This window comes from Microcoleus sp. Pol11C2 (genome assembly GCF_036701505.1).
In the GTDB taxonomy this organism is placed as follows: Bacteria; Cyanobacteriota; Cyanobacteriia; order Cyanobacteriales; family Microcoleaceae; genus Microcoleus.
This window is the reverse complement of sequence record NZ_JAUBQX010000007.1, coordinates 1-57,671: the sequence shown is the minus strand read 5'-3', so window position 1 is coordinate 57,671 and position 57,671 is coordinate 1. Positions and strand designations below refer to the sequence as shown.

Below are 57,671 nucleotides of genomic sequence, written 5' to 3'. Positions count from 1 at the left end.
CTACTACAAACCACATAGTTAGAATTGTTTCTGCCCACCTACTTATTCCAATTACCAAGTGACTTGATGAATTGGAGTTATATGCTAGCTAGCAGCCGAAAATCCAGTGGAGGCAGAATACTTACCTTCTACAACAGTAGTAAAGATTTGGGTGGAGGTATTTTTCCCAAAAGCTTCAGATTGAGCGGTCGCTAGATTACCCGTAACGTCAACATATTGCGTGTAAATCTTGTCAACGTCAAAGCGTTCCTTAACATTGAGGTTGGCATAAACATTGGAGTTGAGTTTGCCGAAAAAGATACCACCAACTACAGCAGAACTTTCAGCAGTTTCCAAGTAATTCAGGTCGGAAATAATCATGGCTTTTTTCCTTGTTGTTTGTGATTTATTTGCTAGAAGCAACCTTTGGTTGTTCTGTATGAATTGGAGTTATATGCTAGCTAGCAGCCGAAAATCCAGTGGAGGCAGAATACTTACCTTCTACAACAGTAGTAAAGATTTGGGTGGAGGTATTTTTCCCAAAAGCTTCAGATTGAGCTGTCGCTAGATTGCCCGTAACGTCAACATATTGCGTGTAAATCTTGTCTACGTCAAAGCGTTCCTTAACATTGAGTTTGGCGTTGACATTTGAGTTGAGTCTGCCGAAAAAGATACCACCAACTACAGCAGAATTTTCAGCCGTTTCCAAGTAATTCAGGTCAGAAATAATCATGGCTTTTGTCCTTGTTGTTTGTGAGTTGTTTGCTAGAAGCAGCCTTTGGCTGTTCTGTATTTAATATAGCTAGGCTAATCAGACCTGTGTTGCCATTTTGGCAGATTAATTTTGACAGGCACTGAAAACGAAAAAGGGAGGCTACTCAATCAAATTGAGTAGGACTGGCATTGCCTAAACAGAGGGCTAACTGTATTAAAATCGATCGCAAAGAAGTATAAATCCACAATAGCTAAAATCGGGTTTCTGAGTATAAAGTAATTAATTGGGCTAAGGTTGCCATTTTGGCAGATTTATCGGAAGTGCGGATATTGGATACTGAAAAACCCGATCGCCCGCGGTGAGTCTACCAAAAAACAGGTACACCCAACGCCCGCAATCGGGTTGTCGGTCTATCGACTAAATTACTTACCCGCCCAATTAGACAAGCGCGTCTTAAATCCAGCAAAAAATCCTTGACTGGGAATTGGCAAACACTCAACCTTCTGCATCGCGAGATATTGCCCTTCCTTGACTTCAAGTCCAAAACCTCTGGTATCTGAGTGCAACTCGCTAAAAGCCTCAGTTACATAACCCCCTCCAACTCCGGCTCGTTTTTCCCTCACCACCTCCAGATGATCTAAATCAGCAATTTTGCCCAATGCAGACTTAGTTTCCGATTTACTCGACTTGCTGATTTGACTGTTTTCTTTAAGCAAGCGGTTGGAAGTACGGTAAGGGATATAGTCGAGAGGGTTGTAACCCGTGCACCGCAAAAGTAAAAAACAAGCCCAAGAATACTTTCCTGCCAGAATCGCTGAAATTATCTCATCCAATTGTTCGGGTTTGATTCCAACTTGGGAATGATTGGCAGAATGGTGGAATTGGGAAGTCATTATTTTATCCTGTTTTGTGTATAGAGAGTGACAAAGGACAACAACCACTTAACTAAGTTCTACAAACTCATGCCGCCTTTTTGTAGTTGCTTGAGAGGGTCAAGCAAAATGTCGGCTATGCTGCGCTGGCGAATGACTATTTCCGCAGTAGCTGTTTGGCCAGCTTTGAGTTTCCAGGTTTGGTTTTTGGCTTTCACTGAGTCTCGATCGATACTCACTTCCACCCGGTAAAAAACACCCAATCGCTCGTCTGTTTTGGCATCGGGCGAAATAGATAAAACTTTTCCCGGAATGACGCCGTAATTTTGATAAGGAAAAGCATCGAATTTGACCTGCACCGGCATTCCGGTTTTGACAAATCCCGCTTCTCGGTTCGGCAAATTCACTTCCAGCACTAGCTGAGCCTGATTCGGAGTCATTTCTGCAATAGTTTGGCCCGGTTGAACTACTTCGCCAGTGTTGTGAATGTTGAGTGCGGAAATGACTCCGCTGACGGGTGCGTAGAGAAATCTTTGTTTGAGCTTATTTTTTGCTTGATCGAGCAGGGTTTGGGTTTCGGCAATTTTGGATTTGACTTGATTTAATTGCATTTCCAACTGCTGAATTTTTTGCTCTTTTTCTAACTGCGTTTGGCGCGCTGCGGCTTGTTTGCTGGCGGCTTCGGCTTGCAGTCGATCGACTTCTGCCAATTGTTGGGTTAATTCACCTTCGGCTTGAGAAATGGCGCTTGTTCGATCGCGCAAACTTTGCTCGACTTCAAACAACCTTTCCTTAACCCCAGTTGCATCAGACAGTTGACTCCTGATGGCAGCACTTTGCCTGTCGCGAACGGTTTGCTCGACTTCAAAGGCGCGATCGTCAGCCTGAGTTGTCTCCCCCAACTGGCTTCTAATCACCGCATTTTCACTTTCTCGCAGAGCTTCCTCTGCTTGAAACAATACGTCTTTTGACAGCGCTCCTTCATCTACCAAAGGTTTGAGACGCGCGATCCGCTCTTTGTGAGCAGTTACTTTTGCTTGCAATTGCACCAGCAATTCTTGAGTTTTGCGTTGCAACGGTTTCACCTGATCGCGCCGCCCTTGCTGCGAGTTAATATCTGTTTTCAGTTGCGAGAGCAAGTCTTGCACATTCTTTTCCAGAGGTTTGAGTTGTTGCTGGCGGGCTTGCTGAGACACTAAATCTGCTTGCAATTGCTCGATTTGAGACTGCGTAGTGGCGGCTGAAGCGCGAGCACGGGCGATCGCAGCTTCAGCCCCCCGCTGGTCTGCAGCAGCAATAGCTTGGCTCGCTTCCGCTTCCAGTCGAGTTCTCTCGATCGAACTCATCTCTTGCATCAATTGAATCCGATAAGCGTGCAGAATTTTATCAAGACGCTCCACCTCGCTCTGGGCATTCGACGGGTCTAATTCGGCCAATAATTGTCCAGCTTTAATTTTTTGACCTTCTTTGATAGCGAGGTTAATAATTTTTCCCGTCTCCGTCGGGTGAATTTTGTAAACAGCGCCTTTGGGAACTAATTTGCCCTGAGCATGACCAACCTCGTCAATTTTTCCCAAAGTTGCCCACGCTCCAAAAGCTACGGAAAAAACCATTCCTCCTAATATCAAACGCTGCGGAAAAGATACTGGTGGCTGGTCGAGTACCGAGTGCAAAGAAGTAGACCAATTATTCGCATCAGGCTGCCGTAACTGTAATTTGGCAATATTGATACCGTCATGAGTTTGAGAAGAGCGATTTTTAGATTCGACAACTTCTAAAGATCGGTCTTTTTTTCGGGGTTCGTTTTCTTGCCTAGAAGCTACGCCTCCATAGACTTCACCTATTTCGTTAGGAGCGTGGTCTAATTCTTTCTCATCTTGTGAAAACATTGTATTTCCTCCAAGTTAGTCTGTATGCCTGTTGGCTGTTGGCAGTTAGCAGTTGTTAGGAGTCGTCAGTCAGAAGTTAGGAGTCTGGAGTAAGTGAAAATTATTTTTAGCCTTGTGTTGGTTGCTAATGACTAATGACTAATGACTAATGACTAATGACTAATGACTAATGACCAATGACTAATGACTAATGACTAATGACTAATGACTTAAATATCGAGTTGTTGCTGAGCGAGGTGATAGTAAAGTCCGCGTTCAGCCATCAATTCGTCGTGGTTGCCTTGTTCGGCTAAAATGCCTTTGTCTAGAACCAAAATTCGATCGGCATTACGCACCGTAGACAACCGATGAGCGATAATAAACGCAGTGCGATCGCGACTAATGCGGGCGAGATTTTGCTGAAACCTGCGCTCAGACTCCGTATCCAACGAAGAAGTTGCTTCATCCAAAACCAAAATCCGGGGATCTCCCAAAAGAGCGCGGGCGATCGCAATTCGCTGTCGCTGGCCCCCCGACAAACTCGTTCCCCTTTCCCCCACAGGAGTTTGATAACCCAGTGGCATATCTTGAATAAAAGCATGAGCTTCTGCTAGCTTCGCAACTTCTATCGCCTGTTCCAAACTTGCAGAAGCAGCATCGTTTCCGTTTTTATACAGCGTAATATTTTCCAAAATCGTTCCAGAAAACAAGAAACAATCTTGAGGAACAACACCCAACTGAACTCGCAGCGACTGCAAAGAAATGTGGCGAATATCGTGGCCGTCAATTGTCAGCCGCCCCTTTTCTGGATAATAGAAACCTTGCAGCAGCTTCACCAAAGTGCTCTTACCGGAACCGCTACGGCCGACAATTGCCACAGTTTCTCCAGCTTGCACCTCAAAGGAAAGATTTTGCAGCGTATTGCGTTCCTCATCCTGAGCATAACGGAAAGAAACATTGTCAAACTTGACGTTTCCCTGAATGCGAGGCAGCACCAGCATTGGCTTGTAAAGGCTTTCTTCCGGTTGGGCCGAGAATACATCATCCAAACGCTCGATCGAAACGAGCACTTCTTGAAACTCATCCCAAAGTCCCACCACTGAAAGCACAGGAGAAATCACGCTCCCAATCATCATATTAAAAGCCACAAATTGACCGATCGTCAAATCATCTTGAATCACCAGCATTGCCCCATACCAGAGCAAAGCCGTGCTCCCCAAAGTATTAATCCCACCCCCGATCACCTGCAAAGAATTAGCCAACTTCTGCCCGCGAAATTTAGCATTAATCATGCAGGTTAATTGGTCTTCCCAGCGCCAGCGCATTTCTCGCTCAGCAGCAGTTGCCTTAACCGTCGCCACCCCAGTAATCATTTCCACCAAAGATGAATTTTGCTTGGCACTTTCGGTAAAAATCTCCCGCGACACTTTTCGCAAAAACGGAGTTGCTACTAAAGTCAAAATCACGATCGGCGGAATCAACGCCAGCACCAACAACGCCAGACGCCAGTTATAGTAAACCATCAGTCCGATGTAAACTACAGCCATCAAAGCATCCAACCAAGCCGTAATAGCTTGGCGAGTCAAAAATGCCTGAATTTTTTGATTTTCCTGAACCCGGGTCAAGATATCGCCCACCTGACGAGATTCAAAAAACTTGATCGGCAAACTGAGAGTGTGACTGATAAAGCCGCTAATTAAAGTCAGGTCAATGCGGTTCGACAAATAATCCAGCAAATACTGTCTCGTTGCACCCAACAGCGTTCGCCAAACACTAAACAGCAGCAGTCCGAGCGCAAAAACGTGCAGAGTTACTATGCTTTTGCTGACAACCACTTGGTCGAGAATTAGTTGGGTAAATAGGGGAGTAACTAGACCAAATATTTGGAGCAACAAGGAGAGGATGAGAATTTGGGCGATTGCAGCGCGGTAGGGCCAGACTATGCCAACAAAATCTTTAATTTTAATGCCTTGATGTTCGGCACTATGATTGCGGTATAGTTCCGCTGTCGGGTCTAAAATTAGGGCGTACCCAGTCCAATTTTCTGTAAAAATTTTAATGCTCATCCACCGCTTGCCAGCCGCCGGATCGGCCACTAAAACCTGTTGATTTTTAAAGCGGTAAACTGCCACGTAGTGATTGCCTTGCCAGTGAGCAATCCAGGGATTTTGATTCCGCAGCGGAGTTAAAGAAGCTCGCACGGGACGGGTTTGAAATCCCATCCTTTCCGCTGCTTTTGCCAGACTTTTGAGCGACGCGCCACTGCGGCCAATTTCTGCCAATTCCCGCAAGTAATTTAGGCTGAATTTTTTACCCCAATATTCGCTAATCATGGCTAAGCAAGTAGCTCCACAATCTGCTGAGCTCTGTTGTTGAATGAATGGGTGTCTGCTGCTCAACCAGCGCCGCTGCTTGGGTTTGGGAAAGCTGATGATTCCGGTTGCGGGTTTTTGCTGAGCAACTGCGGTTAATTTTGATGGCTCGGTTGGTGAGGTAGAGCTGGCATCTTGGGGCGGCGTTACTAAGCTTAAAATTGGAGGTTTGCGGATGATTTTAGGGCGGGAATTGCTTTCGGAACTAATTGTGGCGTTGGCGATTTGCCACTGTTCGCTGCTAAGCTGGTAAATTAGCAGGTCTGTTACCGCTATCCAGTCGCTCTTTACATCTGAATGTTCCCAGTTACTGCCGAGAATTGGCGGTGCTTGACCTTGAATTTGACCCCTGCGGAGCCAAAAATGATTGTTGGAGTTTTGGCAATGCTCAGCGAGGGAAACTCCGGCAGAAATTCGGCTTTCTTCTATGTAAGGAAGTAAGTGCGGCCACAGAAGCTGTTGTTGGTGGGGAGCGAGCGATCGCAAATCTGTTTGTGTTTTGAAAAACATTAAGCGATTTCGCTGTTTTAATTCTTGCTGCAAGTGCTGTTGCAGTAACGGGAATTCCTCTAAAATAACCTGCAATGTGGTGGCCGCAATTCGACCGATTTGGCAAGTGCCAGCCGCAATGGCCCTGTAAGGCAGTCCGCTTTCAATAAATAGGTTATCTGTCCCAAATATTGCTCCGACTTCCAGTACCACCGCCGAAATTTCCTGCTGTTGAGACGCTTCTACCGCTAGCAGCCTGACTCTTCCCTCGCAAACTAAATAAAAATTGCGATCGCTCTGTTCTTTTTCAACGAAATTGTTGCTATCTGATGTTTGATATTGAGTGATTTCATCTCCGAGCTGAAACTCGCAAATTTCACAGGCTGTATTTAATTTCGTCACTAATGTCGGTCCTGCACCGACTTCCTCGAAAATTTTCTGAATAGCCGGAAAATTTTCCAAGGCTTCTCGGGTTTTAAAAATGTGATTTTCAACCCCTAATTTTTTTTTCATAACTTACCCTGTTAAAAACTTGAAACATTTTTTTTGAATTACCACTAACCCGGTTATGAGCAATTTTTATTGGTTTAGTTGCAACCTAGTTGGCTTAAAAACTGTTTGTCGATATGTCCGACGAATACCCCTTAGTTACGACATCCCTTCAACGCCTTTAGGATATATAAAATTGCGTTTTTTCAGGATTGTGTGGTGATTACGTAAGTGTGGTTTGGGTTGGCTCCCAGTTTAACTTACAAAATCGTGATTTTGGCTACCTGTAAGGGCAATCTTTACCGAATCTTTATAAACCTACCGTACTATTACGGATAATTATGAAGATTCTGTGAAGCTGGGGCAGGCAAATGTTGTGCCCGGTATACGTATATATACGCAAAAATTTACATTCAGGATTCAAAAAACCATTAATTTTCGACGCTGGTTTGTGAAGTCCAAGGCCCGATCATGGTAAAGAAATATTGATTGCTGTTAGTTTGTAGCAGCAATTCAAGCAATTAATTTACCATCTAATCTGGGTATGCGACCCAGGCTAAAAGCAGCTCAATCCTGCTTGACATAAGGACTCAGAGGAATCTAATGTAGAGTCAATGAAACAAGAACGGAAAACTCTAATCATATAATTGTTGTCCACACCCGTCCGCTTCATTTTTGATCCGAGACTACGTTTGTAAGCCGATTCGCGATTGAGGGCACTGAGAGCAATGCGCCGGAGGAGAGAAAAATTATGGCGACTGTGGAAAGAGCGAATGCCGCAAGAATCTTCTGCAAAAGTATAATAAACCTGTCCAGTGAGCCTGGTTTTCCATCCCCGAATCTTTTTGGATAGCTCGACCTAAAAGTTGAGCATCACTGTGTAAACAAATCAGATAAAACTAAACTTCACGGGTAGCTTGATTCCAAAGATGACGCATCCGGACAACCATAACAACACTCTGAAGTCCGGCCCCTAGTCGAGGCTGGTAAAGAACTACAATGGCAGCAACTGGAGCAGACCAGACTTAACGAATTTTCGTGCGATAATGTCTGTGAGTTGATGTTTCTTAGTCCGCTCTATTATTGGGTATTTGAACTATCCAAAATACTCCAGTAAGCTCTGTTGAATAGCTCCAACCAATGCTACTTTTGTAGGCTTTTTATGAGCCAGAAAACTTTTCTTTGTCTCGGCAGATTGAGTATCAAATCCTTCCGACATAAAACTTAATTTTTTGAGTTTTTCAACGACCGTATTGGTGTTATCACACTTATCTTGCTCTGATGTCAAGTTCATATTATACCATGTCACTTATGCTGATATTGTTTGATTTGTCAAGTTCATACTATACCAAATTAGATGACCTTACCCTAGGTATGTAACGAATTAAAGTAAAGTGGAAAATTCTACTGTTGATAACGGCCTTTCATTTGGGGGTGACTTCTGTGAGGGTCCCTACCCATCACTATCCCTACCCATCACTATGGGTCTAAACCCCGATTAAAAGTATCCGTTTCTCTGCTTAACGAATTTTGTGCGATCGCACTCAGTGTATTTGTTCTCCAAAAGCATGAAAGACTGTAGAATCCAACAACCAACTACTGCAAATGTCAGCGTCTCATCCGCCAACATCTTCTGTGCCACTGTCCCTGGAACAAGTGCTCAAACATTTTTTTGGCTATGACTCTTTGAACTCGGGGCAGCAGGAAATTGTGGAAGCTGCTTTACAAAAACGGGATATGATGATTGTCATGCCGACGGGCAGTGGCAATTCTTTGTATTTTCAATTACCGACACTGTTGAAAGCGGGATTGATAGAAATATTATTAACAACCATAGAAAGAGACCCTCAAGAATTAGGAGATGATTTTGTCAGATGGACAGCGCAGAGACGGGAGCATCTCAATGAAAGCAGCCAAGCTAGAAATTGGAGTTTTGAGGCTCTCTTGCTGCGAGGAAAGAGGAAGAAGGAAGGAGCCAGAAGAAGTGTTATTACAAATATGAGATGCTCTCGCAGAGACTAGCAACATACTTAGAGGAATCCACAGGAATAACATTAAGTGGAGGACAAGTTCGGAGGATATTAAAGAAAAAAAGTATGTTTACATTTGGGGAAAGTATAGCCTAGATTCCCAGAGAAATCCCGAAATAAAAGCGTTTAAAATAAAAATAGCGGAATATTTTAAAATAGAAAAATTAACTACAGAACGATTACAGGTCGGGTTGGGGTAGGAGAGTGGATTTAGTTTAAGAGTCACCCCAAAAAAGAACAGGTGTAAAAAAGGCATCCGAAAAAATGTCAGAGGAGACAGAAGAAAGGGAATAGTTAATGTAATGATAGGAGTGAGGTATTCAGATAAAAAAATGTGGGTAGAGTTTATCAATAAAGGTAATTCACATAATTTTTATCAAGTGCTAAATTTTTTTCATAAAGAGCTAATTAATGAATGGGTATAAACAGGTAATTAAGCCTCACAAGTGGCTAAAAACAAAGCAAAAATAGTGAGTTTTTTTGATAATTATAGTTTTCAGAAGAAAGAAGAGTACCTAAAAAAAATGAAACCGAAATGCGTGATTTTTGTTTATAATTTATTCCAAAATACAGCCGAGACTATAACTTAATTGAATTAGTATTGCCTTAGACCAAAGAATGTATTACCGATAGGCTATTTACATCACATCAATTGAAGAGCTAGATTATTTATGGCCTCGCCTCTTAAAATAAGGACAATTAATAATTAAATGGGATCGAAAAATCAAAAACAAGGGTAATGCTCGTATCACACTTTAAATGTGCAACAGCTTAGTTTCCCGCCTGACACCTTGTACTCTACAGAGCGACAGTGCTTTTTGAATTTGGGATAACCCTTCCTTTTCTCGCCTTTTTTACAGCGGCTATAGAAGCTAGATAGAGAAGCCCAAGCGCATTCCGCACTGGCTTGACGGGCGGCTGACTAGAGCTTTTTCGCGAAAGCGCTATGCAGGCAATATCTTTGCCGAGTGCGTACAAGATGGCCTTACTAACATCTGCGTTCTCCATCCAAAATCTGACAGCTTTGTTTCTAATGAACTCGCCTGTTCGGATGGCTTCATCAAGTGCACAGTATTGGTCTCTTGTTCCGTTTTTTAGCTTGGCTTGTCTTACTATCATGGTATGATTATATCAAACCTCAGCACTTTTTATTAAGGAAAGTCCTAGATAAAAGCTGCACTTAAGTGCGGGGCTTTAAACCCCATTTTTTGGTAAAAATTATCTAAAACCCTATGGGATCAAGGAGCAGTAAACCCCTCGCAGCAGCCGGCTCGACTCGTGAGCCGATCAAAATAGGTGTGTTGCATTCGCTGACGGGCACGATGTCCATCAGCGAAATTTCTGTTAAAGATGCGACGCTGTTGGCTGTTGAGGAAATTAATGCGGCAGGAGGGGTGCTCGGACGCCCCTTGGAAGCGGTTATAGAAGATGGAGCCAGCGATTTGCAAACTTTTGCTCAAAAAGCTAAGCAATTGCTCTTAGAAGCTCAGGTGGCGGTGGTATTTGGCTGTTGGACTTCGGCGAGCCGCAAAGCTGTACAGTCGGCTTTCGACCAGGGCAAAGGGTTGCTGTTCTATCCGGTGCAGTATGAAGGGCTAGAACAGTGTCCGAATATTGTCTACACTGGTGCTGCCCCAAACCAACAGATTGTGCCTGGGGTGAATTACTTGCTGGCACAGGGGAAGCGGAAAATTTTCCTGTTGGGTTCTGACTATCTCTTTCCCCGCACGGCAAATCGGATTGTGAAAGCTCAACTGGCTGCACAGGGGGGAGAGTTAGCGGGGGAAGTGTATCTGCCGCTGGGATCGAGGGAAGTGGGCGAGGTGATCGCACATATCTTAGCAGTGAAACCAGATGCTATCCTCAACACTCTCAACGGGGACAGCAATGTGGCTTTTTTCCAAAAGTTGCGGGAAGCTGGCGTGAAACCCGATGATTTGCCAGTGATGTCGGTCAGCGTAGCAGAAGAAGAAGTGCGGGCGATCGGGCCGTCCAATATAGCCGGACATTTGGTGGTGTGGAACTATTTTCAAACGGTGGATACACCGGAAAATCGTAAATTTGTCAAGGCTTATAAAGCCCGATACGGGGAAAATCGAGTCACCGATGACCCCATCGAAGCGGCTTATTTGGGCGTTTACCTGTGGAAGCAAGCAGTAGAAAAAGCTGGTTCGACAGATGTGGTTAAAGTCAGGGCTGCTGCTAAAAATATTGAGTTTGCAGCGCCCTCGGGCAAGGTAAAAATAGATGCCCAAACGCAGCATACCTGGAAAACAGTACGGATTGGTAAGGTGAGGTTGGACGGTCAAATCGAGGAAATTTGGAATTCCGGCGCACCGGTTCGGCCAGATCCTTTTCTCAAAGGCTATCCTTGGGCGGCGGCACTGGCTACGAGGGGAATTGCTCTGGGAACTCGGGCGTCTTTGAGCGGGCTGTTTGTGATCTTGGTGCTGATAACTTGGATGGCGGTGGGAGTTGGGTGGATGGGTTCTGTGGAGATGAAGAACTATTTGCTGACAATGGACGCTGCATCAGCTCCGGCGGCGGGGGTTCCTGAAGCCGCAATGGCGGTGCTGGTGCAGCAAACTCTCTTTGTGGCGAGCCGCACTCAGCACTGGCTGCTGGCAGCTTTGGGTTTGAGTTTGATCGCGGGGATAGTGGCTTTTGTGTCGGTGTCGGCAATTATTCGGAATCTCGGCTTGCTGCGGGAAACTGCCGAACAGATGGCGAGCGGTGATTTGACGGCTCGATCGCCGGTGGTTTCTAATGACGCGATCGGGGTGCTTTCTTCTACTCTCAATACAATGGCTCAGCAAATTAGCAGTTTGCTCAACGGTTTGGAAGTGCGGCAGCGGCAACTAGAGGAACGATCGCGCGAATTGGAAGTTGCTAAGAACGCTGCCGAAGCTGCTAACCGGGCGAAAAGCACTTTTTTGGCAAATATGACTCACGAGTTGCGGACTCCCTTGAATGCGATTATTGGGTACAGCGAGCTGCTGCAAGAAGAGGCTCTGGAACTCGGCGAAGAAGAGTTTGTGATGGATTTGGCAAGCATTAATATGGCAGGCAAGCAGTTGCTCACCATTATTAGTGACATCCTGGATATTTCTAAAATTGAAGCAGGAAAGGTGACTCTTTTTTTGGAGACTTTTGAGGTGTGGAATTTGATCGAGGAGGTTGTCACTACTGTTCAACCCCAGCTAGGGAAAAATGGCAATACTTTGATGGTCAATTGCGATCGCAATATTGGCACGATATACTCCGATTTGTCAAAGCTGCGGCAAGCGCTGTTGAATTTGGTGACCAATGCTGCTAAGTTTACCGATCAAGGCAAAATTACGATTAATGTTTGGAAAGAAGAAGGGGAGGTTTTGCCGCTCGACAATTCCGAAGAACTCTCGGCAGCTTTTTCTCGGTGTCAACAGCCTGCGATCGTCTTTCAAGTAACCGATACCGGCATCGGCATGACTGAGGATCAGGTGTCGAGGCTGTTCGCAGCTTTCGCTCAAGCCGACGATTCTACTACCCGCAAATACGGCGGCACCGGTTTGGGGCTGACAATTAGCCGGAAGTTTTGCCAGATGATGGGGGGGGACATTACGGTTGATAGCGAGTTTGGCTGCGGTTCTAGTTTTACGATCCGGTTGCCGATTGCGGTTACAAGCCCGAAAGAAGCGCAGGACGATCGAGAAACCGCAGAAATGCAGCCGAAGTCTTCCGACAATTTAGAAACGAGTGCAGAATCGACTGAAGCGAAGCAAAAAGCAGTGCGATCGCAAGCGCTGGAGCTGCCCAATGCTGCTACTGTCCTAGTGATTGACGACGATCCGGACGCGCGGGATTTGATGACCCGCTGCTTGTCGAAACAGGGATTTCGGGTGCGATCGTCGGCTAGCGGTCAAGGGGGGCTGATGTTGGCTAAGGATTTGCTGCCGGACGCGATTATTCTGGACGTGATGATGCCAAGTATGGACGGCTGGGCGGTGCTGTCGGCGTTGAAAGCCGATCGAGATTTGGTTGATATTCCAGTGATTATGATAACTTTTTTGGACGACCAAAATCAGGGGTTGGAATTGGGAGCGGCGGAGTATGTGAGGAAGCCTGTGGATTACAAGCGCTTTGCTGCTTTATTGAGCAAATATCAGGGCCTGGGGAAGTAGTTATTAGTCATATATATTCTGTTTGCACGAGCAAGATATTGTTGAGTGTTAACTGTTGACTGTTGACTAAAATTATGCTTTCGGAACAACTGACTGTTTAGACATTTAAACAATACCGATGCAACCGCAAACGATATCAGTAGTCATTAGCCCTTGAACTCTCAAATGTGAAATATGAACTGTTAAATTTTGTCAATTCTTAACAGTTATAGCAACCGCGAAGACGCTGAGGATGTTATTAATTGTTGAAATTATTGCTGGGATAGTTTTCTGCCGAAGGTCTTCTGCTAGAACTGTTACCACTTACCAAAAATATTTTAATATTTAATCGCTCTCCTGCCAACGGATCAGACACTCTTGTTGTAACTAAAAAGTGAGATTTTGTGGATTGAGTAGTTCGCTTTGCCAGCGAGATCAAGTTCTTTGGCTAACCTGTGACCACATTAGGAATAGAGATTTGTAGCGCTTTTTCGCTCGTGCTTTTCATGACCCAGTTGATGTATTTAACAATGGCGAAAAGATTGTTGGCGTTGCTGAGTCACCGTATGAAAATAGATAAGTTGGAAATTCCGAAGATGTTCTGACGCGCTTGTTTCATTTTTTGCAGATTGAGTCGTTCATACCCTAAATCAGCAACGCCTTCTAGGGTGTTGCTGAATCACGGGATGAAAATAGATAAGTTGGAAATTCCGAAGATGTTCTGAAGCGCTTGTTTCAATTTTTGCCGATTGAGTCGTTCATACCATAAATCAGCAACGCCGATTGTTAAAATTGGCAGGATTAAATAAATCACTTGAGACGATTCAATTGGTCGATCCGGTTCCTCAATAACTTCTATAAAAAAAATTGATTAGTCATTAGTTAACAGCGAAAAACTAATAACTAATGACCAATGACTAATTAATCTAAGAAGCCCATTAAGGTCGAGCTGTCGTCAATTTCGTTTGAGGCAATTGGTCGATTTCCTCCCATTGTCGAGTAAACTTCATCAATGTGAAGAGTGCTGATTGCTATAGGGCGGGCACCGGACATACTGAACATTTCGCTGACTTGCATGGCGCTGGAGCCGATCGGGCGATTGCCGAGTGTGGCAACCACTTCAAAGTCGCTAGATTCGACTGGGCGATTGGCTACAATGCCGTAGGTTTCGCTGATGTGCAGGGTGCTAGTGCCGATCGGGCGGTTCCCCGAAATCGAGACGGTCTCGCTGATGGTAAAATCGTCCGGGCCGACGGGGCGGTTGTCATGCAGGTGTTGCGGCCGATAAAGTTGAATTCCTGTTGCTTTGGCATCCGTGGGTGGTGTCGGTTGGCTTTTTGAACTGCCTTTGCCGCGGCGGGCGAGCGCTTTGCCTTTGCTTGTACCTGTACTGCTCGTATCCATAATTCTTTTCCTCGCTTATTTTTGGACGTTGATTGCTGGGTGCGGACAACTGCTTTTCTTGGCTTTCTGCTTTCTATTTCGGCCGATGATTAAAATAATATTACAAAGTCTAACTATTTTTTTAACGAAATTGCAGAATCTCTGCATTTTTGTTAAGATTTATGGGTAATAGCTACATTTTCCTATGGTAACTGCGGCAGCATCTTTTCAATTGCAAGCGCCCTTCCAGCCCACAGGCGACCAACCGCTAGCGATCGAGCAACTCGTCAAAGGCATCGAAGCGGGCGATCGATTTCAAACCTTACTCGGTGCTACAGGTACGGGCAAAACCTTCTCCATTGCCTCGGTGATTGAAAAAGTCGGCAGACCCACCTTAGTCCTAGCACACAACAAAACCCTAGCAGCTCAACTGTGCAACGAACTGCGAAATTTTTTCCCGAACAATGCAGTCGAATACTTTGTGAGTTATTACGACTACTACCAACCTGAAGCATACATCGCCGTCACCGATACTTTCATTGAGAAAACAGCAGCAATTAACGACGAGATCGATATGCTGCGGCACTCAGCCACGCGATCGCTCTTTGAACGCCGCGACGTGATTGTAGTTGCTTCAATTAGCTGCATCTACGGTTTGGGAATGCCCGCAGAATACCTGAAAGCGGCTATTCCTTTGCGAGTAGGAATGGAAGTCAACCAGCGACAAGTTTTGCGAGATTTAGTCAACGTTCAATACAGCCGCAACGACATAGATTTAGGCAGAGGCAAATTTCGCGTCAAAGGTGATGTTTTGGAAATTGGTCCCGCTTACGAAGATAGAATTATTCGCGTTGAATTCTTCGGCGACGAAATCGATGCGATTCGCTACGTTGACCCGGTAACAGGTAAAATTCTGCAAAGTTCAACGGCTTTAAATATCTATCCAGCGCGCCACTTTGTCACGGCAGAAGATAAATTAGAGGCTGCTTGTCAAGGGATAGAACTCGAATTAGAAGACCGACTGGTAGAATTTGAAAAACAGGGTAAACTATTAGAAGCTCAGCGGTTGGAACAGCGCACTCGCTATGATTTGGAAATGCTGCGCGAGGTAGGTTACTGCAACGGAGTCGAAAATTATTCGCGGCATTTAGCAGGGAGAAATGCGGGGGAACCGCCAGAATGTTTGATTGATTATTTCCCGAAAGATTGGATGTTGGTGATAGATGAATCTCACGTCACCGTGCCGCAAATTCGGGGAATGTACAACGGCGACCAAGCGCGCAAAAAAGTATTGATCGAACACGGTTTTCGCTTGCCCAGCGCGGCAGATAACCGCCCTTTAAAAGCAGAGGAATTCTGGGCAAAAGAAAATCAGTGCATCTTTGTTTCTGCTACGCCTGGGGATTGGGAAATGGAGCTATCTGAAGGCAGAGTTGCAGAGCAAGTAATTCGCCCTACCGGAGTAGTAGATCCGACAATTTTCGTGCGCCCGACGGAAGGACAGATTGATGATTTGTTGGGGGAAGTCAAGGAGAGAGTAAGTCGGGACGAGCGAGTTTTGGTGACGACTTTAACGAAGCGGATGGCGGAAGATTTAACCGAATATTTGCAGGAGAGGGCTATTAAAGTCCGGTATTTGCACTCGGAAATTCAGTCCATTCAACGCATCGAAATTATCCAAGATTTGCAGGAGGGTAAGTTTGATGTATTGATTGGTGTTAACTTGCTGCGGGAAGGTTTGGATTTGCCGGAAGTTTCGCTGGTGGTAATTTTAGATGCCGATAAAGAGGGGTTTTTGCGATCGGGACGTTCGTTGATTCAAACAATCGGAAGGGCGGCGCGGCACGTTCAGGGACAGGCTATTTTGTACGCGGATAATTTGACGGATAGTATGGTTAAGGCGATCGACGAAACGGATCGACGCCGGGGGATTCAGCTAGCGTACAATAAGATGCACGGGATTACGCCGCAGCCGATCGCGAAAAAGCGATCGAGTAATGCGATTTTGGCATTTTTGGATGTGTCGCGCAAGCTGAATTCTCAGCAGTTGGAGGAGGTTTACGAACAGGTAAACGAGTTATCTTTGGATGAGATTCCTCAGTTAATCGGGCGGTTGGAAGCGCAGATGAAGGCGGCGGCTAAGAAGTTGGAGTTTGAGGAGGCAGGTAAGTTGCGCGATCGGATTAAGCATTTGCGGGATAAGCTATTGGGACATTAAGCTTGTTGTCAGAGAATTGAGGGGGATTTTTAACCGCAGATGCACGCAGATAAACGCTGATGAATTGCTGAAGTCTGCGACTTTGCAGAGTTTTTGCAGGAAAAACACGAAAAAGTGCGATCGCATTAAGCATTTAGGTGAAGTGCGATCGCCCTTTACCATTGTCGTATTTTTTGGATGGGAAGGGCGATCGTACTTTCTATCAGATTCCTAGTCGGTATGCTGCATATTCGCGATCGTCACAATCTGCATTTGATGAACCATCGTTATCCCAGGCATTAGGCTGCCAATCACGTTCGCGACATTGTTTTTTACAAAATTCTAGCTCTTGTTGCCGTTCCAGGTCTTTTTGCTCAAAGGATTTTATAGTTTTATCCTTTGCTTCGTTTTCCTCAAGCAGACGGCGGTACGCTTCCGCCAAATCGCGGTACGACTCCGCCAAAGCACGGTTCGACTCGGCTAAAGCAGAGAGGGTTTTCTTAGTCTGCCGAAGGTTGGTGTACAACGACTCGCATTGTGGAGTATAATTATGGGACATATATTTCAAAAGTTACGTTAACTGGTGGTGGTCTGAAGTTGAGATGTCAAACCACCGTGAGTTTGCTAGCTAAAGCAAGGCCTCTGTCTGAATCGTTACTTCAGGCGGGCCTTTTCCGTATCAGATATGATTTGCTATTGCAAAAACTACAAGACATTAAAGCGTTGTCTTTCTTACACTTGGCAATGTGAGGAAGTTTTGTTTGAGCTTGTATTTTAAGAATTTAACACTGGCAAGGTGATTTGTCAAGGGATCAATAAGACCGTTTGTTTTCTTTATTACGGAGATTTAAACATCCGATTGTCTGCCTCCGATGCCACTTTAATCTAATACGCTTGAATAGCGCAGTGTACCGCGTTATGCGTAAAGTGGATGCCAACTCAACCTAAATATCTATTAAGAATTGAGCGCCGATTGAATCGATCGCGGGCAGATAGGGTAATGAGTTTCAGCAATATATAAAAAAGGTCGATCGCCCAAAACACCACCCAAACCAACTACTTGCCTAATACCACAGCATCCGTACTGCTAGCAAAAGCCGGACCAATAAATTCCTCCTTCTCTTCCAGCGTGATGTAACCCTTATCTACAGCTAGCTGCATCACTTCCTGAAGAAAACCTCTCAGCACATCTAATACGTGAGTGCGATCACATTCAAAAACCTTTTTCCCAACCAGAAGTTGCAAACTTCCTCAACTAAAACTTACGCAGGGGAACTCAGAAACCGGGTTTTTTGCGATAAAACTTCGTTACAGCCGGCAGATTCACTAAAAAACCCGGTTTCTTGGGCGGAGTGCGTAAGTTCTGTCTATGTAATTTTCGCATATTAAAGTGGTAAGTTGGGTTTTGTTACCTCAACCCAACCTACTAATAAACTTACGGTGTCGGGTTCGGATACTTAGCGTGCACCGCATCGATTTCCGCTATAATCTCCCGATGCAAATTAACCTCCAAACTACCGATATTTTCCTCCAACTGTTCCAGGCTTGTTGCACCGATAATTGTGCTAGTCACAAACCAGCGCGATCGCACATACGCCAAAGCCATCTGCGCCGGACTTGTCCCATGTTTCCCCGCAATCTCAACATACGCTTTCACCGCATCATTCAGATTAGTTTTATCGTAACGCTGACCGAATCCCGCAAATAAAGCCAACCTTGAATTTTCGGGAATTCCATTCAAGTATTTACCCGTTAACAGCCCAAACCCCAAAGGACTGTAAGCCATCAATCCCACATTCTTAAAGCGGCAAGTTTCTGCTAAATTTAGGTGAAATGTCCGATTGCTCAAACTGAAAGCATTCTGAATCGAAACAACCTTCGGCAAACCGTGTTTTTCCGCCAACGTGCAAAACTCGCAAACTCCCCAAGGCGTCTCGTTACTCAAACCCAAATAGCGGATTTTCCCAGCTTTAATCAAGTCAGCAAATACCTCTAACTGTTCCAAAATCGGTACTGTTTCGTGCTCTTGGGCGATGTCGTAATCTGGCGCACCAAATAGGGGTACGTAGCGATCGGGCCAGTGGATCTGATACAGGTCAATGTAGTCGGTTTGCAGGCGCTTCAGGCTGTCATTCAGGGCTTTTTCGACATTTGGGCGATCGATCTGATTTTTCCCTTCCCGAATCCACTTTAATCGAGTGCTTCTGCCCGCCACTTTAGTCGCTATAATGACTTTATCCCGCTGCTGTTTCGCCAACCATTCGCCGATATATTCCTCTGTTTTTCCCTGAGTTTCCGCCTTTCCAGGGACGGGATACATTTCTGCCGTATCAATAAAGTTGATGCCTCTATCGATCGCAAAATCGAGCTGTTGGGCCGCTTCCTCAACGGTGTTCTGCTGGCCGTAAGTCATCGTACCCAAACAGATTTCCGATACTGATAAGTCGCTGTCGCCGAGTTTTTTGTATTCCATGATTTTGATGTTTGTCCTACAATTCTCTGCTTCTATATTACCGAAAAAATTTCATTTATTTCCTGAGTCAAAAAAAGTTCGTGAGGCGCAGCTCTTCCGTAAAAATTCCCCTTTTGCCTCTGTTACTATCCGCCCTCGGCGGTTAAAATATTTTAAAAGCTATTTGCCCTTAAATGTTAATATAAATAATTAGGTTCCGAGAGTTTATGAGTAACCGCCAGCCAAAAGTTCCGTTTGTAAATTTCTCCCTGCAACACCAGCCAATCCACTCCCAAATAGCAGAAGCTATGGGAAAAATCATCCAGGAAGGAGACTTTATTTTAGGTCAATCACTGACAGAATTTGAAACAGCATTTGCAGCAGCTTCAGGAGTAAAATACGGCGTAGGAGTCGCTTGTGGAACTGATGCGATCGCTCTGGGACTCCAAGCTAGCGGCATTAATCCGGGCGACGAAATTATCATACCTGCTAACACTTTTATCGCCACCGCGATCGCCGTCCTCCAAGCCAAAGCTATACCTATACTTGTAGATTGTGACCCGGAAACCGCCCTGATTGACCTCACAGCAGCCGAAACAGCAGTTACCTCGAAAACTAAAGCAATTATTCCCGTACACCTCTACGGTCAAATGGTATCGCCCCGGCAGCTTTTAGATTTTGCGAACCGCCACGATTTAATCATATTTGAAGATGCCGCCCAAGCACACTTAGCCGAAAGAGAAGGATACCGCGCGGGCTCCATTGGCAAAGCAGCAGCGTTCAGTTTTTATCCCAGCAAAAACCTCGGTTCTTTTGGCGACGGTGGGATGTTAATTACTAACGATGCAGAACTAGCAGAAAAAATGCGAACTTTCCGCAATTACGGAGCACCAAGTAAATATTTGCACACAGAAATTGGCAGCAACAGCCGCCTCGACAATTTGCAAGCTGCCGTGCTCAATATTAAATTACCTTACTTAGAAAAATGGAATCGCGATCGCACCGACGCCGCCCAACACTACAATACTCTACTAGCACCATTGAAACACAAAGGCATTGTACCGATCGCCAACCACAGCAGCAGCGGTCACATTTATCACCTCTATGTTATCAAAATTACTGAGGAAAGCTCGATCGACCGCAACACCCTTCAGGAAAAACTGGCCCAACACGGCATTCAAACAGGCATACACTATCCCCTACCTTGCCACCTGCAACCCGCCTACCAAAACTTAGGCAATCGGGGCGACTTCCCCCACGCAGAAACCCTGTGCCAACAGATTTTATCATTGCCAATGTATCCCGGATTGAGCAATACTCAGATCGAGCAAGTTGTTCGGGCGATCGTACTATCATTGAATTGCTAATTGTTCATCAAACTTATGCTGCAGGTGTTTCAAGCAGTAAGGTGCGGTTCTCAAAGCGTTTTGCTGTGGAATTAACAAATCTTTAACTCACACCTTAAAACCCGAAAGCGTTGCGAATCCAGCGCGGCAATCTTAAAACTTCTCAAACCATGCACATCCAGCGCAAAATTCGCATTGTTTTCAAGCGATACCTCCTGGGGGAAGGTATCACGGTGCTCCTAGTGCTGCTGTACGCCCCCCTGCTAGTACACTGGTACGACGGCTGGTTGAACAAAAGCATCAGCCTCGAACACGAATATTTCAGCCACGGACTAATTGGTTTGCCCTACGCAGCTTATATTGCTTGGATGAACCGAAAGTGCTGGCGCAGCTTGCCCAACTCACCGCATCCTTTGGCAGGCTTTTTGCTGGTACTAGCCACGCTTTTTTATCTGAGTCGCTTGAGCGATTTAGTAAATTTATCCCTCCCCGTAATGCTGGCCAGCATTTGCTTATCTTTAAAAGGAATTCCCGGCTTGAAATTGCAGGCGATGCCGCTTTTATTCGTATTTCTGGCCTCGCCGAACCACATTCCTTACCTCATAGAACCCTACGCCTTGCCCTTACAGCAATTCATTGCTGAAGCATCAGGCTGGATCTTAATTAAGATTGGTATCAAAGTGAGAGTGGAAGAAATTTATCTGTACGTAAACGAGCGCATTGTAGAAGTTGCTCCACACTGTGCCGGCTTAAAAATGCTGTTTACCAGTCTTTACGTCAGCTTAATTCTGCTGGATTGGACGGGAGTTTGGAACTCTAGCAAAAAAAGTCTTTTGTTTTTAGTGATTACATCCATTATTAGCATCACTTCCAACATTTTTCGCAATACTTTGCTAACTTACTTTCACGGAACCGACAGAGAGGCGCTTTTTAATTGGCTACACGCCGGATGGGGAGGAGATTTGTATTCTGCTTGTATACTAGGGTTATTGGTACTTCTCCTCAACGGGATGGAAAAGTATTTCCCAAGTCAGTCTGGCAATTAATGAAACAGATGATTTCAGCACAGAAACTACTGCGGCGGTATCAATTATCTAAAATTATGGTACTGGTGTTTTTGCTGGTATTGGTTGGGGCAGTAGCAATTCCGGGCTACGCGACGGGAAGGTGGCCTTGGACAAACCCGCCAACCCTTGCCAACCTCAAGCAATTAAGAAGTTTGCGCCAAAACGGGATAAAAATTCCTGGGTGGCAGGTTATAGGCCTTCAGAATAACGTCCAAATTGGCGCTCACAGATGGTTAGTGGAAGAAATTAAAAAGGATAAAACAATTGCCATTTTATTGCTGTTGCCTCAAAATTACCCCAAAAACCAGCCCCAAGTAGAATGGCTAGATATCGATGGATTTCACCGATGGCAAACCGATTCTCATCGCACTTTGAGGTTTACAGTTAAATTAGCACCAATACCCGGCCAGCCACCGCCTAATGTCGAGGCGAGGTTTTTCCGAAGCTGGACTTCCCAACAAACTTTTGCTGTCGTGCAGTGGTACGCTTGGCCTAACGGGGGTTCTCCAACAACCAGCCGCTGGTTTTGGGAAGACAGCATTGCTAGACTGTCGAACCGCCGCGCCTCTTGGGTTGCTGTCAGTATCATCCTTCCCATTCAACCGCAGGGCGAGATTAAGATAGCTCAACCATTGCTGGAATCTCTTGCTGAAAGTATCCAGGCTAAATTAATTACAGAAACTTTTCGGTTTCAGTAAGCAGGTAGGTGCAAATAAATCGGCCTAGGGAGTGGGCGGGTTTTGCCACAATCAACTGCTTCCTAGTAAAGATACGGGTTCAACCCACCCTGAAAAAATATTATTGTTTTTTTGCGCTACTCTATTTAGATGAAACTTACAAATCAGGTCATTATTCAAAATATTACTTTTTTAAATCCTCTGGAAATGCGGGAAAAATCCACTATTAAAAATCGCCTCGCTTTTTCCTTGGCCGGTCTGTATTCAACTGCTTGGACTCTATCTTTTGCTGCTGTATTCTGGGGTTTTAATAGCAAAATTTTTTCGGAAACCGCTTTAGCTCAATCTGTTGTTCCTAGTTCCGAGCGACTCGTGGCGCCACCGCCATTGCGTTTACCGCCACCGCCGCCTGCCAATTTCAACCGGGATATTAACCCAGCTTTTCGGAATCGACCCTACCGCCTGGGCCCGGGAGACCAGATTTCTGTTCAAGTTCAGCGCTTCCCAGAGCTAGGCTTTACAGGTGCAATCAGCCCTGAAGGGGTAATTGTACTGCCGCTAATCGGAACAGTAAATGTGCGCGGTCTTACTGTCGAAGAATCACAGCAGCGCCTCCGGGAGCGCTTTGCCCAATTTATCAAAAATCCTCAAGTCTCGGCTGCTTTGCTGGTTCAGCGCCCCGTAGTGGTGACGGTGACGGGAGAAGTGGCCAGACCGGGTTTTTATCCGCTGCAAACCCCCCAGCTTCCTGCGGCTCTGGCGGCTGCTGCTGGGACTAATCCTACGGCGGAACTGCGGGCGGTGCGGGTGCGGCGGACTCTGCCGGGAGGTGCTGTGGTGGAGCAAGTTGTTGATATTTTGACACCGTTGCAAACTGGTATTGCTCCGCCGGATTTGCGTTTGGAAGATGGAGATGCGATCGTCGTACCGTATAAACAGGTTACGCCCGATCGCAAATCCGATCAAGATTTAGCATCCAGGTACAGCCTCGCGGCGGCGGCTGTCCCCGTCCAAATCACTGTCACCGGAGAAGTCAGCAAACCTGGTTTTTACACGCTTCCGGCGGGTTCTGGTCGAATTTCGGCTGCTTTGGTGATTGCGGGGGGAGTCACGGGAAAAGCCGATTTGCGGGAGGTGCGAGTGCGGCGGACGCTGATGGACGGCTCCTCGGTGGAGGAACCAATCGACCTCTACACTCCCCTAGCAAACGCTAACGATTTGTTCGATTTTCCTTTGGCATCGGGAGATGTGATTGTCATCCCGGAATTGGACGCTAGTACCAAAAACCTAGACTACGACAAAGCTCTGGTTTCGCGGTCTACCCTGATTAAGCCCAGGATCTACGTTCGAGTTTTGAGTTACGCTAGTGGTGGTCTGACCTCGTTCTACGTAGAAAATGGCAGCAGGTTTTTGGATGCTCTCAACAACTTGCCTGTTAATCTTGCTGACTTGCGGAAAATAGCCCTGATTCGGTTCGACGAAAAGCAAGGTAGAGCAATCAACCGTTCGATAGATGCTAAAGCTGCTTTGGAGGGCAATGTTTCTCAGAACCCGATGCTCGAAGATAATGATGTGATTGTGATTGGTAGGAATTTGGTAGAGCGAATTGGTTATGTACTCAATACTTTTACTCGACCATTCCGGGATACTTTGGGATTTATTCTGTTCTTTGAACAGTTGAGAAATGGGGTGACAGATTTGTTCGGCCCATCACGTAATGAGAGGTAGTCATACTATTTTCGATTTTCGACTTGAGATGGGGAATGACTTATGCGATATGGGTTTAGATCGCAAGCCGAAAGTTCTAAGGTTTTTGGGAATGGGTATCATTTGTCAGCAATCATTAGTTATCGTTAACAATTAGCAATCTAAAATCTAAAATCTAAAATCTAAAATCTAAAATCGTCATGACTTTATCCGTTGTTAAACGTTATTTAATTGCTTTCGACCAATACAAGTGGGTGGGACTGGCTACTCTCGCGGTGACTGTTGGCGTGTCGGGAGTAGTGGCTGTGCAGCCAAAGCCTGCGCCAGTTTACGTTGCAATAGGTACGCTGGCCTACGACAGACCGAGCGTGATTTTTTCATCGACTACTACTAAAATTCAACAGGAAGGACAAGAAATAACTAAAGATATGCTGCTGGATACAAGAGTGGTTGAACCAGCAGCCGAAAAACTCATCAAACCCGAAGAAAAATTAAACAAAGAAGAAGCGAAAGAAAAAATACAAGCTTTGGCTAAAAAGCTGGGAAAAGATGTGCAGATAAAGATGCCAAGTAAGAATAATGACCCCAGCGCTTTGATTCAAGTATTGTACAAAAATGGCGATCGCAAAAAAGCAGAAGCGGTAGTAAAGACGCTGATGTACGAAATGGTGGAACACAGCAAAAGTATTAATACTTCTAGACTGCGAGCAACGATCACCCAAATTAACCAGCGTTTGCCGAAAGTAACTCAGGAACTTAGAGAGACGGAAGCAAAACTTGAAGCCTACGAAAAACGAGAAGGGACTTCAATTTTAGCAGCTCAGAGCGGTGCTTTGCCGCAAGCGATTACCAGCAGCCAACAGCAGCAGCGACAACTCCGCGTGCAGTTGGGAGGCATTGAAGCTCAAATTAACAGTTTGCAGGAGCGCTTGGGATTGAATGTGGAGCAAGCTTACGTCGCTCAAGCACTCTCTGCCGATCCAATTATTGCCCAACTGCGAGTGCAATTGTTTTCGATCGAATCTCAGCTCAAAATTCTCCGCAGCGACTTGCAGGAGGAACACCCGAAAATTGTAGAATTGCTCAAACAAAAACAAGCTTTTGAGCAGCAGTTGCAGCAGCGGCAATCTGAGGTACTCGGCGGTAACGGGGTGGCGGCTCCGCTTAGAAGTGCCGCTCGAATTCGGGTAGACTCTTCTTTAGATCCGGCCAGACAGCAGTTAGCTCAAACTTTGATTGCTTTGCAAACGCAGCGGGATGCGGCGCAACAGCAACTCCAAGGAATCGAGAAAACTGAACAGCTATTGCGTCGGGAACACGCGACAATCCCCAACAAGCAGTTAGAACAAGCCCGTTTGGCCCAGCAAGTGGCGTTCAAAAAAGCTCTCTACGACAAGATGCAGTCGGCTTTGGTAGATGCTGAGGCGGCGGTAGCTGAGACAACGGGGAGTTTGAGAATCGCCCAATTGCCACAAACTGATGACGTTGAGTCAAACAAGAGAGGTTTGCCCGTGATGCTGGCGGTGGGCGGATTTGTGGGATTGCTGCTGGGCGGGGGGTTGATATTTTTGTTGGGGATGCTCAACGGCAAGTTTTACAGTTGGGAAGAAGTGCGGGCGGCTTTGGTGGAAAAAGAAGTGCCGATACTGGCAGTTTTGCCTGAAGTGACGGTGTTTGATTCCTACGGCGATGAAATGCCACTCGCCTTGGAGGCAAATTCTCCCTATTTGGAATTTTACGAGCGGTTGCGTACTAATTTGCGCCGCATCGGGAACAAACCTGTGAAGGTGGTGTTGCTGACTTCGGCGGCGCCTTTGGAGGGGAAAAGTTTTAGTGCTTACAATTTGGCAATTGCATCGGCTCGATCGGGTAAACGGACTTTGCTAATTGAAGCAGATTTGCGATCGCCTTCTAACGTTGAATCTTTGAAAATTGCTGCTGATCCTCTGGCGACGGTGGAACCTTTGCACTATTACGGCAATATTAGCGAGTGCGTCCTTTTGGTTCCAGAGGTAGAGAATCTATACGTTGTGCCGAGTCCCGGCTTTTTGCGGCAAGCCTCCGCCGTACTCGAATCGAGCGAAATGCGGAGATTGTTTGAGGATGTTCGCAACCGCTTTGACTTTGTGGTTGTGGATTCTCCGGCTTTGAGCGAGTGCAACGACGCGCTGACTTTGGAACCGTACACCGACGGTATGATTTTGGTGGCGCGGCCTGGTTACACTTTGTCTAGTATGTTGTCTGAGGCTGCAGATCAGTTGCTGGAATCTGAGGATGAGGAGTCGAATAAATCCGGGCCACGGCTGTTGGGAGCGATTATTAACGGTGCTGACATTCCGGTCAAGTTCCGCAATGATCTTGATGAATTGGAGTTGCCTTTGAGTGCGATCGGCGATCGCGCGATTGAAGTGCGATCGAGGCAATTACCGCAGCACTCAAAGCCTAAAAATAAGGCTATTAATAGTAAATTGAGCTAATTTATTTGGCTTAATTCTTGTAAAGCAATCCTCAACGAAATATCAATATATTGTAGGTTGCAACCTAAACAGCTTAAGCTTAAAGCACCGTTAACAGCCAGTCGATTTGAGATTTGAGATTTAAAAATTGACTCCACAGATGAATCTGGGAGCTGGAACTTCGGTCTAAAATTTTTCGCTTATCAACAGTCAACAGTCAACAGTCAACAGTCAACAGTCAATACATGAAAATATGTCAACGCACTATTGATTGGATTCAGGGCGTTTCTGGTGTTTGCTCTGGATAAACTGTTCCAAATCGGCGATCGCATCTTCAAAATCCGACAAATTAATTTTCGCAGGTCTAGTCTTCTTCGGCGGACTCGAAGACTGACTCGAAGACTTCGCCTGAGGCGGTGGAGATTTAGGTTGTGCAGCTTGACTGCTGTTGGATTCTATAGAATCGAACAATTCATCCAGGGACTCAAAAAATGATTGAGCCGAAGCCCGGCGTAAATCTTTCTGGTAGTCGTCATCCGTCATAAGCCACTCCATAGGGTCTAAAATTTGCTAACAAAGTCTGTCCGCCCCGGCGCGTGCAGATATTAGACATGAAAACCGACTAAAACAAGCAGGAGGACAGAATTTAACCGGGCGGTGGGAATGCCTGCGGCTGAACTTGCTGCCCCAATCTAAAACCCGCAACGGGCATAGTCAGCCTTCAAACTGTATTTAACTGTACACCCGCCTACTGAGTGATTTGAGACTTTGTGTAGACCCTGCTCAAAATCATCGACCCTGAAAAAATCTCAGTTAGGGCTCTTTCGTTGTCTAATTAACCCTAGTCTAGTCGAGAATAAGGAGACAGGACTTATGCAAATATTACCGCTGTTCAAGGGTTGCGATGGCAACGCGCCACCTCGAAAGGACGGAGAGACGGTATTTTTTGCTTGAGTCCTAAGATTTCAAAGGCATTAGGAGATTTTAAGGTGACTCAGGGATTTGATTACGATTTAGCAATTATCGGCGCTGGCGTGGGCGGGCACGGTGCGGCCATACACGCGGTTAGCTGCGGGCTGAAAGTGGCAATTATCGAAGCGGGGGACATGGGGGGGACTTGCGTCAACCGCGGCTGCATTCCCTCGAAGGCGCTGTTGGCGGCTTCGGGGCGAGTGCGAGATTTGCGGAATGCCCACCACCTGAAGACTTTGGGAATTCAGTTGGGGAGTGTGGATTTCGATCGCGGGGCGATCGCAAATCACGCTAACACTATTGTTAGCAAACTTCGCGGCGACTTGACCAACAGCCTCAAACGTTTGAACGTGGATGTCATCCAAGGTTGGGGCAAAATTGCCAGTGCTCAAAAAATTACCGTCGAAACCGATAAAGGCGAGAAAACGATTACCGCCAAGGATATTATTCTCGCCCCCGGTTCAATTCCTTTCGTCCCCCCTGGGATAGAAATTGACGGCAAAACTGTATTTACCAGCGACGATGCTGTCAGGTTGGAATCGCTACCGAAATGGATTGCAATTATTGGTAGCGGTTATATCGGTTTGGAGTTTTCCGATATTTACACCGCACTGGGCTGTGAAATCACGATGATTGAGGCTCTAGATCAGTTGATGCCGACTTTCGATCCAGATATTGCTAAGTTAGCAGAACGGGTGTTAATTGCGCCTCGCGATATTGAAACAAAAGTGGGTGTTTTGGCTAAGAAGATTACTCCTGGTTCGCCAGTGATTATTGAATTAGCTGATTTCAAGACTAAGGAAATTGTGGAAGTTTTGGAAGTTGATGCTTGTTTGGTAGCAACTGGCCGAGTTCCTGTCAGTAAGAATTTGGGGTTAGAAACTGTGGGCGTGGAAACGATGCGCGGTTATATCCCAGTTAACGATAAGATGCAGGTTTTGGCTGCGGGAGAACCGGTGCAAAATTTGTGGGCGATCGGCGATGTTAACGGCAAAATGATGTTAGCGCATTCTGCGTCTGCTCAGGGAATTGCTGCGGTGGAAAATATTTGCGGGCGAGCTCGCGAAGTTGACTATTTGAGTATCCCGGCGGCGGCGTTTACTCACCCGGAAATTAGCTATGTGGGGATGACGGAACCTGCGGCTAAAGAGTTAGGAAAAGCTGAAGGGTTTGAGGTAGCTTCTGTCAAGACTTATTTTAAGGGAAATTCTAAGGCTATTGCTGAAGGGGAAACCGACGGTACAGCTAAGGTGATTTACCGGAAAGATACTGGGGAGTTGTTGGGAGTTCACATTTTCGGTTTGCACGCTTCGGATTTGATTCAGGAGGCGGCAAATGCGATCGCCCAGCGCGATTCTGTGAACACTTTAGCATTCCGAGTTCACACGCACCCGACGCTTTCGGAAGTGTTGGATGAGGCGTTTAAACGGGCGGCTGGAGCGGGAAGTCATTAATTTGTAGGGGCTATTTTCTTGTTTTATATCCCCGACTTGTTGAATAAGTCGGGGATTTCGGTATTCTGTTTTAGGGCGGTGGTAGAGCAAGTTAAGGGAGATGAAACTGCTCGGAATTGCATCTTTTAGCATTCTCCAGAACAGGCAAGATGCCTGTTCCACAAAGAGTAAGTTTTTTTGTGGGGAGTATGGGTTGGGCATCCTGCCCGCCCGTCAAAGGCTTATTGAGAAATGACATTCCCTCTTTGCGAATGTTCCTCAATAAAAGCCCGTTGTAATGTATAAATCGCTGTTCGTCCATAAACTGGCAGCTAATCACTTCATAATTTTGGAGCGACAAATCTGCTACTATCTGAAGAGTTCTATCAATTTCTTCGGCCGCTTGGACTGGCGCTTTCAAAACTACTAAAACATCTATATCTGAGTCGGGGTCTGCATCGCCTAGCGCTTGGGAACCGTAGAGTACCATTTGCGTGAGGCGATCGCCGTACAGTTGCTCGAAGTGCGATCGTAAGTCAGTTAGGATGGTTGTGAGTCGATCGTTGATGTTCATATTTGTGATGGAGGGTTGAAGGGCGATAGCAAATAGCGATGATTTTCGCCTACTCCGATTACATTAGATTTTTAGCCTTTCTCAGCAATTTCTTCGGCTTTCTTTTCTCCCTGATATTTTAAGCCTTTGACAGATTTTTTAAAGTCATCATATTTCTCGATCCTTTCTGTTGAATTTTTATTAAGCTGGTAATTGGTTCGGATCTTTTCGATCTCTTCTATAATTAGTTCAGCATCAAACCTAGTATCGCTTGCTAGCAAAATCTTCAACTTATTCAAAAAAACAACAGCTTCTTCTTTCTTCGGAGCATTCTGATGATTATTGAAGAATTGTTCGCATTCACGTCGGATTGTCTCTGAAGCCTTTTCACGAGTCCTCTCAAGTTCTGCTTCAACAATTCGCTCACAAAGTTCGCGAAACAGAATTTTAAAGTTATCGTCGAACTTCTTGAGTGCCTCTAAATCTTTTTCATCTAAATCTTTTGGGGCACTACAGCTTTTTTTGTGAAGATCATGTACTATGTCAATGACACTTCTAGCAAAAGGAAGCTTGTCTAAATGGGGTTTCTCTTTGGAGGCTGCTTCAACGCAGGAATTGACCGCTTTGAACATTGTCATACCTGCGTCGAGTTTTTTCTGAATCTCTTCGTCCTTGATCTCTTGTAGATCGCGATCTTCCAGTCCACAGATAATCTTTGCGTATTTGTGGGCTGCCAATACACTGATCCTCAAAGGAATAATATCTTCTATTTGAGGCTCTTTAAGTTTTTCAGGAAAATTTACTCCTAGTTCCCTCAAATCACCGATTTGGAATACATAACGTGGTTTGAGCAAGAAAGTCTTCTGCCAGCCATATTTTTCCTCTGTCAGTTGTCGCTTTGCTTTATTTCCATCTGAGTCGCTGTCTACAAGGACTATGACTGCTGCTTGCTCAGTATCTCGACCACGTGCTAAGTAAGTCATGTAAGGAACATTTCCAGTTCCTCCAGCAGGCACAATCGTTATTTCATTCAAGTTCAAAGTTTCTAGATCCGACGCACCGCTTCGTTGTAAATGAGTTGCTGCACCTGCTAGCAAAACTTGATCGACAGGCCCCTCAACCATAAGATTACACTGACTGATATAAACAGTTTCAGCAACAAATGCTCCTAATGCAGAACGAAGTGGTTCATAGCGGTTGTTGGCAGCACTTTTAACTACTTTTGTTCCCTCATCTCCAATTCCTTTATTCAAAACACGGATGCGTTCAGAGTGGTTCTTGTCTATGAGAAAAGGAGAGTGAGTAACATAAACTACCTGAGAACTGGGAGTACCATCTTCAGAACTGGCAACTTCTTCAAAAATCTTCAGTAGATCCTGTTGAGCCTGACTGGATAAGTAGGTGTCTGGCTCATCCATGAGAAGAATTTCCGGGATACTATTCGGTGGTTGATACGACTTATGTTGAATAAAATAACTGAGAAAATATTTCAAGCCCGAGCTTCTTTCATCAAAAGAATATTTTGTTTCCGTCCGATCAAGAATACTGAATTCTAAGTTATGATCTTTAGCTTGGACGGTAATTTGAAATTTATTATCTTGTGGCCAATACTTGGGCAAATTCAGATTAGCTGATAGTTGTTTGTTGATTTTATCTATTAATGCTTGGGTATATCCTATATCGTTTTCCGCCATTGCATTTGCTAGTTCAATAATAGCTGTATCGCTAATCTTGGCAATAGTGCATATCATATCATAGGCAAGCTTTATTTCTTTTTCTTGATGTGAGTCCTGGTTATCTGTACTTTTATAGCAATTTTCAAGTTCTTCTAAAAGTTTATTTATGAGTTCATGTCCCTGCTTGTTATCATTAGATGCCTGAGTTATAGTAGCTGAATTTGTTAATAAAGTTTTCAACAACGGTGACTGTTCAATTAGTTTATCTAGCAAAAGCCTAATTTCTGTTCTGCGATCGAAGGATAATAGTTCATATTTTGTACCTTCAGGCTTTTTATTGATGATTTCAACTAATTTTTGAATCGGCACACTATCTGGGAGAGCTGTAGTAGTATCGAGTCTTCTCGTTCTTGGTAGTATCTTCTGAAATTCTTCAAGAAAATCTGATGCTACTGGATATGGTTTTTCATCATGAGGCAGATAAATTATTAATTCTTTTATATTCTTCCTGAATAATAAAAATTTATCAATTTTTTGACTTTTCGGAACTTGAGAAAATTCCGTGATTTGCTCAGCTTCTTCTATGGAAACGCCAGACCATTCAGTAACAAAATCGGGAATACGTGATTTATCCGAAGTGATGAGAAATCTGTCAGAATATCGGCAAAAATCTGATGCGGAGATTTTGTGTCCCTTGTGATCGCGCCCAGTAATTGCTTTCTCTATCGCGGTCAGCAGGTGTGATTTACCTGATTCATTAGCACCCACAACAGCCGTAATTTGTGGCTCGATAGGGACTTTAATGAAGGGGAACCAGAGTTCATTATCATCGGCATGAATTATTTCCCAAGGATGTTTTTTTATCTGTTTTTGGGGCTTTTGGGGATTTGTGGGTTGATTGTCTATAGCGGAGTATTGCCGATGGTGATCCACGTTGAAAGACTTATAGAATCGGATAAAAATTGCATCTAGTCTCATATTTAGAGAAAAATAGAGGAACACGAAATTTTATTATAACTCAACAAGGAGAATTGCAAACAGCCCGATCGCCCTTATAATATCCTTAATATTGGTAAGCCTAAAACCATGTCACTCACACAAACCCAAGTCACCTATACTGAAGCTCAAGCCAATCTTGATGAACTGTGCGAACAAGTCATAAGCGATCGCGATGCCATCATCATCACCCGCAAAGACGGCGAAAACGTAGCCTTAATTGCCGCTGACGAATTGGCAAGCTTACTGGAGACAGTATACCTGCTGCGATCACCCAAAAACGCCGATCGCTTGTTAAGTGCCCTGAAACAGGCAAAAGCCAGAACTGTCAAACCTCTTCCGTACTCTACTTAGGCCGATCGCACAGCAGCAGATTCAGCAACATTTCCTTCATCTTTGCCACTCAAACCAGTCCCAAATTCAGTATATTGCCGCACATTAGGATGGCGAAAACCCAGTACAATATCTTCATTAGGAATACCTGCTGCCAGTAAATCAGTCGCCACTCCTTCTTCGGTATCATCATATTGAATCCAGATTTTATTGCCCATTAAATTGATGTGGATTGGTGTGGCGTGAAGGTACTTGTCACCATTCCAACCAATATCCAAGACTAAGTAGCTTCCTCGTTCCTCATCAAAGATAACTTGGGAATTATATCCGTCAGGTATGGCAGCGCGGTAGTTGGCGTGTTCTTGCAGTAGGGTTTTGATAATTTCTTGGTATCTTAATCGGGTATTCATTGAACTATCGCCTCACTTTTATCATCAAAAACAATCAGTTTTACAATCTGATTTTTTAATAACACTTGTCCTAATTCTATGGTAAATACGCTATTAAAAATTGGTTGAGGAATTGCCAAATAGAGACTTCTATCGATCCGCATTTCATTAAGCACTTGGCGGTAAAGAATGTACTGTCCCAAAGCCTGCTCCAAATCTTTTACATCCGATCGCCCTACAAAACTCTTGACCTCAACAACAATTTTTTCGGTTCCTTTTTCAGCATTAATTAGACGTTCTGCACCCAGGTCAGCAGATAAACGCTTGCGACCAATCTGCAGGGGAAATGGATCGTGAGTAATCGTCCAGCCATCCTTTTGTAGGGCACGCTTAACTGTATCGTGATAAATATCTTTAGCTGAGACGCATTAGCACTCTGATTAGGAGGATTTACTGTAACCATTATATAATACGTTGAAACTTGTTACGATCGCCCTTTATCCCCCTATCATGCTTCAAATCCGCCGTCGTCCCCCTAGCACATCAGTCTCCGTACTCTACCTCAGCTACCAAATCGCCGTACCCGACGCCGAACCCCAGCACATCCTCGAAGAAATCGTCTGGCAAAAAGAAACTGAAGTGGCCCAAAAGCGCGATCGCACCCCGTTAGCCGATCTTCACAAAAAACTCCCCTTTGCACCGCCAACCCGCGACTTTCTTGCTGCCCTCAAAAACGGCAAAACCACACCCGCTATCATCGCCGAAGTTAAAAAAGCTTCCCCCAGCAAAGGCGTAATTCGCGAAGATTTCGACCCGGTTGCGATCGCTCTAGCTTACCAACAAAACGGCGCCAGTTGCATCTCCGTACTCACCGATGAAAAGTTCTTTCAAGGCAGCTTCGACAACCTCGCTAAAATCCGCGCCGCCGTCGATTTACCCTTACTTTGCAAAGAGTTTATTATCTATCCCTACCAAATCTATCTCGCCCGGATTCACGGCGCCGATGCTGTATTGTTAATCGCAGCCATTCTGTCAGATAAAGACTTACAATACTTTGTAAAAATTGTCAAGACTTTGGGCATGACAGCTTTGATAGAAGTTCACACTCTCGAAGAACTCGATCGAGTATTAACCCTAGAAGGCGTCAACCTGATCGGTATCAACAACCGCAACCTAGCAGACTTTTCCGTCAGCCTAGAAACTACCACTCAACTATTAGCCGCTCGACAAACCGAAATCCAAGCAAAAAGCATCCTCATCGTCAGCGAGTCAGGAATCCACACTCCCGACGACTTAAATCAAGTTGCCAGTGCCGGAGCCGGGGCCGTCCTCATCGGTGAATCTTTAGTCAAACAGCCCGATCCGGGTGCTGCTTTAGCCTCGCTTGCCGATCGCCCTCCCAGCCTGTGAAAGGCGAGACCGCTTGACAAACCACCCTTAATTCTGATAAAAAATGATTAAGTAGGTAAATAATGAGAATTTCTAGCCTGCATCGACTCAAGCGCTACTGTAAAAAAAAATAGCACTCAAAGCTATATTGTATAGAAATATTTTGCCAGAAAGCAATTAAATCTATTCTGTAAGCGGGTCGATCGCAAGATTTAGCGTGTCCAACGCACCCAGCCCCGAATATTCGATCGGCAAAGCAGGGGGTTATTGTACGGTTAGAAAACAAATAAAAAATCGGGCATCTAATGTTCACCTGTGATGCCTCATGCAATTGCAATGGGGTATCGGTTCGCTGAGGTATATTAGCTTTCATGGAGCCAATCCCCCTTCCTTCGTACATTCATTATGAATTGCTACTTCAATTGTTAGAACGCAAAACGATGTTTGCTGTCAGTCCACAATCGCCGCAGCAGCAACAAGTGCACCAACTTATTATTACACTGCGTAAAGCCCTTGCCATCCAAAAGCAATTAGAACAAAGCTGCGAGCGATCGAACTTAGCGGTAGAACACCGCTGGTCTCTAAATGAAATTAACCACAAGGGAGTTAAAAGTTAAAAAAGTTAGAGTAGCGACGTGACGTATCGTATTTGATTTATTCTATATAACTCCCACAGAAAAACTTAGGACAATATCATGGACAACAAATTAATGCTGATGATTCCCGGCCCGACGCCGGTACCTGAAGCGGCCTTGTTAGCGATGGCAAAACACCCGATGGGCCACCGCAGCAAGGAATTTGACGGGATTTTTGCAGAATGTACCGAAAATTTGAAATGGCTGCACCAAACTAAAAGTGACGTGCTGAGTTTAACCGTTTCCGGTACCGGCGCGATGGAAGCTGGGATAATTAATTTCCTGAGTGCGGGCGATCGAGTTTTAGTCGGCACTAACGGCAAATTTGGTGAACGTTGGGCTGAAGTCGCCGAAGCTTACGGTTTAAACGCCGAAATTATTAAAGCCGAGTGGGGCCAACCTTTAGACCCCGAACACTTCCGCGAAAAACTCGAAGCAGATACAGAGAAGCAAATCAAAGCTGTCATCATCACCCACTCGGAAACCTCCACCGGCGTCCTCAACGACCTCGAAACCATCAACCGCCACGTTAAAGCCCACGGTGAAGCTTTAATTATGGTCGATGCTGTCACTAGCTTAGGCGCTGTCAATATTCCGATGGACGCTTGGGGAATCGATGTCATTGCTTCGGGTTCTCAGAAAGCTTACATGATTCCTCCAGGTTTGGGTTTTGTGGCCGTCAGTCCCAAAGCTTGGGAAGCTTACAAAACTGCGAAACTGCCCCGCTATTATTTGGATTTGGGTAAATATAGCAAAGACGCTGCCAAAAATACCACTCCTTTTACTCCCCCTGTCAATATGTTTTTTGCCCTGCAAGCATCGCTGCAGATGATGAAAACAGAAGGGTTGGAAAATGTTTTCGCGCGACACAAACGCTTAATGAAAACTACTCGTGCTGCTGTCAAAGCTTTAGGTTTGCCGTTGTTTGCTGCTGACGATGCCGCCAGCCCTGCGATTACCTCGGTTATGCCACCAGCGTCCGTAGATGCTCAAAAAGTGCGGACTTTGATGAGAAAGAGATTTGACATTGCTCTCGCCGACGGACAAGACCATTTGAAAGGTAAAATCTTCCGAATCGGTCATTTGGGCTTTGTGTGCGATCGCGATATTCTAGCAGCAATTTCCTCTTTAGAAGTCGTTTTGCGAGAATTGGGTCATGAAGGCTACACTCCTGGTGCCGGGGTTGCCGCTGCTGCCAAGTTCTTGGCTGAATCCTAATCTCAGTTGTTAAAGGATTTTGGATTTTTGATACTCTCTAAAATCTAAAATCCTTTTAATATGCTTCGGATAACCAATCAAAGATTTTATCCAACTGTTCGAGAGTGACTAAACCGTATTGCCACAGAACCATCGGCAAGGAATTCGGGTCTTTATCAGGCTGCCGCTGTTTGTTATCGCCGACACGTTCGGCGACAGCAATTGACGCGGGCGAAATTGCCAAATCTTCTTGTAAAAATCGAATTAATCTAGTGTATTTAGCGGGTGCCATGTGATTTCACCTCTAAGTATAGGACACCATTTTCTGATGTGAACCTGATGTTTTTGATGAGTAATAAGCCAGTTTTAAATTTGTCTTGTAACCGTCGATAGCTGTTAAAACACTATTAGCGGTTAAACTGCCAAACATAATGCTGAGTGCGACTGTAAAGCGAACCTTTCCCAACAAGTGAAAGGTTTTGCAATTTTGCTGATGTCGGCCCGATCGAATTGCGATCGCGATCGAACTTAAACTGAATACCTCGGCATCTTTGCAGCGCGAATCAGAATTTATTCTGCTACCTAAAACTACTAAACCAGGTTCAGAGTTTAACTTCATCTGCCGAAATGCAGAATCCGCAAATCTACTTCGGCAAATTTAGTTAGATATTTCGATCAAACCCAAAACTGCTACCCGAAGTTAAGTTTGCCAATTACCGCCAATTAACTTGGCTCGTAGCATATTACTTTAGATAGGTTTAGTAGATTTACCTCGCTCGCCAGAACTTCCAGAGAATTTCTTTTCGTGTTGCTATACCTTGAGGCTGAGTATCGTCTCTCAGGATTGGTAACGAGTCGCTGACTCGTCTCATACCTGCGACCAACAATCTACAGCTTCCGGAAACAAGCTCAAGTCCTGACTGGCTGAGATCGACATCGTAGCAAATCTTCGGGTGTTTGTACTGAATCTTACATTAATATTCTAATAGATTTAATCAATTTTTGTAAAGTTTCTAAATTTTCGCCGGTATTCCGAAGGCAGGGGGCTCTCTGGGCGATGGAAAGCGGGGGATTGTGTCTGTCTGCAGGTTTTACTGAAACAGTCCGCAGTTTTACTGAAAAAACTCGATTTCAAGACGATCGCCCACTTTGACACCGAGTTCAGCAGCCCGCCCGCCCCGGAGTTCAATAACTCGATCGACAGCAGTATCGGGCCCGTAGGTAGGACAAGGATCGGCAGTACAAGGAGGTGCAGAAACTTCGATCGCCTCAACCACCCCATCCCGGACAAAAATCATATCCAGAGAAATCTTGCAATTTTTCATCCAAAAATTGACCCCCCGCGCCGGTTTAAACTCAAACAGCATTCCTCTGTCATCCGGCAAAGAAGTTCTGTACATTAAACCCATAGCCTGCTGTTCCACTGTTTTCGCCACTTCGAGTTCGATTGGGCGATCGCCTATCCGAGCTCTAGCAGAAACAGGCAGCACTTGACCCGATGTTTTCGCCGTCGGAGACTGATCCGCCACAATACCAGTAGCACCAGCATTGGCAATCGGTAAAGTCGGCGAACATCCCAGCAAAAATATACTTACTCCAATACCGAGCAAAGTAGCTAAATAATTCATATTGATTTTAGATTTTAGATTTTAGATTTTAGATTGCTAATTGACCATTGGACATTGGATATTGGACATTGGAACTAGCCAACAGTCAACACTCAACAGTCAACTGACTGCTTCAAGCTTCCCGCATCACATAGCCAACACCGCGCACCGTCTGAATCAAGCGCTTTTCGCCCTCATCTTCAATCTTGAGGCGCAGATAGCGGATGTAAACCTCAATTACATTCGACTCGCCCAAAAAGTCGTAACCCCAAACATTTTCCAGAATTTGTTCCCGAGTCAAAACCTCGCGGGGATGTTCCATCAAATACTTTAGCAGCTCAAATTCCTTCATCGTCAGGTCGATCGCCCGTCCATTGCGCAGGGCCCGCCTAGAGGCCAAATCCAAAACTAAATCGCCAAACCTCAATTGTTCGGTGCTGCTGTTATCCGGCTGCAAATACAAGCGCACCAACTGCAAAAACTCCTCAGTGCGGTAAGGTTTGAGAAAATAATCATCCGCCCCAGCTTCCAGACAAGCTACGCGATCGTCAACTGTATCACGACCGACCAATAACAGCACCGGCACCCGATTTCCAATACTTCTGAGGTGAGAACACAGTGACAGCCCCGACTCAGGTCCCAGTATCCGGTCAATTACAATCAAAGCTGGCTGCAATTCATGGGCTAAATGTTGGCCGGTGGCGGTATTAGAAGCCACTACCGGTTCGTAACCGGAGGATTTTAAGTCGAGACTCAAGTGTCCGGCGAGAACTTCGTCTGTTTCAACTAGCAGGACACAGGGATTGCGATCGAGAGTAATTGCAGCCATTGAATTGACCGGTGAAGACCATAACTGTTCTAGCACGTTTGACGGCCGTTGGTTGTTAACTGTTGGTTGTTGGCTGTTGACTGTTGGCTGTTGACTGTTGTTATTTGTTGTTATTAGACTTCTCCTAAAAACCAGATTTTGAACAGGCATCCTGCCTGTTCCACGATAATTATGGGAGATGTGTATTCGTTATGGGTTATTTGCGAGTTGCTACCCCTTACCAATTCCCAATTCTATAAGGCCCCATGCCCCATGCCCCATGCCCCATCCCTCCGCTTCGCTCCGCCCAATTCCCAATTTAAATTATGACCATCATCGTATTCGGCAGTATCAACATCGACCTAGCAGCAAAAACTCCCCGGTTGCCGCAGCCAGGGGAAACTATCATCGGTAGCAATTTTTTCACGGCCAGCGGCGGCAAAGGAGCAAATCAAGCCGTCGCCGCCGCCCGTCTCGGCACTTCCATCCACATCATCGGTCGCGTCGGTAACGATAAATTTGCTGAAGAATTATTGACAAGTTTACAATCTTATGGTGTAAATACAGACAATGTATTAATAGACCAAAACACTCATTCAGGTGTGGCAATTATCGCCGTAGACGAGACAGGTCAAAATAATATTATTGTGATTCCGGGGGCGAATAACAATGTCGGTGAAGCAGATATAGAACGTCTCAAAAAACTGTTACCGTCAGCTACATCGTTGCTGTTACAATTAGAAATTCCCCTGGAAGTTGTCCAAAAAGCTGCGAAAGCTGCTCGTCAAGCGGGGGTGCGAGTTATTCTCGATCCAGCGCCGGCTAGGGCGGATTTGCCACTGGAACTTTATCCGCTAATTGACATTATCACGCCGAATGAAGTGGAAGCGGGCCAGTTAGTCGGTTTTCGGGTGAATGACACTGAAACAGCGATTGTAGCTGCCAAACAGTTGCAGGAGCGGGGTGTTAAGAATGTTATTGTCAAGTTGGGCGATCGGGGCGCTGTTGCTGTTACGGCGGATGAAACCTTTTTTGTACCGGCTTTTGCTGTGGAGGCGATCGACACTGTGGCCGCTGGCGATGCTTTTAACGGCGGGTTGGCCTCCGCATTAGATGCCGGTCTGTCCTTGTCAGAGGCGGTGCGATGGGGGGCAGCAGCGGGCGCTTTGTGCACAACTAAAGTGGGTGCTCAAGTGGCTATGCCCGATCGGGCAACTTTTGATAAATTTTTGCAGAATTTAATTTGAATTTGTCAGGTGCGCGTTAGTTGAATTTGTAGGGTGCGGAATGCCCACCCTACTTAAATTTGTAAGGTGCGGAAGGCGCACCCTACTTTAACTATTTTTATTTAATCGTCGTCTTTGAATTCTTTGGCTAAGCGATCGAGTCTGTCGTTCGTTTCTTTAGTAAACTTGAGTAACCCAACGCTCACAATATTTGATGTTAATCCGCCAGCGGTGGCAAGTTTTCCTTCTGGGAGTTTGCCAAAAAATAGCAGTCCGATGCCTAAAATACTGATAGAGGCCCTTACTATTGTTAACCCAAGAGTCACGTTAAAACTGAATTTAGCTTGACGTAAACGTTCTCGAATGACATCACGCTCGATTTTGCCGGAATTATCAGAGGGCGATGGTTGGTTGTTTTTGAATTTCTTGTTAGGCATTTGTTTTCTTTGAACTCTCTAATATTATTGAAATGCAAGGAAAGTTGAGTTCAAGGTTAAGATCAGTTGAGAAAGAAGGTTGAGGGAGTTGACTTTTGGTTGACTTGTAGTTGAGATTGGATTTATAATCACATTAATTTTATCTGGAGGCATCATGGGGCGATCGCTCAAAGTTTCTCCAGGGTGTATCGAACAAGTCAAATCGGCTTTAGCACGCAACGGCTTTCCGAGTCAGAAGGCTTTGGCTGAAGAATTGGACATTGGGCTATCCACAGTCAAGAAATTTTTGACGGGACAACCTGTTGATTACTCATATTTTCTGGAAATTAGCGGAAGATTGGGGTATGAATGGAGAAATATCGTACATAGAGACGAAACTATCCCTAAGCCTCTCTTCGAGGAAACCTCAGCTTTCATCACTGGTACTCCCATCACCCACCCGCATCACTTTTTCGGGCGGCAGAAAGAACTAAAACGCCTATTCGACTTACTGAAACGCCGTCCCCTGCAAAATGCTGCCATTATCGGCAAGAGGCGCACTGGCAAGACTTCTTTACTGCACTACTTGAAAAATATTACCACCACCCCAACAGAACAGTTGCGCCCCGGTCAAAAATCTGACTGGTTGCCCCATCCAGAAAACTATCGTTGGATTTTCGTAGATTTTCAAGATGTGCGACGGCAAAATCGGGAAGGGCTGCTGCGCTACATTTTAGAATCCCTAAAAATGTCAGTTCCCAGCCCTTGCGACTTAGATAGATTTATGGATGTGGTTAGCAGTAATTTACATCAGCCTACAGTCATCCTATTAGATGAAATTGGCACAGGATTGCAACGCTGTCCCGAATTAGATGATGGGTTTTGGGAGAGTTTGCGCTCTTTGGCAACAAACCAAACCCATGGAAATTTAGGCTTTGTCTTGGCAACTCCAGAATTACCGATCGAATTAGCGCGCAGTACGGGACATAGTTCGCCTTTTTTCAATATCTTTGGATATACCACAACTCTGGGTGCTTTGACTGAAGCTGAAGCGCGCGAGTTGATAGCCAGTTCGCCCATGCCTTTTCCGGCTGAGGATGTCGAGTGGATTTTGACTCAAAGTAAATGCTGGCCTCTGCTGCTGCAAATCCTTTGTCGAGAACGATTATTTAGTCTGGAAGATGGGGAAATCGGGGATGATTGGCATGAAGAAGGGTTAGAGCAACTAAAACCCTTTGCTGATTTACAATCTCTATAAAATGAAACTAACATTTTTAGAGCGATACTATGACAACTAATTTACCGATAAAGTTGGAGCGTTTACCCAAAACTTTGCCAAGAGAAGGAGCTGTTAGGGTGGAGTTAGCACAAGGAGTGCTGATATTTCGCATTTCTAGGTTTTTCCTGGAGCGAATTGGAATATTAACGGCTAAAAGAAATGTAGCTGAACTCACTTCAGAAGAATTACAATAATTGCAGGATTATGAAGAATTAAATAATTATCTTAGTTGGGTTAATCAGACAATTGTCCATAGTTTGCATTATCCCTTACAAGGGACGGTCGATCGCTACGATGACCCTTTTGAACCTACTTTACCCCCGGAAGAATGGGAAGTGCTGCAATGATAATACTGAGCTTTGCAACAATAAATCGATCGACCCATTTACAGAATGTCGCATTTTGCTACCTTGGTAATTCGATCGCGATCCTTGCATCCAAACAATTCGCCGGGATTTCAAGCAAGATGGTAAATATAGGTTATCTGTGAGGGCTGGGCTAAGCAGTCGGACAGTTATATTTCGGTTGAGTTTCATAAATTGTCGCCCGACTGCTTCGCCCCTACAGAATTTCCGTACCAAGTTCCAATCCCGATTCGATCGGCCAAGTCAGAATAGAAAAGAATAGATTCTCAGCGTTATTGCTGATATTTTACCCAGAAGACAAAACTCTCAGCCAAAATGACATCGCCAAATGTGCCGCGCAACGCCTACACAGATTCACCAGAACAGCATCCCAACCTAATTCTGGGTAGCCTGCAATTGCTGTTCTGGATTTTCTTCCGTCCCTCAGCTTGGCGAAACCATCTCAAGCGCAATCCAGCTTTGTGGAAATTACGAATACAAGCATTCCTAGTCGTGCCTGTTCTAGCCAATTCAATTGTTGTTGCCTTCGTACTTTGGTTATTAGGTGCGCCAGTAGAAAAGATTGCATCGGGCGTAGTGTTAGGTGTGGTGTCGGGTGTGGTGTCGGGCGAGCTGTTGACCAGCTTGGGGTTCAGCTTACGAAAGGACAAGGAGTTGAACGTGGCGCTCGGCATAGCGTCAGGCATGTTGTTGGGCGTAGCGTTGGGCGTATTGCGCGGCGTGGCATCGGACTTGGTGTGGGGCGTGGTATCAGACTTGTTGCGCGTGGCATCGGACTTGGTGTGGGGCGTGGTATCAGACTTGTTGCCCGTGGCATCAGACTTGTTGCGCGTGGCATCGGACTTGTTGCGCGTGGCATCGGACTTGTTGCGGGGCGTGCAATCCGTGGCATTGGACTTTTTCAGGGGCTGGCTGTCGGACATTATGTTGCGGCAATCGCTCACGATATGGGACTGGCGCTGGTGGGTTCCGCAGTGGAGGTTAATGGTGTTGATGTTGGTGTTGAGCGCGATCGGGAGGCTGGCGACGGGGACGAAGGAGCCGAGCGTGGAGGAGAGCGTGGAGGCGGGCGTGGGTGTCGTGGTGGGGGGCGTGAGTGTCGTGGTGGGGGGCGTGGTAATCGTGGTAGCGGGCGTCGTGTGGGGCGTGGCAATCGTGGTAGCGGGCGTCGTGTGGGGCGTGGTAATCGTGGTAGCGGGCGTCATGTGGGGCGTGGTAATCACTATAAGCTTATGCCTGCCAGTGGTACTGTATCCCTTCCTGACAGGATGGAATATTCTGGTCTACCAACTGGACAAACTACGCACAGCTAATAAACCCAGTTTGTTACGTTGGCATTCGGCTTTTTGGGATGAACGACAACGCCTTCCTCTATATTGCTTAGACAAGCACGTTCTCTTAGTAACAGAGCGTAATCCAGAAGAGGCCAAAGCTGCTTTTAAATACTTGAGTACAAGTCGCCAGCGTTGGGCAGCACCAGCGGTACAAATTGAACTTGATGCACGGGGGTTAGAACGTTGTAAAGATGTAGCTGCTATCGGTAAAGCTCACCGCAATCTAGCCCTTGGAGAACTCGATAGCCCAGTTAGTTTTCTCCTCAGTGGCTTTAGTCGCATCAGCGAGGACATAGCAGCAGCTCTCTACCAAAACAGTTCTTACAACCAACGTTTAGCCCTAACTGCTGTGGCAGACAAACTAAATGGTTTAGTTCTAGGGTTGACCCGCAGCAGTGACAAATATGCGCCACGCTTTCGCCCCATTGCTACCCAATGGCATGAAATTGTCACCAACTATGTGCTGCAACTGGCAGAAGCTGTCGAACTACGCCAAGAAATCGATAACCCTTATATCATCGGCGTGCCTCTTACAGAACAACAGATAATCTTCACAGGACGTACTGATATCGGCACGCGCATCGAGCAATTACTCCTAGACCGCCGCCGCCCTCCTTTGCTACTCTACGGTCAACGGCGCATGGGCAAAACTTCCCTCCTCCACAACCTGGGACGCTTGCTACCCAGCAATATCATTCTCATGTTTGTAGACTTGCAAGGGCCGGTTTCATCAGCGAGTGGTTATGCTGGTTTTCTCTACAATATCGCTAGGAGTATGGCAGACTCAGCCAAGCGCCAAAGTGCGTTAACTCTTCCATCTCTTAAGCGCGAAACACTGCAAGATGACCCTTTCACCCGCTTTGATGAATGGCTGGACGAAGTAGAACAAGCGCTACAACAAAATATTGCCCTGCTTGCCTTGGATGAATTCGAGGTGCTAGATAATGCCATCACAAAAGGACGCTTTGATCGGGAGGATGTTCTGGGAATGTTGCGTCACCTGATTCAACATCGTCCCCGCTTCAAAGTGCTGCTAGCTGGTTCCCATACAATAGAAGAATTTCAGCGTTGGGCTAGCTATTTAATCAATGTCCAAGTCGTTCATATCAGCTACCTGAAAGAACTCGAAGCGCGTCAACTAATTGAGCAACCCGTCCAAGATTTTACCCTGCGTTACGAACCCAATGCGGTCGATCGAGTTTTGCAACTCACCCGCTGTCACCCTTTCCTAATCCAACTCCTCTGCGCTGAAATTATCGCACTAAAAAACGAGCAAGATCCATCTATCCGCCGACTGGCAACCTTAGCCGATGTCGAAGCAGCAATACCAGAGGCTTTAAGTGTTGGCAGTTTCTTTTTTGCCGATATTCAAAGCAATCAAGCAGATGCAGCAGGATTAGCTATTTTGCAGTTTTTGGCAGCACGAGGAGAAGGGGCAATAGTCAGCCGACCAACTATTTTGCAATACTTTCCAGATAAATACGATGCTCTCAATTTACTTCTGCAACGCGAATTGATTGAGGAAGTTAGTGAGGGCTACCGTTTCCAAGTTGAATTAATTCGCCGCTGGTTTGCATCATCTCTGTCTGTCCTGTAGCCTACGGCGAGATGAAGATATTGCCTGTAGGGACACAACAGTGTTGTGTCCTTCATAACTTTAACTACTTTAGCTTTAACCCTGCGGTCGCTGAATAATTGTTTCAGCTACCCGCCGCTTAACTTTTGGATCGATACCAATCAGCCGCACGTATTCGCCGCCGTGTTCCGCCAAACAAGTTTCTAAAGATGCAACCACATCTTTTTCCTGTGCATTGTTAATCGTCGCGCAACTTTGCCAAGAACCAGTCTTAAATCGGCGATTATCTGCATATTCTATGCCAATTTTGCAGCCTCTTGCTAATAACTGTTTTACTTGTTCCAATACCTCAGAACTCAGCCGCGCCGCATGACCGTTACCACCTTCAGAACTTGGCTCAACGTAAGCCTTATAATATTTGGATGATGGGTCGTTTAATTGACTTTGCGTTGGCCCAGCAGCCGCAGCATTGGGGGTTCCTTGAACGTTGAACAGGCGCGATTGGTTGTATTCATCTACTAAGCGCATTTCCTGAATCCGCTTTTGTTGACCCACCATCAAACTGCCCATTTCTAATAAATGAGCGAGGCTGAAATTCGGGTTCTGGAAATCTGGCGCTGCTTCCAAAGTGTTTACCAAACGTTTGGAAACTTGCTCGATTCCTATTTTGTGAATAAATTCGCGGATTTGTTCGTCGTAAATGCGCGATCGCAAAGCACTAAAAAAGTCGATCGACTGATCGATAAAATTATCAACTAACCCCACAATATCGGTTTTTGATAATTTGTCCGACTCAAAAATTCCCCCAACAATGCCAATTTTATCATCGCGGCTGGGTTCCCAATAAAACTTCTCCATCCGCCCGTCGCGAATCAGCGGCGCGTACAGGGTAGAAAAATCATTTCCCGTGACAATAATCGGCACTCGGTGCAGCGGCGTACTGTCATAACTTCCCGGTAACTGCACGTTAGTTGGATTATCAGCAATATTCATCAGAGTCGCATTGACCATCTGAGTATTGACAGTATATTGAGTAGTAGAATCGAACCTGCCAGCACCGGCATCCAAATCATTAATAAAGATGGCGCACATCTCGCCGCGCACGCGAATTTGCTCGGCAGCTTCCCGGTAGCGCAAGCGAATTAAACGCGCCGGATCTCCGGCATCCGGGCTTTCTAATTCCCCACCAGATATCATCACCGGTTCAAAGCCCATCCGCCGAAAAACCAGTTCGGTTTGAAAAGTTTTGCCTTCTCCTTTGCGGCCATGAATTCCCAAAATTAGGGGAACTCTTACCCCAGGCAAATTTAAAAAGTTCTTAGTGACGTGCACCGCAACTTTATCGAGAAAGTTAGGAGAAATGTAATAACTCATCAGTAGATTTGTGAGGGATTAATTGAAGTTACTGTTATGATTTTATGACAAAACTAACAGCCTGCACCGCTAACCTGGATTTTTACCGTACAATCGAGGTCTGCATATTATGTGTTAAGGAGCGATTCGTGAGTCCAGAAACCTTACTAAAAGAACCAAACGTGCAAGCCGAAGCCAGTCCCTTCAGTTCTGAGAGCTTCGACAGCTATGTAATGACGACTTACGGGCGTTTTGCGATCGCCCTAGAACGGGGCCTGGGCTGCCGCGTTTGGGATACCGAGGGCCGCGAATATCTCGATTTTGTGGCTGGTATTGCTACCTGCACTCTGGGACACGCCCACCCGGCAATGATTGCAGCGGTAACTCAGCAAATTCAGACCCTGCACCACGTTTCTAATCTTTATTACATCCCCGTACAGGGCGAGCTGGCGAAGTGGCTTGTAGACCATTCTTGCGCTGACAGAGCCTTCTTTTGCAACTCCGGCGCAGAAGCTAATGAAGCGGCAATTAAACTCGCCCGCAAGTACGCCCACGAAAAATTAAATATCTCGAATCCGACGATCATTACCGCCGTTGCGAGTTTCCACGGGCGGACTTTGGCGACAATTACGGCAACGGGACAGCCTAAATACCAGAAGGGTTTTAGCCCTTTGGTTCCCGGATTTCACTACGTGCCATACAACGATATTAGTGCGATCGAAAGTGCGATCGAGCAACTCGACAAAGACGAACGCCAAGTAGCAGCAATTATGCTGGAAGCGCTGCAAGGCGAAGGCGGAGTTCGCCCCGGAGATATCGCCTACTTCCAGCGCATTCGGGAAATTTGCGACGAAAAAGGCATTTTGCTTATTCTCGACGAAGTGCAAGTCGGGATGGGACGCAGCGGCAAATACTGGGGCTACGAAAACCTCGGCATTGAACCCGATATCTTTACCTCTGCCAAAGGATTGGGCGGCGGTATCCCGATCGGCGCTATGCTGTGCAAATCTTTCTGCGATGTATTTGAACCGGGAAGTCACGCCAGCACTTTCGGCGGCAATCCTTTTGCTTGCGCTGTAGCTTTGTGCGTTTGCCAAACTTTAGAACGGGAAAACCTTCTAGAAAACGTGCAGCAGCGCGGGGAACAGTTGAAAGCAGGCCTCAACAAGTTGGCGGCGGCATATCCGCATTTAATTGCCGAAGTGCGCGGCTGGGGTTTGATTATCGGGATGGAATTGCAAGCTGACATCGAACTTACATCCGCTGATATCGTCAAATCTGCGATCGCCGCAGGAGTGCTCTTGGTTCCCGCAGGGCCGAAAGTGCTGAGGTTTGTCCCGCCACTGATTGTCACCGCCGCTGAAGTCGATCGAGCTCTGCTGGCAGTGGAATCAGCGCTGCGCTCTCAAGCGGTACAGTAAAATTTACTGAGTTGATTTTTGTTAGCTGTAGCACTGAAACTCGCGCAATATCCTAGATAACTCACTTAGTCGAGGACACACTCTTCCTCAGAAACCGGGTTTCTTTCGAGATTCCTCGTTACCAAACCCAATAGTTTCCCAGAAGCCCGGTTTTTTGGCCTAAGTCCGATCGGGGTAAAAGTAAACCCGCCCCGCTGCAAGTCTGTCAGGGCGGGTTTGTCAAATTTAGAACTCTCTGTGAAACCCGCCCCGAAAGACTGACGGTGTTTTGAACTGCGATTTTACTAAAGAGCAGCGCGCAAAATTATACTATTAGCCATTGCAGGTGCTAGTTTCCCTATCTGCCTGTCTGTTGGGACTTGTGAATCCTGGTTTAACTATTTCGCCCCCTTCCCACTAAACGAAGTACCGTTATAGTGGGAAGGGCGGGTGACGACGATTGCATCCTCAAGTAATTTTGGGACTCGCTTTCAAGAGAGAAAATATGTAATCCTCGTCACAAAATTTTTTCGTAATGCTTTGATCATCAACTGTATATTGTGAGAGAATAGAATAACCAAGGAGGTGATGTTGATTGCTACACAAGGCTATCCAAGTTCGTTTGTATCCTACCCAAAATCAACAAATACAAGTAGCTTCAACTTTTGGGGGTGCGCGTTGGTGGTCTAATTATGGTCTAAATAAATCAATTGAAGTTTATAAAAAAACTGGTAAAGGACTTGGCTTCTCCGGACTCAACACACTTTTACCTGCTCTCAAAAAATCCGAGGCCAGTGTAGGGTTAGGTCAGTATTACAGCCAATTTAGGCAAGCTACTACGCTCAACTTAACGACTGCATACAAAAAGTTTTTTGATGAAGTCGCGGGGTTTTATAAGTTACTAGATCAAGCTCAAGAACGGTTATTTCACACTCGTAAAAACGGCAAGTTTGTGTGTACTCTAATTTTAAATTATAGGGGGGGGATAAGTAAGACAAAAATAAAGAGATATAGATTAAGTGAGGGTAAAATTCCGACTTCAATTATTAGTAAAAAATATTCAGGGAAATATCTGGCATCTATACTGACTGAAATCAAAGCTGAAAACCAGAGAACAAAAGAAAGTAGGATTGCGGGCAGGGATTTAGTATTGAAATACTTTGCTATTGTCCCCGATGATGAAAAAGTATCTAAATATGACTTTAATGCTAAGCATTTTGCCAAGCACGAGAAGATCTTGAAGCGCAAGCAGCAAAAGTTTACAGACCAGCAGAAAAGAAGTAATTCTGAATACAAATATAGAAAAGCGGTTGCCAAGGTATGCGAACGGTTTAGGAATTCGTGGCAATATTTGCTACATAAACTTAGTTATAAGTTGGCCTGCGATCGCCTCGCGGTCAGAGTAGAAAACTTTCATTTCTGGAACAGGATTCGCAATCAAAAGTTGACGAAAGCAAGATCAGATGAGGTTTTGGGAAGTTTTACCAACTTCTTAGCCTACAAGTTGGAACCCAAAGGCGGGAACTTAGTCGAGATTGATAGAGGGGTTTCCACTTCCAAACTTTGTTCTAATTGTTTCCATCTAATGGCCGAGATACCATTAGATATGAGGGAAGGGACTTGTCCTCACTGTGCTACCGATCGCGATCGGGAGGGGAACGCAGCGATAAAGATGAAAGCAGAAGGTATCAAAATACTAAAGGCGGAAGGTTCAGCCGTTTCGGCTTTAGGAGGCGAGGTAAGACCAAAGGTTGGACGAAAGTCTCAGCTAAGGCACTCGCCTATGAGTACAGAAGCCCCTACTATATTCGGTACTACGATTTAGCGGTGGGTAGTTCACTTGGTTGCACGGAAGCAGCGCTCCTATGGTTAATAGTTTGGCGGAATGCACGATGGACGAACAGCGTCGCAAAACTGATGTTAATATGCTCCAAGCGCTGCTGGAAAATCCTGGGGACTCAGGAATAGATTTGATTTTGAGGACGAACCCAAAGTCGATCGACTTTGGGTTCGTGCAAACGCTTTATTTGGAAGAAGTGGCACTGACGCGAGAAAGCTTGCTGAAAGCTGCAAAATTTTTCCAAAGGGCGATCGCACCCTTAGAATCTGCAAAAGGCAATTATAAATTGCCCGCAAGGGGGGCAGCCTATCTGGCTTTTTTAGCAGAAGTATTGCAGGCAGTCGCGCGCGGCCCTGATTCGCAGCACCTGTACTCGCTGCTGAGAAACAATTTAGACAAACTCGACCAGAATTTCGCACAACTGCTGCGCCACTGGGCCACTTTGGTGATTCCTGCAGCCAAAGAATCGGAGACTAGGCGGATTGCAGCGTTAATCGGCAATCTGAGCAACAAAATTGGGCGGTTTCCCCTCGGCAGCAAAGCTCACAACTTGGAAATCGAAATTGCCGGTTACGAAACAGTTGCCAAGGTGTTTACCCGCAAAGACTTTCCCCAAGAATGGGCGGTGATGCAAAACAATCTGGGCAACGCTTATAGCGATCGTCCCAAAGGTGATAAGGCTCAAAATATCGAACAGGCGATCGCTTGCTTTGAAAATGCCCTACAAGTACGCACGCCCGAACAGTACCCGGAACAGTGGGCGACGCTGCAAAACAATCTGGGCAACGCTTACAGCGAGCGTCTCAGGGGAGATCCGGCAGACAATCTAGAACAGGCGATCGCCTGCTATCAAAACGCGCTGCGAGTTCGCACCCGCGAAACTTTCGGGGAAGAGTGGGCGAGCACTCAAAACAATCTCGGCCGCGCTTACAGCCGGCGGCTGCGGGGCAACCGAGCTGAAAATCTGGAACTGGCAGTCGCTTGCTACCAGAATGCTTTGCAAGTCTACAACCGCAAGGTGTTTCCCCGGCGTTGGGCTACAACTCAAAATAATTTGGCAAATGCTTACTGCGAGTTGCTGCGGGGCAACCGAGCCGAAAATCTCGAATACGCGGTTACGTGCTATCAGAGAGCTTTGCAGGTGCGGACTCGGGAAGCTTTTCCGCTGCAGTGGGCGACTACTCAACGGAATTTGGGCCGGGTGTTTGTCGATCGCATCAAAGGCGATCCGGTGGAAAATTTGGAAATGGCGATCGCCTGCTATCAAAATGCTTTACAAGTCTACACCCGCATCAAATTTCCCGAAGCCTGGGCTTCGATCCAAACTTACCTCGGTAGGATCTACAGTCGGCGGGTGAAAGGGGAAAAAGCCGAAAATATGGAAATGGCGATCGCCTGCTATCAAAATGCTTTGCTGTTTTGCAACCGCCAAAAATCTCCCGAACGTTGGGCCATGCTGTGTGCCTACCTCGGCCGCGCTTTCTGCGAACACGTGAAAGGGGAAAAAAACCGCAACCTCAAAAGCGCGATCGCCTGCTATCAAAATGCGGCCGAAGTCTACACCAAGCAGGCATATCCCAACCGCTGGGCAATGCTGCAAATTTATCTCGGCAGGGCTTATTCGCAACTGACGGAGGCGGAAAACTTGTCGCACATGGAAAGCGCGATCGGCTGCTATCACAGCGCCTGTCAAGTCTACACTCGCGAAACCTATCCCCACCGCTGGGCTGAAATTTTATTTTATTTGGGTCAAGCTTACCGAGTTCGAGGCGACTTGCTTCGCGCCTACGGGGTTTTTACTGCTGCGGTCGATATTGTGGAATTTTTGCGTTGCGAAGTTGGAGTTGATACAGTCGATTTTGGCGATCAGACGACTACCGCAAAAGTCAAATTAACCCGCACCTGGGCTGGACTCTATAAATGCCTGGTGCAAGTTTGCTTGGAACTCGGCGCCAGCCAACCTGAATATTACGCTAAGGCTCTGGAATACGCCGAACGCCACAAAAATCGGAATTTGGTACAACTGCTGGTTAAATGTCACTTGACTCCGAAAGCCGAAATTCCTGCCGCGGTGCGAAGCGAGTTGGAGTCGCTGCAACTGGAAATAGCGGGGGAACAGCGGCACCAAGAACAGGGAGAACCTGAGCCGAACACGACCTTGATTTCTGAGGGGGATAGCCAAGGTTTGAACAGCGGTTCTCTGCTGCCGAACTCGGACTTCATGCACTTAAATCAATTGTGGAAGCAGTTGGATAGGTTGATTGGGCGGGAGGTGCAGGCAAAGGATCCTTTCTTCAGCCTAGCTCACAAAGTTGAACCGATCGCTTTTGAGCAAATTCGCCAATTGTTGCCTGATGACAATTGCGCTGCTGTGGTGTGGGCGAGTTTGGGGGAGTTGCTGGTTGCTTTTGTGGTGGTAAAGAGTGCACAATATCCCACCGTTCACCTGTGTTCGTCGGAAAATGCTTTGGCTGCCGAAAGTTGGGGCCAGGAGTACCTCAGCGCTTATTCTGAACAAAAAGGTCGCTGGATCAATCATCTCCCGGCTCGCCTCAAACGCTTGGCTGCGATACTGGAAATCGATCGAGTGGTGGCGCTGATTCCCGATAATTGCGATCGGCTGATTTTTGTGCCGCACCGATTTTTGCACGCTTTGCCACTCCACGCTTTGCCTTTGGCGGGGAGAGACGGGTTTGAGGACGGTGGGGGAATTTTTAGGTCTGGGTGGAGCGATCGCAGCGGTTTTGATGTGGAAACCTACAGCCTTTCGGATTTTTCTCAAAGTTCGTCTTTTGGTGAGGTTGCAGCGCCTGCTGCTTATTTGATCGATCGATTTGCCGGAGGAATTCGCTATGCTCCTAGCTGTCAGCTATTGCTGTTGAGACAAAGTGCACACGGAGCGGCTATGGGTCGGTACAGAACAGGTTTGCAGCACCTTTTGGCAATTCCAACTTTCACCAGAGATGCGTTCTACAGCAACATTGAAATCGGCAAGATTTCCCAGTATTTTGCCAATACAGAAGTTATGCGCCATAAGCCGGCAATTAAAGAGGCTTTTTCCCAAGAAATGTCTGCTAATAATGGGAATTTGCCCCAGCAAATAGGGCAGTTGCAGCAGAAAAAATGCGCTCATTTTGCTTGTTTGAGTTTGCTTAATTTGGCTTGGCCACTGAAATCGGCAGTGTTTTTGAGGAATGATTCTCTGAGTTTGGAGGAAATTTTTAATCTAGATTTTCGGGAATATTTTTTAGTTACTTTATCGGGTTGCGAAATTGCCGCTGGCGGAGTTAGCGGTGCTGGAGGAGATTTTGTGGGTTTGTCGGCCGGTTTGTTGTATGCTGGCACGTCTAGTGTGGTTAGCAGTCTTTGGAAGGTGAACGATGTTTCTACGCTGCTGCTGACGAGCAAGTTTTATGAAAATCTGGGACGGTTTTCTCGGTTGCAGGTGGGAGATGTGGCGATCGCACTGGGGGACGCTCAAAGGTGGCTGCGGGATTTGACTGGCGAGGAATTGGAGGTGTTGCTGGCTGATTTTCAACCTCAAATTTCGCAAATGTTCGATCGGCTTTCTCAAAGTTCTCGCCTGATTGCGGAGGCTTCTTTGCAGCAAATTCGCAACCGCAAACCCTATCCTTTTGCTAATCCTTATTATTGGGCGGCTTTTACTGCGGCTGGGGTTTAGTTATTAGTCATTTAAAAACCCGACACTAACAACTTATTTAAAGTTGTCAATGTCGGGCATAAATTAAACAAATTACAGCAAAAGTTTAGGACTTTTTGCCGAAAATTTGTTCTTTCAAGGCTTGAATTTCTTGACCTAATTGTTGCCGGTTGGACGATCGCAGCAAATAGCGGTAGATAAACCACCCGGTGTATCCGATACCAATTAGCTCGAATGTGGGTGCTAGCAGGGGGATGTCGTTGAGTTCATCTATTATCCCCAAAAGCACTTTCAAAGAGACAATCGAGGCTACAATTACACCGATAACAGTCAGAGGACTTTTGTACTGTTCGTAAAAGCTGCCGATGTAAGCGGGAAACTCGGACAAAATTGAGATAATTTGTTCTTTGATCTGCTGGGTCTGACTTGGCGGTTCTTCGGTAATTATGACTTTTGTTGTACCGCTTGAACTGTCTGCTTCATTTCCGGCAGGAATTTCGGTAATGATAACGGTTGTTTCTGGTTCGTTTGATGAAGTCATTTCTCCACTCGCAATAGTTGTTTGCTGGTTGGCGGCAGGTATTTCAACTGCTGCTGCGACTGTTTCAAGAGCCGGTATTTCGACTGCTGCAACCTCCCCGTCGGTTGGTTCAAGAGCCGACACTTCGCCTGTTTCTGAAGTCGGTATTTCGACTGCTGTAACTTCCACTGCTGGTTCGACAGTCGGCGTTTCGACTGTTTCGAGCGCAAGTTTTTCGACTTCTGAAACCTCTGCTGCTGATGGTTCAACAACCGGGGTTTCGATTGTTTCAATAGTCGGTGTTTCGACTTTTGAAACCTCCGCTGCTGACTGTTCTGTAGCAGAAGTTTCGGCGACTGTTTCTGCCTTTGGTTGTTCTGGGGTAGAAGTTTCGTCCGCGACACCAACAGCCGGCAAATTCAAGTTGCTAATGGCATCAAGCAAACGGGTTTTAGCCGTTCCTCGCTGGTGAAGGATTACCCAAGATTCTATCAGGTCGGGGCCGTGCATTGCACCTGTCAGAGCGGCTCTGAGCGATCGCATAATTAGCCCTTTGTTAAGATTTTTCTCTTTACTGAGCTTTTTAGTGATTTTCTGAGCTTCCGCTGATGTCAGGGACGAATGACTTTCCATAGCTTCTACAACTGCTTGTAAAGCCTGTGCCGCCCCTGTTTGCTGCAATTGTGCGAGTGCTTCTTCTTCGTATTCCACGGTGGTGGAGAAGAATACCTTACACATATCCACAGCATCGGTTAAGCGAACGAGACTCGGGCCGATTAAAGCAGCTATTTGTTCGAGCCAGGGGCGGTCTGCCTCCAAGTCAAACTCATAACCGCCTTTCTGCCACCAATAAGGTATCAGCAAATCTGTCAATTGCGGCACTGGCATTTTGTGCAGGTATTGACTGTTAAGCCAATTGAGTTTATCCCAGTCAAATTTTGCACCGGCTTTGTTGACTCGATAGAATGTAAATAATTCTGCTGCTTCCGACAGTGTAAATATTTCCTGCGTTGAATCCGGCGGAGTCCAACCGAGCAAAGTCATGTAATTGACTAAAGCTTCGGGGAGGTAGCCCATATCTTTGAAGTCAGAAATCGAGGTTACGCCGTCGCGTTTAGAAAGCTTTTGCCCTTGCGAGTTTAAAATCAGTGGCGTGTGGCCAAATTCTGGGATTGTCGCGCCCAAAGCTTCGTAGAGCAATATTTGTTTCGGAGTATTGCCGATGTGATCTTCGCCACGGATGACGTGGGTGATGGCCATGTCGATGTCATCGACAACTACTGCGAGGTTGTAGAGGGGTTGGCCGATGACACCGCCGCTGGATGCACGGGCAATTACCATATCGCCGCCGAGGTCGCTACCTTTCCAGGTTACGGTGTCGCGTACCATGTCGTTCCAAGAGATGGTGCGATCGTCGTCGATCATAAAGCGAATCACAGCTTGTCGCCCTTCGCCTTCAAAAGCTGCGCGCTCTTTGCTTGTCAAGTTGCGGTGGCGGTTGTCGTAGCGGGGGGCTTGTTTGTTGGCTTTTTGTGCTTCCCGCATTTCGTCGAGTTCTTCCGACGTGGTGTAGCAGCGGTAGGCGAGTCCATTGTCTAGAAGGGTTTGGACTGCTTTGCGGTATATTTCCAGACGCTGCGACTGAAAACTCGGGCCTTCGTCCCACTCCATACCCAGCCAGGTGAGTCCTTCGAGGATGTTATCGGTGTATTCGCTTTTAGAACGTTCTACGTCTGTGTCTTCTACCCGCAGGATGAATTTGCCACCTTGGTTGCGGGCAAACAGCCAGTTGAATACGGCGGTTCTGGCGGTACCGATGTGTAGGTTTCCGGTTGGACTGGGGGCTAGACGGACTCTGACATTCATGTAGATTTTTGCTTTTAGATTGGGGGCGATTTGCTGGTTGGGGGAATAGCTGATGTTTAAGACTTTAAATTTTATTATATTTTGTTGCCGAATTAACAGTTGTGCTTGGCAGGTGCTTTGCCTGGAATTGCTTGAGATTCGACTATAGGGCGATCGGGTGAAACTCTCCGGCATGGCAGGAGAGGGCATCTTGATGATAATAGCTTGCGGGTGGTCAAGACAGGATTCACCTTTGGGACTATTTTTCACACCCCAAATAACTGCTTTAGGAGTACCCAAGGCGCACCTGATAACTATTTATCCTTGTAAAATGTTTGTGTGCGATCGACGACATTAAAATATATTTCCCTATGTCTGCTGCTAAAACTGAGTTTTCCGAATCTGTTGCGCCCTCACCCGAGTCTGTTGCGCCTGCTTGGCAGATTGAGTTGCTGTACGACGGTGAATGTCCTCTGTGCGTGCGGGAGGTTAATTTCTTGAAAAAACAGGACGCGGGGCGAGGTTTAGTGTCGTTTGTGGATATTGCGGATGATAGCTACAACCCGGAGGCCCACGGCGGAATCGACTACGAAACGGCGATGGGGCGGATTCACGCGGTGTTACCCGACGGTACGACGGTTAAAAATGTGGAGGTTTTTCGCCGTACCTACGAGATTTTAGGTATGGGCTGGGTTTATGCTGTGACTAAGTTACCAGTGATCGGGGCGATCGCCAATTGGCTGTACGGAATTTGGGCTGACTGGCGGCTGAAGCTGACGGGAAGGCCGGATTTAGCAACAATTATGAGTTCACGAACTCAGCGGATCGAGTGCGAAAGTCAGGGCCGCTGCCGACCCAACTCGAAATGAGTCATATTTACTAAGTTCGATCGGCCTATCAGAAGATGTCAGCAGAAACAGACTGCAACTAACATTAAAGATGGACTACTATTAAAGGTCAAAAAAAATGCAAGATGCAGGCTATACAGTCTTCATGGGCTTCGGTGGTCTCTGGATACTTATGGGAATTGCTGCTGTGATTTTCCTATTAAAATCGGACGGTCAAAAACTTAGGTTTGGCAAATGGGGATTGCTAGTTGCGATTCCGATTCTCGTGCCCATCGTCCTGGTTTTGACATATCAGATCGCCCGACACTTTATTTCCTCACACCTTTGAGCGCTGCTGGGAGTCGCTCTTTAAATTTAATTATAGGCAAAGAGTTTGCGGAACTTGTTAGGAGAGTTCTAGGAAAGAGCAAGGAATATTAGGAGTCGTTGATGGGGGTGGAGTGGGTGCCACAACTTCGCGCTGGACTAGGCAGAAACTAGATACCATCCAAAAATTTGCTAACAAGCACTTTCCATTCAGGCAGATCGCGTATGTCAGTCAATGCTAAATCCCTCAACACATCTTTAGCTTGTTTATGGTAGCTTGTAAATTTTGAACGTAGAAGCTCTTCCTGCTCAAGCTTAGCATCACTAGAAAGGATAGAATTAACGGTTGCCAATAGTGCAAGAGTGATAACAACTGCGACCCCAGCCGCCGCCACATCAAAAATACCTGTAGGTGGAAGAAATGATTTAACAAACAAAAAGAGGCTGGAACCCGTTGTTTCAGCTAAAAATGTTGGCAGGATAGCGAGCGCAGCTTTAGAAGACAAAACTTTGCCAGTGTATAAGTAATACAAAGACCCTATGGCAACTGCCTGTGTTGCGGTAATAAATGCTGCGCTGCCCGGAATAAATGCTTGACCTGCCACTGCTATCAAAGCTACCGCAATTATTTTGACTCCATAAGACTGCTTTTCAGCCATGTGTCTTGCTAGCAGCAGGTCTTTTCCCTTTTTTTCAAGAAATTCCTCAATGGCACTGCGTAGCGGAAAAACTCCTCTAATATCCATCTTGGGATTACGGCTTTTAGGATCGTAACCCTTCGTACAAGTTGGATAAATCTTGTCTACCTTTAAATCGTTTTTCCACTGATTGACTACATCGTCTACAACCGTTGGATCGAGATCATCCCACTCATCAATTTTGTTAAGAACAACAAAAAATGAATCACAATGCTGCCTCAAGTCATCTAGGCTTTTCTTTTGTGAAGCATCTGATGAACCAGTTACTACAAAAATGCCAACATCAATATGCCTCAAAAAATTCTTGGTGACTTCACTATTCTCTGCACGCACATCGTCAAGACCTGGTGAGTCAATTAAATAAACCTTTTCATCAAGTTTTAGAATTGTTAAATCTTTAGTAACGCCCGAAACTGCTCCTACCTTGGCAATTTCTAAAGCTTTTCTTCGGCTCAGTTTCAACAAAGCATTAATGAGTGAGCTTTTGCCAGAACTTACCTTGCCGATAATCGCAATGTTGAGGGATTGGGATAAATCAGGTGCTTGTTCAACAAATTTCGCTTGTACTCGGTCAAAAAAGCTCTTTTCGTCTAACCCGTCGAAGGCTGAGTCACGCATTTTCCCTCCTCCTCTAATATCGTTTACGCAAATGATTGCTATAAATGGGTTTTGGTAAGCATTCTCCTAATCAACCCGTGATGTATAGCAATCCTAAATCATTATCATGAGTACGGTACAATTATATGCAATACTTGATTATGACAAAAAAAATGAATAA

General features: G+C 45.9%; 46 protein-coding genes and 1 pseudogene. 23 read left to right on the top strand and 24 right to left on the bottom strand.

Annotated features, from left to right (window positions below):
* Positions 1-84: 84 nt before the first annotated feature.
* The 6 genes from QUA42_RS06685 to QUA42_RS06660 all read right to left on the bottom strand — a co-directional run bounded on the left by QUA42_RS06685 (position 85) and on the right by QUA42_RS06660 (position 8,078).
* Positions 85-360 carry a hypothetical protein gene (locus QUA42_RS06685; protein ID WP_333136204.1) on the bottom strand — a complete coding sequence of 92 codons (276 nt, stop codon included), beginning with the start codon at positions 358-360 and terminating at the stop codon, positions 85-87.
* A gap of 76 nt (positions 361-436) precedes the next feature.
* Positions 437-712 (bottom strand): hypothetical protein, encoded by a 276-nt coding sequence (locus QUA42_RS06680; RefSeq protein WP_333136201.1) that lies wholly within the window; start codon positions 710-712, stop codon positions 437-439.
* Positions 713-1,116: 404 nt separating this feature from the next.
* Positions 1,117-1,587: a HetP family heterocyst commitment protein gene (locus tag QUA42_RS06675; protein ID WP_333064312.1), complete on the bottom strand. Its 471-nt coding sequence runs from the start codon at positions 1,585-1,587 to the stop codon at positions 1,117-1,119.
* Between the two features lie 59 nt (positions 1,588-1,646).
* A complete protein-coding gene (locus QUA42_RS06670) occupies positions 1,647-3,455 on the bottom strand; it encodes an HlyD family efflux transporter periplasmic adaptor subunit (RefSeq protein ID WP_333136199.1) in 1,809 nt (602 codons plus the stop codon).
* 209 nt (positions 3,456-3,664) lie between these two features.
* On the bottom strand, positions 3,665-6,808 hold the full coding sequence (locus QUA42_RS06665; RefSeq protein ID WP_333136197.1) for an ABC transporter transmembrane domain-containing protein: 3,144 nt from the start codon (positions 6,806-6,808) through the stop codon (positions 3,665-3,667).
* 1,072 nt (positions 6,809-7,880) lie between these two features.
* Positions 7,881-8,078 (bottom strand): hypothetical protein, encoded by a 198-nt coding sequence (locus QUA42_RS06660; RefSeq protein WP_333136195.1) that lies wholly within the window; start codon positions 8,076-8,078, stop codon positions 7,881-7,883.
* Between the two features lie 311 nt (positions 8,079-8,389).
* Here QUA42_RS06660 and QUA42_RS06655 point away from each other — a divergent pair, with 311 nt between their 5' ends.
* A complete protein-coding gene (locus QUA42_RS06655; RefSeq protein ID WP_333136193.1) occupies positions 8,390-8,806 on the top strand; it encodes a DEAD/DEAH box helicase in 417 nt (138 codons plus the stop codon).
* 1,240 nt (positions 8,807-10,046) lie between these two features.
* Complete coding sequence (gene urtA / locus QUA42_RS06650) at positions 10,047-12,974, top strand: urea ABC transporter substrate-binding protein (RefSeq protein WP_333136191.1); 2,928 nt, start codon at positions 10,047-10,049, stop codon at positions 12,972-12,974.
* Positions 12,975-13,874: 900 nt separating this feature from the next.
* Here the strand turns inward: urtA and QUA42_RS06645 are convergent.
* A complete protein-coding gene (locus QUA42_RS06645) occupies positions 13,875-14,357 on the bottom strand; it encodes a hypothetical protein (protein ID WP_333136189.1) in 483 nt (160 codons plus the stop codon).
* 184 nt (positions 14,358-14,541) lie between these two features.
* Between QUA42_RS06645 and uvrB the strand changes: the two genes are divergently transcribed.
* Positions 14,542-16,554 (top strand): excinuclease ABC subunit UvrB, encoded by a 2,013-nt coding sequence (gene uvrB, locus QUA42_RS06640; RefSeq protein WP_333136187.1) that lies wholly within the window; start codon positions 14,542-14,544, stop codon positions 16,552-16,554.
* Between the two features lie 202 nt (positions 16,555-16,756).
* On the opposite strand, the gene QUA42_RS06635 is transcribed toward uvrB, so the two are convergent.
* The 3 genes from QUA42_RS06635 to QUA42_RS06625 form a co-directional block, all read right to left on the bottom strand.
* Positions 16,757-17,092, bottom strand: coding sequence for a hypothetical protein (locus QUA42_RS06635; protein ID WP_333136185.1), 336 nt, complete (start codon positions 17,090-17,092; stop codon positions 16,757-16,759).
* Between the two features lie 497 nt (positions 17,093-17,589).
* A complete protein-coding gene (locus QUA42_RS06630) occupies positions 17,590-17,778 on the bottom strand; it encodes a hypothetical protein (RefSeq protein ID WP_333136183.1) in 189 nt (62 codons plus the stop codon).
* A 190-nt stretch (positions 17,779-17,968) separates the two neighbouring features.
* Positions 17,969-19,006, bottom strand: coding sequence for an NADP(H)-dependent aldo-keto reductase (locus QUA42_RS06625; protein WP_333136182.1), 1,038 nt, complete (start codon positions 19,004-19,006; stop codon positions 17,969-17,971).
* Positions 19,007-19,212: 206 nt separating this feature from the next.
* On the opposite strand from QUA42_RS06625, the gene QUA42_RS06620 reads away from it, so the two are divergent.
* From QUA42_RS06620 to QUA42_RS06600, 5 genes are all read left to right on the top strand, one after another.
* The gene (locus QUA42_RS06620) at positions 19,213-20,352 is read left to right on the top strand and encodes a DegT/DnrJ/EryC1/StrS family aminotransferase (protein ID WP_333136180.1); all 1,140 of its coding nucleotides are present in this window, start codon (positions 19,213-19,215) and stop codon (positions 20,350-20,352) included.
* A gap of 149 nt (positions 20,353-20,501) precedes the next feature.
* Entirely contained in the window at positions 20,502-21,377 is an 876-nt protein-coding gene (gene crtB, locus QUA42_RS06615) for a cyanoexosortase B (RefSeq protein WP_333136178.1), read from the top strand.
* Positions 21,377-22,096 (top strand): cyanoexosortase B system-associated protein, encoded by a 720-nt coding sequence (locus tag QUA42_RS06610; RefSeq protein ID WP_333136176.1) that lies wholly within the window; start codon positions 21,377-21,379, stop codon positions 22,094-22,096. Before crtB ends, QUA42_RS06610 begins: the two co-directional genes overlap by 1 nt.
* A gap of 129 nt (positions 22,097-22,225) precedes the next feature.
* The gene (locus QUA42_RS06605) at positions 22,226-23,803 is read left to right on the top strand and encodes a polysaccharide biosynthesis/export family protein (RefSeq protein ID WP_333136174.1); all 1,578 of its coding nucleotides are present in this window, start codon (positions 22,226-22,228) and stop codon (positions 23,801-23,803) included.
* A gap of 179 nt (positions 23,804-23,982) precedes the next feature.
* Positions 23,983-26,259 (top strand): lipopolysaccharide biosynthesis, encoded by a 2,277-nt coding sequence (locus QUA42_RS06600; RefSeq protein ID WP_333136172.1) that lies wholly within the window; start codon positions 23,983-23,985, stop codon positions 26,257-26,259.
* A gap of 243 nt (positions 26,260-26,502) precedes the next feature.
* On the opposite strand, the gene QUA42_RS06595 is transcribed toward QUA42_RS06600, so the two are convergent.
* A complete protein-coding gene (locus QUA42_RS06595) occupies positions 26,503-26,781 on the bottom strand; it encodes a hypothetical protein (protein WP_333136170.1) in 279 nt (92 codons plus the stop codon).
* A 446-nt stretch (positions 26,782-27,227) separates the two neighbouring features.
* On the opposite strand from QUA42_RS06595, the gene lpdA reads away from it, so the two are divergent.
* A complete protein-coding gene (gene lpdA, locus QUA42_RS06590; RefSeq protein ID WP_333136168.1) occupies positions 27,228-28,664 on the top strand; it encodes a dihydrolipoyl dehydrogenase in 1,437 nt (478 codons plus the stop codon).
* Between the two features lie 91 nt (positions 28,665-28,755).
* Here the strand turns inward: lpdA and QUA42_RS06585 are convergent, their stop codons facing one another.
* Positions 28,756-29,217 carry a nucleotidyltransferase domain-containing protein gene (locus QUA42_RS06585; RefSeq protein ID WP_333136166.1) on the bottom strand — a complete coding sequence of 154 codons (462 nt, stop codon included), beginning with the start codon at positions 29,215-29,217 and terminating at the stop codon, positions 28,756-28,758.
* Positions 29,218-29,288: 71 nt separating this feature from the next.
* A complete protein-coding gene (locus QUA42_RS06580; RefSeq protein WP_333136164.1) occupies positions 29,289-31,850 on the bottom strand; it encodes an AAA family ATPase in 2,562 nt (853 codons plus the stop codon).
* Between the two features lie 108 nt (positions 31,851-31,958).
* On the opposite strand from QUA42_RS06580, the gene QUA42_RS06575 reads away from it, so the two are divergent.
* A complete protein-coding gene (locus tag QUA42_RS06575) occupies positions 31,959-32,222 on the top strand; it encodes a type II toxin-antitoxin system prevent-host-death family antitoxin (RefSeq protein WP_333136162.1) in 264 nt (87 codons plus the stop codon).
* Here QUA42_RS06575 and QUA42_RS06570 read toward each other — a convergent pair.
* A complete protein-coding gene (locus tag QUA42_RS06570) occupies positions 32,219-32,611 on the bottom strand; it encodes a XisI protein (RefSeq protein ID WP_333136160.1) in 393 nt (130 codons plus the stop codon). The two genes, QUA42_RS06575 and QUA42_RS06570, sit on opposite strands and share 4 nt — an antisense overlap.
* The gene (locus QUA42_RS06565) at positions 32,608-33,000 is read right to left on the bottom strand and encodes an element excision factor XisH family protein (protein WP_333136397.1); all 393 of its coding nucleotides are present in this window, start codon (positions 32,998-33,000) and stop codon (positions 32,608-32,610) included. Before QUA42_RS06565 ends, QUA42_RS06570 begins: the two co-directional genes overlap by 4 nt.
* Positions 33,001-33,100: 100 nt before the next feature.
* On the opposite strand from QUA42_RS06565, the gene trpC reads away from it, so the two are divergent.
* From trpC to QUA42_RS06550, 3 genes are all read left to right on the top strand, one after another.
* Positions 33,101-34,000 carry an indole-3-glycerol phosphate synthase TrpC gene (gene trpC, locus QUA42_RS06560; protein WP_333136395.1) on the top strand — a complete coding sequence of 300 codons (900 nt, stop codon included), beginning with the start codon at positions 33,101-33,103 and terminating at the stop codon, positions 33,998-34,000.
* A gap of 350 nt (positions 34,001-34,350) precedes the next feature.
* On the top strand, positions 34,351-34,596 hold the full coding sequence (locus QUA42_RS06555; RefSeq protein ID WP_041623669.1) for a DUF5340 domain-containing protein: 246 nt from the start codon (positions 34,351-34,353) through the stop codon (positions 34,594-34,596).
* 78 nt (positions 34,597-34,674) lie between these two features.
* Positions 34,675-35,832 carry an alanine--glyoxylate aminotransferase family protein gene (locus QUA42_RS06550; RefSeq protein WP_333136158.1) on the top strand — a complete coding sequence of 386 codons (1,158 nt, stop codon included), beginning with the start codon at positions 34,675-34,677 and terminating at the stop codon, positions 35,830-35,832.
* Positions 35,833-35,887: 55 nt separating this feature from the next.
* On the opposite strand, the gene QUA42_RS06545 is transcribed toward QUA42_RS06550, so the two are convergent.
* The 4 genes from QUA42_RS06545 to nblR all read right to left on the bottom strand — a co-directional run bounded on the left by QUA42_RS06545 (position 35,888) and on the right by nblR (position 38,247).
* Positions 35,888-36,103: a DUF2949 domain-containing protein gene (locus QUA42_RS06545; protein ID WP_333136155.1), complete on the bottom strand. Its 216-nt coding sequence runs from the start codon at positions 36,101-36,103 to the stop codon at positions 35,888-35,890.
* A 12-nt stretch (positions 36,104-36,115) separates the two neighbouring features.
* Positions 36,116-36,430 (bottom strand): hypothetical protein, encoded by a 315-nt coding sequence (locus QUA42_RS06540; RefSeq protein WP_333136153.1) that lies wholly within the window; start codon positions 36,428-36,430, stop codon positions 36,116-36,118.
* 493 nt (positions 36,431-36,923) lie between these two features.
* Positions 36,924-37,439, bottom strand: coding sequence for a DUF192 domain-containing protein (locus tag QUA42_RS06535; RefSeq protein WP_333136151.1), 516 nt, complete (start codon positions 37,437-37,439; stop codon positions 36,924-36,926).
* A 112-nt stretch (positions 37,440-37,551) separates the two neighbouring features.
* On the bottom strand, positions 37,552-38,247 hold the full coding sequence (nblR, locus tag QUA42_RS06530; protein ID WP_333136149.1) for a response regulator transcription factor NblR: 696 nt from the start codon (positions 38,245-38,247) through the stop codon (positions 37,552-37,554).
* Between the two features lie 305 nt (positions 38,248-38,552).
* Here nblR and rbsK point away from each other — a divergent pair, with 305 nt between their 5' ends.
* On the top strand, positions 38,553-39,473 hold the full coding sequence (gene rbsK, locus QUA42_RS06525; protein ID WP_333136147.1) for a ribokinase: 921 nt from the start codon (positions 38,553-38,555) through the stop codon (positions 39,471-39,473).
* A gap of 101 nt (positions 39,474-39,574) precedes the next feature.
* Here rbsK and QUA42_RS06520 read toward each other — a convergent pair whose 3' ends face one another.
* Entirely contained in the window at positions 39,575-39,889 is a 315-nt protein-coding gene (locus QUA42_RS06520) for a TRADD-N-associated membrane domain-containing protein (RefSeq protein WP_333136145.1), read from the bottom strand.
* A gap of 154 nt (positions 39,890-40,043) precedes the next feature.
* On the opposite strand from QUA42_RS06520, the gene QUA42_RS06515 reads away from it, so the two are divergent.
* The 4 genes from QUA42_RS06515 (at position 40,044) to QUA42_RS06500 (ending at position 44,443) form a co-directional block, all read left to right on the top strand.
* Positions 40,044-41,126 (top strand): ATP-binding protein, encoded by a 1,083-nt coding sequence (locus QUA42_RS06515; RefSeq protein WP_333136143.1) that lies wholly within the window; start codon positions 40,044-40,046, stop codon positions 41,124-41,126.
* A gap of 29 nt (positions 41,127-41,155) precedes the next feature.
* On the top strand, positions 41,156-41,341 hold the full coding sequence (locus QUA42_RS06510; protein WP_333136142.1) for a hypothetical protein: 186 nt from the start codon (positions 41,156-41,158) through the stop codon (positions 41,339-41,341).
* Entirely contained in the window at positions 41,342-41,494 is a 153-nt protein-coding gene (locus QUA42_RS06505) for a hypothetical protein (protein WP_333136140.1), read from the top strand. It abuts the gene before it with no gap.
* A gap of 333 nt (positions 41,495-41,827) precedes the next feature.
* Positions 41,828-44,443: an AAA family ATPase gene (locus tag QUA42_RS06500; RefSeq protein WP_333136138.1), complete on the top strand. Its 2,616-nt coding sequence runs from the start codon at positions 41,828-41,830 to the stop codon at positions 44,441-44,443.
* 75 nt (positions 44,444-44,518) lie between these two features.
* On the opposite strand, the gene QUA42_RS06495 is transcribed toward QUA42_RS06500, so the two are convergent.
* A complete protein-coding gene (locus QUA42_RS06495; protein ID WP_333136136.1) occupies positions 44,519-45,796 on the bottom strand; it encodes a ribulose bisphosphate carboxylase small subunit in 1,278 nt (425 codons plus the stop codon).
* Positions 45,797-45,924: 128 nt separating this feature from the next.
* Here QUA42_RS06495 and QUA42_RS06490 point away from each other — a divergent pair, with 128 nt between their 5' ends.
* The 3 genes from QUA42_RS06490 (at position 45,925) to QUA42_RS06480 (ending at position 52,697) form a co-directional block, all read left to right on the top strand.
* The gene (locus tag QUA42_RS06490) at positions 45,925-47,196 is read left to right on the top strand and encodes an aspartate aminotransferase family protein (protein WP_333136134.1); all 1,272 of its coding nucleotides are present in this window, start codon (positions 45,925-45,927) and stop codon (positions 47,194-47,196) included.
* 574 nt (positions 47,197-47,770) lie between these two features.
* Positions 47,771-49,000: a transposase gene (locus QUA42_RS06485; protein ID WP_333136132.1), complete on the top strand. Its 1,230-nt coding sequence runs from the start codon at positions 47,771-47,773 to the stop codon at positions 48,998-49,000.
* Between the two features lie 40 nt (positions 49,001-49,040).
* Positions 49,041-52,697 (top strand): CHAT domain-containing tetratricopeptide repeat protein, encoded by a 3,657-nt coding sequence (locus QUA42_RS06480; protein ID WP_333136130.1) that lies wholly within the window; start codon positions 49,041-49,043, stop codon positions 52,695-52,697.
* An 85-nt stretch (positions 52,698-52,782) separates the two neighbouring features.
* Here the strand turns inward: QUA42_RS06480 and QUA42_RS06475 are convergent, their stop codons facing one another.
* Both QUA42_RS06475 and gltX read right to left on the bottom strand, forming a co-directional pair.
* Positions 52,783-53,217 carry a CAAD domain-containing protein gene (locus tag QUA42_RS06475; protein WP_333136394.1) on the bottom strand — a complete coding sequence of 145 codons (435 nt, stop codon included), beginning with the start codon at positions 53,215-53,217 and terminating at the stop codon, positions 52,783-52,785.
* A gap of 402 nt (positions 53,218-53,619) precedes the next feature.
* Positions 53,620-55,062, bottom strand: a pseudogene (gene gltX / locus QUA42_RS06470) (glutamate--tRNA ligase); the annotation flags it as partial.
* 350 nt (positions 55,063-55,412) lie between these two features.
* On the opposite strand from gltX, the gene QUA42_RS06465 reads away from it, so the two are divergent.
* Both QUA42_RS06465 and QUA42_RS06460 read left to right on the top strand, forming a co-directional pair.
* Complete coding sequence (locus QUA42_RS06465) at positions 55,413-55,910, top strand: DUF393 domain-containing protein (RefSeq protein WP_333136128.1); 498 nt, start codon at positions 55,413-55,415, stop codon at positions 55,908-55,910.
* A 97-nt stretch (positions 55,911-56,007) separates the two neighbouring features.
* Complete coding sequence (locus tag QUA42_RS06460) at positions 56,008-56,217, top strand: hypothetical protein (RefSeq protein ID WP_333136126.1); 210 nt, start codon at positions 56,008-56,010, stop codon at positions 56,215-56,217.
* Positions 56,218-56,365: 148 nt separating this feature from the next.
* On the opposite strand, the gene QUA42_RS06455 is transcribed toward QUA42_RS06460, so the two are convergent.
* On the bottom strand, positions 56,366-57,511 hold the full coding sequence (locus tag QUA42_RS06455; RefSeq protein WP_333136124.1) for a GTPase: 1,146 nt from the start codon (positions 57,509-57,511) through the stop codon (positions 56,366-56,368).
* Between the last annotated feature and the right edge of the window lie 160 nt (positions 57,512-57,671).

Coding starts and splice junctions, on each gene's coding strand:
- QUA42_RS06480 (WP_333136130.1), top strand. CDS start 49,041: ATGGTTAATAGTTTGGCGGAATGCACGATGGACGAACAGCGTCGCAAA.
- QUA42_RS06665 (WP_333136197.1), bottom strand. CDS start 6,808: ATGAAAAAAAAATTAGGGGTTGAAAATCACATTTTTAAAACCCGAGAA.
- uvrB (WP_333136187.1), top strand. CDS start 14,542: ATGGTAACTGCGGCAGCATCTTTTCAATTGCAAGCGCCCTTCCAGCCC.
- QUA42_RS06475 (WP_333136394.1), bottom strand. CDS start 53,217: ATGACTTCATCAAACGAACCAGAAACAACCGTTATCATTACCGAAATT.
- QUA42_RS06585 (WP_333136166.1), bottom strand. CDS start 29,217: ATGAACATCAACGATCGACTCACAACCATCCTAACTGACTTACGATCG.
- QUA42_RS06625 (WP_333136182.1), bottom strand. CDS start 19,006: ATGGAATACAAAAAACTCGGCGACAGCGACTTATCAGTATCGGAAATC.
- QUA42_RS06605 (WP_333136174.1), top strand. CDS start 22,226: ATGAAACTTACAAATCAGGTCATTATTCAAAATATTACTTTTTTAAAT.
- QUA42_RS06500 (WP_333136138.1), top strand. CDS start 41,828: ATGACATCGCCAAATGTGCCGCGCAACGCCTACACAGATTCACCAGAA.
- QUA42_RS06570 (WP_333136160.1), bottom strand. CDS start 32,611: ATGAATACCCGATTAAGATACCAAGAAATTATCAAAACCCTACTGCAA.
- QUA42_RS06675 (WP_333064312.1), bottom strand. CDS start 1,587: ATGACTTCCCAATTCCACCATTCTGCCAATCATTCCCAAGTTGGAATC.
- QUA42_RS06575 (WP_333136162.1), top strand. CDS start 31,959: ATGTCACTCACACAAACCCAAGTCACCTATACTGAAGCTCAAGCCAAT.
- QUA42_RS06595 (WP_333136170.1), bottom strand. CDS start 26,781: ATGACGGATGACGACTACCAGAAAGATTTACGCCGGGCTTCGGCTCAA.
- urtA (WP_333136191.1), top strand. CDS start 10,047: ATGGGATCAAGGAGCAGTAAACCCCTCGCAGCAGCCGGCTCGACTCGT.
- QUA42_RS06515 (WP_333136143.1), top strand. CDS start 40,044: ATGGGGCGATCGCTCAAAGTTTCTCCAGGGTGTATCGAACAAGTCAAA.
- QUA42_RS06610 (WP_333136176.1), top strand. CDS start 21,377: ATGAAACAGATGATTTCAGCACAGAAACTACTGCGGCGGTATCAATTA.
- QUA42_RS06520 (WP_333136145.1), bottom strand. CDS start 39,889: ATGCCTAACAAGAAATTCAAAAACAACCAACCATCGCCCTCTGATAAT.
- QUA42_RS06600 (WP_333136172.1), top strand. CDS start 23,983: ATGACTTTATCCGTTGTTAAACGTTATTTAATTGCTTTCGACCAATAC.
- QUA42_RS06535 (WP_333136151.1), bottom strand. CDS start 37,439: ATGAATTATTTAGCTACTTTGCTCGGTATTGGAGTAAGTATATTTTTG.
- QUA42_RS06460 (WP_333136126.1), top strand. CDS start 56,008: ATGCAAGATGCAGGCTATACAGTCTTCATGGGCTTCGGTGGTCTCTGG.
- QUA42_RS06495 (WP_333136136.1), bottom strand. CDS start 45,796: ATGAGTTATTACATTTCTCCTAACTTTCTCGATAAAGTTGCGGTGCAC.
- QUA42_RS06635 (WP_333136185.1), bottom strand. CDS start 17,092: ATGTCCCATAATTATACTCCACAATGCGAGTCGTTGTACACCAACCTT.
- trpC (WP_333136395.1), top strand. CDS start 33,101: ATGCTTCAAATCCGCCGTCGTCCCCCTAGCACATCAGTCTCCGTACTC.
- QUA42_RS06455 (WP_333136124.1), bottom strand. CDS start 57,511: ATGCGTGACTCAGCCTTCGACGGGTTAGACGAAAAGAGCTTTTTTGAC.
- QUA42_RS06465 (WP_333136128.1), top strand. CDS start 55,413: ATGTCTGCTGCTAAAACTGAGTTTTCCGAATCTGTTGCGCCCTCACCC.
- QUA42_RS06670 (WP_333136199.1), bottom strand. CDS start 3,455: ATGTTTTCACAAGATGAGAAAGAATTAGACCACGCTCCTAACGAAATA.
- QUA42_RS06550 (WP_333136158.1), top strand. CDS start 34,675: ATGGACAACAAATTAATGCTGATGATTCCCGGCCCGACGCCGGTACCT.
- QUA42_RS06620 (WP_333136180.1), top strand. CDS start 19,213: ATGAGTAACCGCCAGCCAAAAGTTCCGTTTGTAAATTTCTCCCTGCAA.
- crtB (WP_333136178.1), top strand. CDS start 20,502: ATGCACATCCAGCGCAAAATTCGCATTGTTTTCAAGCGATACCTCCTG.
- QUA42_RS06645 (WP_333136189.1), bottom strand. CDS start 14,357: ATGGATACGAGCAGTACAGGTACAAGCAAAGGCAAAGCGCTCGCCCGC.
- QUA42_RS06680 (WP_333136201.1), bottom strand. CDS start 712: ATGATTATTTCTGACCTGAATTACTTGGAAACGGCTGAAAATTCTGCT.
- QUA42_RS06545 (WP_333136155.1), bottom strand. CDS start 36,103: ATGGCACCCGCTAAATACACTAGATTAATTCGATTTTTACAAGAAGAT.
- QUA42_RS06660 (WP_333136195.1), bottom strand. CDS start 8,078: ATGAACTTGACATCAGAGCAAGATAAGTGTGATAACACCAATACGGTC.
- QUA42_RS06580 (WP_333136164.1), bottom strand. CDS start 31,850: ATGAGACTAGATGCAATTTTTATCCGATTCTATAAGTCTTTCAACGTG.
- QUA42_RS06655 (WP_333136193.1), top strand. CDS start 8,390: ATGTCAGCGTCTCATCCGCCAACATCTTCTGTGCCACTGTCCCTGGAA.
- nblR (WP_333136149.1), bottom strand. CDS start 38,247: ATGGCTGCAATTACTCTCGATCGCAATCCCTGTGTCCTGCTAGTTGAA.
- QUA42_RS06685 (WP_333136204.1), bottom strand. CDS start 360: ATGATTATTTCCGACCTGAATTACTTGGAAACTGCTGAAAGTTCTGCT.
- rbsK (WP_333136147.1), top strand. CDS start 38,553: ATGACCATCATCGTATTCGGCAGTATCAACATCGACCTAGCAGCAAAA.
- QUA42_RS06540 (WP_333136153.1), bottom strand. CDS start 36,430: ATGAAGTTAAACTCTGAACCTGGTTTAGTAGTTTTAGGTAGCAGAATA.
- QUA42_RS06555 (WP_041623669.1), top strand. CDS start 34,351: ATGGAGCCAATCCCCCTTCCTTCGTACATTCATTATGAATTGCTACTT.
- QUA42_RS06510 (WP_333136142.1), top strand. CDS start 41,156: ATGACAACTAATTTACCGATAAAGTTGGAGCGTTTACCCAAAACTTTG.